General features: G+C 45.7%; 49 protein-coding genes and 2 pseudogenes (2 of these 51 running past the window's edge). 16 read left to right on the top strand and 35 right to left on the bottom strand.

The features are described 5' to 3' along the window. The 5 genes from ACRRSY_RS20765 to ACRRSY_RS20785 form a co-directional block, all read right to left on the bottom strand. Window positions 1-255: the 5' end (the start) of a polysaccharide biosynthesis/export family protein gene (locus ACRRSY_RS20765; protein WP_432455668.1), read on the bottom strand. Its footprint begins 279 nt before the window's first position; 255 of the gene's 534 nt are visible here — the first part of the coding sequence; its start codon is at window positions 253-255; its stop codon lies beyond the left edge, outside the window. After that, window positions 256-1,452, bottom strand: coding sequence for an outer membrane beta-barrel protein (locus ACRRSY_RS20770; protein ID WP_432463939.1), 1,197 nt, complete (start codon window positions 1,450-1,452; stop codon window positions 256-258). Window positions 1,453-1,493: 41 nt separating this feature from the next. Further along, on the bottom strand, window positions 1,494-2,906 hold the full coding sequence (locus ACRRSY_RS20775) for an undecaprenyl-phosphate glucose phosphotransferase (RefSeq protein ID WP_432455666.1): 1,413 nt from the start codon (window positions 2,904-2,906) through the stop codon (window positions 1,494-1,496). 90 nt (window positions 2,907-2,996) lie between these two features. Then, the gene (locus ACRRSY_RS20780; protein WP_432455665.1) at window positions 2,997-3,584 is read right to left on the bottom strand and encodes a PEP-CTERM sorting domain-containing protein; all 588 of its coding nucleotides are present in this window, start codon (window positions 3,582-3,584) and stop codon (window positions 2,997-2,999) included. Between the two features lie 730 nt (window positions 3,585-4,314). Further along, window positions 4,315-5,412, bottom strand: coding sequence for an extracellular solute-binding protein (locus tag ACRRSY_RS20785; protein WP_432455664.1), 1,098 nt, complete (start codon window positions 5,410-5,412; stop codon window positions 4,315-4,317). Between the two features lie 308 nt (window positions 5,413-5,720). On the opposite strand from ACRRSY_RS20785, the gene ACRRSY_RS20790 reads away from it, so the two are divergent. The 4 genes from ACRRSY_RS20790 to ACRRSY_RS20805 all read left to right on the top strand — a co-directional run bounded on the left by ACRRSY_RS20790 (window position 5,721) and on the right by ACRRSY_RS20805 (window position 8,825). After that, window positions 5,721-6,080 carry a TraR/DksA family transcriptional regulator gene (locus tag ACRRSY_RS20790; RefSeq protein ID WP_432455663.1) on the top strand — a complete coding sequence of 120 codons (360 nt, stop codon included), beginning with the start codon at window positions 5,721-5,723 and terminating at the stop codon, window positions 6,078-6,080. A gap of 105 nt (window positions 6,081-6,185) precedes the next feature. Continuing rightward, the gene (pyrB, locus tag ACRRSY_RS20795; protein WP_432455662.1) at window positions 6,186-7,118 is read left to right on the top strand and encodes an aspartate carbamoyltransferase; all 933 of its coding nucleotides are present in this window, start codon (window positions 6,186-6,188) and stop codon (window positions 7,116-7,118) included. Continuing rightward, complete coding sequence (gene pyrI, locus ACRRSY_RS20800) at window positions 7,118-7,576, top strand: aspartate carbamoyltransferase regulatory subunit (protein ID WP_432455661.1); 459 nt, start codon at window positions 7,118-7,120, stop codon at window positions 7,574-7,576. Before pyrB ends, pyrI begins: the two co-directional genes overlap by 1 nt. 247 nt (window positions 7,577-7,823) lie before the next feature. Next, entirely contained in the window at window positions 7,824-8,825 is a 1,002-nt protein-coding gene (locus ACRRSY_RS20805; RefSeq protein ID WP_432460334.1) for a DUF2860 family protein, read from the top strand. Window positions 8,826-8,994: 169 nt separating this feature from the next. On the opposite strand, the gene ACRRSY_RS20810 is transcribed toward ACRRSY_RS20805, so the two are convergent. Beyond that, entirely contained in the window at window positions 8,995-9,921 is a 927-nt protein-coding gene (locus ACRRSY_RS20810) for an exo-alpha-sialidase (protein ID WP_432463940.1), read from the bottom strand. Between the two features lie 178 nt (window positions 9,922-10,099). Here ACRRSY_RS20810 and ACRRSY_RS20815 point away from each other — a divergent pair, with 178 nt between their 5' ends. Both ACRRSY_RS20815 and ACRRSY_RS20820 read left to right on the top strand, forming a co-directional pair. Beyond that, complete coding sequence (locus ACRRSY_RS20815) at window positions 10,100-10,486, top strand: DUF3302 domain-containing protein (RefSeq protein ID WP_432455658.1); 387 nt, start codon at window positions 10,100-10,102, stop codon at window positions 10,484-10,486. Further along, entirely contained in the window at window positions 10,486-11,628 is a 1,143-nt protein-coding gene (locus tag ACRRSY_RS20820; RefSeq protein ID WP_432463941.1) for an HlyD family secretion protein, read from the top strand. The genes ACRRSY_RS20815 and ACRRSY_RS20820 overlap by 1 nt, the downstream gene beginning before the upstream one ends. 346 nt (window positions 11,629-11,974) lie before the next feature. Here ACRRSY_RS20820 and ACRRSY_RS20825 read toward each other — a convergent pair whose 3' ends face one another. Beyond that, window positions 11,975-12,607, bottom strand: coding sequence for a YceH family protein (locus ACRRSY_RS20825; protein WP_432463942.1), 633 nt, complete (start codon window positions 12,605-12,607; stop codon window positions 11,975-11,977). A 297-nt stretch (window positions 12,608-12,904) separates the two neighbouring features. Between ACRRSY_RS20825 and ACRRSY_RS20830 the strand changes: the two genes are divergently transcribed. Then, window positions 12,905-14,050, top strand: a complete 1,146-nt coding sequence (locus ACRRSY_RS20830) for a GGDEF domain-containing protein (RefSeq protein WP_432463943.1) — start codon at window positions 12,905-12,907, stop codon at window positions 14,048-14,050. Between the two features lie 130 nt (window positions 14,051-14,180). Further along, a complete protein-coding gene (locus ACRRSY_RS20835; protein ID WP_432463944.1) occupies window positions 14,181-14,966 on the top strand; it encodes an ABC transporter permease in 786 nt (261 codons plus the stop codon). Window positions 14,967-14,981: 15 nt separating this feature from the next. On the opposite strand, the gene ACRRSY_RS20840 is transcribed toward ACRRSY_RS20835, so the two are convergent. From ACRRSY_RS20840 to ACRRSY_RS20880, 9 genes and pseudogenes are all read right to left on the bottom strand, one after another. Next, a complete protein-coding gene (locus ACRRSY_RS20840) occupies window positions 14,982-15,416 on the bottom strand; it encodes a GNAT family N-acetyltransferase (protein WP_432463945.1) in 435 nt (144 codons plus the stop codon). Window positions 15,417-15,502: 86 nt separating this feature from the next. Continuing rightward, entirely contained in the window at window positions 15,503-15,709 is a 207-nt protein-coding gene (locus ACRRSY_RS20845) for a hypothetical protein (protein WP_432455652.1), read from the bottom strand. 210 nt (window positions 15,710-15,919) lie between these two features. Then, complete coding sequence (locus tag ACRRSY_RS20850; protein WP_432455651.1) at window positions 15,920-17,119, bottom strand: ABC transporter permease; 1,200 nt, start codon at window positions 17,117-17,119, stop codon at window positions 15,920-15,922. Continuing rightward, entirely contained in the window at window positions 17,116-18,327 is a 1,212-nt protein-coding gene (locus tag ACRRSY_RS20855; protein WP_432463946.1) for an ABC transporter permease, read from the bottom strand. Before ACRRSY_RS20855 ends, ACRRSY_RS20850 begins: the two co-directional genes overlap by 4 nt. Further along, a complete protein-coding gene (locus ACRRSY_RS20860) occupies window positions 18,314-19,009 on the bottom strand; it encodes an ABC transporter ATP-binding protein (protein WP_432463947.1) in 696 nt (231 codons plus the stop codon). Before ACRRSY_RS20860 ends, ACRRSY_RS20855 begins: the two co-directional genes overlap by 14 nt. Next, the gene (locus ACRRSY_RS20865) at window positions 19,002-20,126 is read right to left on the bottom strand and encodes an efflux RND transporter periplasmic adaptor subunit (RefSeq protein ID WP_432455648.1); all 1,125 of its coding nucleotides are present in this window, start codon (window positions 20,124-20,126) and stop codon (window positions 19,002-19,004) included. The genes ACRRSY_RS20860 and ACRRSY_RS20865 overlap by 8 nt, the downstream gene beginning before the upstream one ends. Before the next feature lie 417 nt (window positions 20,127-20,543). After that, window positions 20,544-21,341 (bottom strand): annotated as a pseudogene (locus tag ACRRSY_RS20870) (IS982 family transposase); the annotation flags it as partial. A 398-nt stretch (window positions 21,342-21,739) separates the two neighbouring features. Then, window positions 21,740-22,816, bottom strand: coding sequence for a hypothetical protein (locus ACRRSY_RS20875; RefSeq protein WP_432463948.1), 1,077 nt, complete (start codon window positions 22,814-22,816; stop codon window positions 21,740-21,742). After that, complete coding sequence (locus ACRRSY_RS20880; protein ID WP_432463949.1) at window positions 22,800-24,692, bottom strand: motility associated factor glycosyltransferase family protein; 1,893 nt, start codon at window positions 24,690-24,692, stop codon at window positions 22,800-22,802. The genes ACRRSY_RS20875 and ACRRSY_RS20880 overlap by 17 nt, the downstream gene beginning before the upstream one ends. A gap of 242 nt (window positions 24,693-24,934) precedes the next feature. Between ACRRSY_RS20880 and ACRRSY_RS20885 the strand changes: the two genes are divergently transcribed. Then, entirely contained in the window at window positions 24,935-25,294 is a 360-nt protein-coding gene (locus ACRRSY_RS20885) for an ISAs1 family transposase (RefSeq protein WP_439033336.1), read from the top strand. Here ACRRSY_RS20885 and ACRRSY_RS20890 read toward each other — a convergent pair. After that, window positions 25,220-25,530, bottom strand: a pseudogene (locus ACRRSY_RS20890) (transposase); the annotation flags it as partial. The gene ACRRSY_RS20885 and the pseudogene ACRRSY_RS20890 overlap by 75 nt on opposite strands. Before the next feature lie 697 nt (window positions 25,531-26,227). On the opposite strand from ACRRSY_RS20890, the gene ACRRSY_RS20895 reads away from it, so the two are divergent. After that, window positions 26,228-26,653, top strand: coding sequence for a DoxX family protein (locus ACRRSY_RS20895; RefSeq protein ID WP_432455646.1), 426 nt, complete (start codon window positions 26,228-26,230; stop codon window positions 26,651-26,653). Window positions 26,654-27,053: 400 nt separating this feature from the next. Here ACRRSY_RS20895 and ACRRSY_RS20900 read toward each other — a convergent pair whose 3' ends face one another. After that, a complete protein-coding gene (locus tag ACRRSY_RS20900) occupies window positions 27,054-27,845 on the bottom strand; it encodes a helix-turn-helix transcriptional regulator (protein ID WP_432463950.1) in 792 nt (263 codons plus the stop codon). A gap of 3 nt (window positions 27,846-27,848) precedes the next feature. Then, complete coding sequence (locus tag ACRRSY_RS20905; RefSeq protein WP_432463951.1) at window positions 27,849-28,385, bottom strand: YbhB/YbcL family Raf kinase inhibitor-like protein; 537 nt, start codon at window positions 28,383-28,385, stop codon at window positions 27,849-27,851. A 447-nt stretch (window positions 28,386-28,832) separates the two neighbouring features. Between ACRRSY_RS20905 and ACRRSY_RS20910 the strand changes: the two genes are divergently transcribed. After that, a complete protein-coding gene (locus tag ACRRSY_RS20910) occupies window positions 28,833-30,239 on the top strand; it encodes a PocR ligand-binding domain-containing protein (protein WP_432463952.1) in 1,407 nt (468 codons plus the stop codon). A gap of 64 nt (window positions 30,240-30,303) precedes the next feature. On the opposite strand, the gene ACRRSY_RS20915 is transcribed toward ACRRSY_RS20910, so the two are convergent. After that, window positions 30,304-31,209, bottom strand: coding sequence for a LysR family transcriptional regulator (locus tag ACRRSY_RS20915; RefSeq protein ID WP_432463953.1), 906 nt, complete (start codon window positions 31,207-31,209; stop codon window positions 30,304-30,306). Between the two features lie 100 nt (window positions 31,210-31,309). Between ACRRSY_RS20915 and ACRRSY_RS20920 the strand changes: the two genes are divergently transcribed. Then, window positions 31,310-32,104 carry a TSUP family transporter gene (locus ACRRSY_RS20920; RefSeq protein ID WP_432463954.1) on the top strand — a complete coding sequence of 265 codons (795 nt, stop codon included), beginning with the start codon at window positions 31,310-31,312 and terminating at the stop codon, window positions 32,102-32,104. 54 nt (window positions 32,105-32,158) lie between these two features. Here the strand turns inward: ACRRSY_RS20920 and ACRRSY_RS20925 are convergent, their stop codons facing one another. The 3 genes from ACRRSY_RS20925 to ACRRSY_RS20935 all read right to left on the bottom strand — a co-directional run bounded on the left by ACRRSY_RS20925 (window position 32,159) and on the right by ACRRSY_RS20935 (window position 34,299). Beyond that, complete coding sequence (locus ACRRSY_RS20925; RefSeq protein ID WP_432455640.1) at window positions 32,159-32,704, bottom strand: DUF2301 domain-containing membrane protein; 546 nt, start codon at window positions 32,702-32,704, stop codon at window positions 32,159-32,161. Between the two features lie 21 nt (window positions 32,705-32,725). Beyond that, window positions 32,726-33,256 carry a hypothetical protein gene (locus ACRRSY_RS20930; RefSeq protein ID WP_432463955.1) on the bottom strand — a complete coding sequence of 177 codons (531 nt, stop codon included), beginning with the start codon at window positions 33,254-33,256 and terminating at the stop codon, window positions 32,726-32,728. Window positions 33,257-33,408: 152 nt separating this feature from the next. Next, window positions 33,409-34,299 (bottom strand): LysR family transcriptional regulator, encoded by an 891-nt coding sequence (locus ACRRSY_RS20935; protein WP_432463956.1) that lies wholly within the window; start codon window positions 34,297-34,299, stop codon window positions 33,409-33,411. A 96-nt stretch (window positions 34,300-34,395) separates the two neighbouring features. On the opposite strand from ACRRSY_RS20935, the gene ACRRSY_RS20940 reads away from it, so the two are divergent. Further along, on the top strand, window positions 34,396-35,355 hold the full coding sequence (locus ACRRSY_RS20940; RefSeq protein WP_432463957.1) for a nitrilase family protein: 960 nt from the start codon (window positions 34,396-34,398) through the stop codon (window positions 35,353-35,355). A gap of 454 nt (window positions 35,356-35,809) precedes the next feature. Continuing rightward, on the top strand, window positions 35,810-36,337 hold the full coding sequence (locus ACRRSY_RS20945) for a GNAT family N-acetyltransferase (RefSeq protein ID WP_432463958.1): 528 nt from the start codon (window positions 35,810-35,812) through the stop codon (window positions 36,335-36,337). A gap of 73 nt (window positions 36,338-36,410) precedes the next feature. Here ACRRSY_RS20945 and ACRRSY_RS20950 read toward each other — a convergent pair whose 3' ends face one another. From ACRRSY_RS20950 to ACRRSY_RS21005, 12 genes are all read right to left on the bottom strand, one after another. Continuing rightward, on the bottom strand, window positions 36,411-37,757 hold the full coding sequence (locus ACRRSY_RS20950) for a class II 3-deoxy-7-phosphoheptulonate synthase (protein ID WP_432455635.1): 1,347 nt from the start codon (window positions 37,755-37,757) through the stop codon (window positions 36,411-36,413). A gap of 276 nt (window positions 37,758-38,033) precedes the next feature. After that, window positions 38,034-38,639, bottom strand: a complete 606-nt coding sequence (locus ACRRSY_RS20955; RefSeq protein WP_432463959.1) for a GNAT family N-acetyltransferase — start codon at window positions 38,637-38,639, stop codon at window positions 38,034-38,036. Between the two features lie 176 nt (window positions 38,640-38,815). Further along, the gene (locus tag ACRRSY_RS20960) at window positions 38,816-39,952 is read right to left on the bottom strand and encodes an ABC transporter ATP-binding protein (RefSeq protein ID WP_432455633.1); all 1,137 of its coding nucleotides are present in this window, start codon (window positions 39,950-39,952) and stop codon (window positions 38,816-38,818) included. Window position 39,953: 1 nt separating this feature from the next. Beyond that, on the bottom strand, window positions 39,954-41,294 hold the full coding sequence (locus ACRRSY_RS20965) for a GH1 family beta-glucosidase (protein WP_432455632.1): 1,341 nt from the start codon (window positions 41,292-41,294) through the stop codon (window positions 39,954-39,956). Between the two features lie 4 nt (window positions 41,295-41,298). After that, window positions 41,299-42,150 (bottom strand): carbohydrate ABC transporter permease, encoded by an 852-nt coding sequence (locus ACRRSY_RS20970; protein ID WP_432463960.1) that lies wholly within the window; start codon window positions 42,148-42,150, stop codon window positions 41,299-41,301. Window position 42,151: 1 nt separating this feature from the next. Continuing rightward, window positions 42,152-43,153: a carbohydrate ABC transporter permease gene (locus tag ACRRSY_RS20975; protein WP_432460341.1), complete on the bottom strand. Its 1,002-nt coding sequence runs from the start codon at window positions 43,151-43,153 to the stop codon at window positions 42,152-42,154. Window positions 43,154-43,202: 49 nt separating this feature from the next. Beyond that, entirely contained in the window at window positions 43,203-44,450 is a 1,248-nt protein-coding gene (locus tag ACRRSY_RS20980) for an extracellular solute-binding protein (RefSeq protein ID WP_432463961.1), read from the bottom strand. Window positions 44,451-44,474: 24 nt separating this feature from the next. Then, on the bottom strand, window positions 44,475-45,482 hold the full coding sequence (locus tag ACRRSY_RS20985) for a LacI family DNA-binding transcriptional regulator (RefSeq protein ID WP_432455628.1): 1,008 nt from the start codon (window positions 45,480-45,482) through the stop codon (window positions 44,475-44,477). A gap of 372 nt (window positions 45,483-45,854) precedes the next feature. Next, window positions 45,855-48,257, bottom strand: a complete 2,403-nt coding sequence (locus ACRRSY_RS20990; RefSeq protein WP_432463962.1) for a GH36-type glycosyl hydrolase domain-containing protein — start codon at window positions 48,255-48,257, stop codon at window positions 45,855-45,857. A 47-nt stretch (window positions 48,258-48,304) separates the two neighbouring features. After that, window positions 48,305-51,469 carry a GH116 family glycosyl hydrolase gene (locus ACRRSY_RS20995; RefSeq protein WP_432463963.1) on the bottom strand — a complete coding sequence of 1,055 codons (3,165 nt, stop codon included), beginning with the start codon at window positions 51,467-51,469 and terminating at the stop codon, window positions 48,305-48,307. A gap of 239 nt (window positions 51,470-51,708) precedes the next feature. Further along, complete coding sequence (locus ACRRSY_RS21000) at window positions 51,709-52,620, bottom strand: MalM family protein (protein WP_432463964.1); 912 nt, start codon at window positions 52,618-52,620, stop codon at window positions 51,709-51,711. Window positions 52,621-52,679: 59 nt separating this feature from the next. Further along, on the bottom strand, window positions 52,680-53,861 hold the full coding sequence (locus ACRRSY_RS21005; RefSeq protein WP_432455624.1) for a carbohydrate porin: 1,182 nt from the start codon (window positions 53,859-53,861) through the stop codon (window positions 52,680-52,682). A gap of 337 nt (window positions 53,862-54,198) precedes the next feature. Here ACRRSY_RS21005 and ACRRSY_RS21010 point away from each other — a divergent pair, with 337 nt between their 5' ends. Together ACRRSY_RS21010 and ACRRSY_RS21015 are read left to right on the top strand one after the other, a co-directional pair. Further along, window positions 54,199-56,208: a methyl-accepting chemotaxis protein gene (locus ACRRSY_RS21010; protein ID WP_432455623.1), complete on the top strand. Its 2,010-nt coding sequence runs from the start codon at window positions 54,199-54,201 to the stop codon at window positions 56,206-56,208. 26 nt (window positions 56,209-56,234) lie between these two features. Beyond that, window positions 56,235-57,671 carry the 5' portion of a glycoside hydrolase family 9 protein gene (locus ACRRSY_RS21015; RefSeq protein WP_432463965.1) on the top strand. Its footprint extends 828 nt past the window's final position, so only the first 1,437 of its 2,265 coding nucleotides appear in the window; it begins with the start codon at window positions 56,235-56,237; the stop codon falls past the right edge of the window.

Genomic DNA, 57,671 nt, shown 5'->3' on the forward strand with positions numbered 1-57,671 from the left:
TAAGCCCGACTCAATGGTTTGTTTCAAGGTTTGAGTGGTTGCATCACTCACCGTCAAACGACCTAGGTAGGGATAATCAATTTTGCCACTATTGTTAATCAGCACTTGCATACTGAGATCGTCTTCGCCATAAACATGAATATTAATTACATCACCTGGCCCAAGTCTGTAGGAATCATCGCTGGCCGCCTGACTCACTAGGCTAGGTAGCAGCAACATTAAAAACAATAGGTAAGCAGCGAACCGATTCATCATCTAAAGAGTCCCCGAGAAGTGAATAAACATGACATTTTGCTGGTAACTTAAGCCTGCTACCGAGGAAGACTTGTCTTCTCTTTGGTAACTAACATTCAGCTTCAACCAGCGGCGTAACTCATATTCGATAGCCACTTTCGCCAGCGTAATCTGCTCATCACGATCGACACCTGTATAAGCGAGGTCGGTATCGCGATAACTTAGCTCCGTGGAGAGCCGATCCAGCCAGTAATGCTGCCAACTCGTCTGATAAATAGTTTCATCAATATAGTTGCCTAATTGATCGGGATCTTTCGCAATTTTGCTAGTAAAAACATTGAACTGTGAGTATTCCACTGGCAAATAATTAAATGACAATAACCAACTCAAACCCGAGAAGTGCTCGCGTTGGGCTGACTGGTAGCCTTTATCCTCATAACCGATCCGAGCAGAACCGCTAGACTTACCGCTAATGTCCCACTCGGCTCCAGCATAAATAAAACTATCATCGTTATTTCGACTGGCCTGATCGCTTGCGTTCAGCCGATAACGTCTTGCGAGTTGCTTAGCCTCCAACAACAATTCGGTGGCATTGGAGACTCGGTAGAAAAAGGTGGCACCATAACTGAGCTGTCGCCAGTTCCGATATTGAGTTAACGACTCCAGATTTTGATACTGCTTGGTTTCCCAGGACAATTGCAGGTCGACACGCCCGTAGGCCTGCGGCGCACCATAGGAATAAACACTCTGCAATTTATTACTTTGAAAATAAATCAGCTCTTGGATATCACTCCCCAAGCCTTGCGATAATCCTCGCCCTCTTTGCTCATGCTGATGAGCGAACCGATAAGCCAACTTGAGCCGATGCCTAAGCGCTAACTCAAGCTCAGCTTTAGCGGCAAGCTGGTGATCGAGATAGTCATCCACATGACTCTCGAAATACTCAGCCGCAGAAATTTTGTAGCCCAGCTCATAAGAAGCAAGATCTCGTTCTGCGAGGACCTTGAGCGCTGCATCCAAGACCAAAATATTAGATGAGGATGAGTCTTTTTCCGCGAGTGTAATATTGTCATCATATTTATAGCCGAGCCCTAACATTGGAACCAGTGCCAAACCAGACTCGGTCATATAGGGCTGCGGGGCCAACTTTGCATTCACAACATGACTCAGCATAAATAAAGTCCCCATTAAAACCATAAAGGCTCGAAAAATTACCATGAACTTCCTTGTAAAATCATTGCTGGCGAGGCTTGAATTCCCTAGTACGCCTGCTCACTACGAAAACCTTTAAAAATAGTGAGGTAAACAATTTTTATGTCCATCCACAAACTCCATAATTGGATGTACTCCAAGTCGTAAGCGATACGGCGCTCCATTTTGTCGAGGGTATCCGTTTCACCTCTGCAGCCATTAATTTGCGCCCAACCAGTGATCCCAGGTTTTACCTTATGGCGCAGCATGTAACGGTCAACCACTTGGCGATATTCCTCATTATGAGCAACCGCATGGGGACGCGGGCCAACGATCGACATAGAACCCATCAGTACGTTAAAGAACTGGGGCAATTCATCTAAAGAAGTTCGACGAATAAACGAACCAAAACGAGTCACTCGTGGATCATTCTGAGTAGCCTGAGTCACCTTACCGCCATTTTCCATTACCTTCATCGACCGAAACTTCCATACCCGAATTCTCCGACCATCTAAGCCGTAACGATCTTGCTTGAACAGGATTGGACCAGGCGAGCTGAGCTTGACGCCAATCGCCAACGCGATTAACACAGGACTAATCAGCAACAGAATGATGCTGGCTAAGATAATGTCTTGCACTCGTTTAGTGAATACACTAGCCAGCCCACGAAAAGGGCTGTCAAATACACTCACCGTTTGAATGTTTCCCAAACTACTCCAGCGGGAATGAATGAGATTATAAGTAAAGAAATCAGGCACAATGAAAGTGGTACAGGTGGTATCGGACAGCTGCTTCAAATAGCCGCTAATCCGACCCTTAGCATGCATTGGTAGTGCCACGTAGACATGATCTACTTGACCACTTTTTGCCAAATCGAGGGCTTGGGAAACCCGCCCAACCGGACCAAAATATTTGGAATCATCTGCCAAGCGAGCGCAATCTCGGTCATCAAAGAATCCCATGAAAACCAAACCTAAATCCGGGTTAGCAATTAACTCTTGTTGAAGCCTGAGTCCCGTTTCCGAGACGCCAATAATCAACGCCTTACGCGTGTTATAGCCAGTTTGGCGTAACAGCGCCAAAATTTCCCGAAACACGATACGCCAAACGATCAATGCGATAGGCGTGACTAATAGCCAGCCCCCGAGAACCAAACGTGAATAGTTATCGGAAACCTTCAAGAAATAGTTACTTGCGAGGATCACTGCAACCGTCACCAACCAGACACTCAGAGTCACCTTCGCTTGTTCTTTTACCGAGGCTATTCGCCACGAACGATACAGCGTGAATGACTCTGCAACAATTAAGAAGACGATGCCTAAACCAATAGCCAACATCTGGAAGTCATCATCAACCTGACCCGTTCTCCACCACGCTAATCCAGCCAGAGTGGCAAAGATGATCGCAAGATCTGTAATACGATAGACCAACGCCAGTTCGAATTCATGGCTGCGAACCAATCCATTTCTCTCGTTTCCCATAACACATCCTTGTGCCAATCAATTGACCGAAAAGAATTTTATATCAAGAGATTCATGCTGCAGATGACTCTGCAGCGCTCGGTAAACCACTTAATTTTGAAAAGGAAGTCCCCGACGTGTAAATAGCCCAACCATCACCAGCGCAAACAACACTAACGAGCCAGGTTCAGGGACGGAAGTCACGCTAAAGGTCGTTCCGCCAACATAGGTCTGTTCTGCATAGGCATAAACCGTCCATTCGCCGACTTCTAAAATATCGTTGCTAGCAATATAGTCATCACTCCAGTAACTCAATAAACCAGAACCCGAAGCCTGCCAAGTTTCAATATCATCCCAAGCGCTATACATGTAACTGAAAGCTTGCTCAAACCCGCCAAAATACCAATAGAAGGTAATATCGAATAAACCATTAGCAAAACCGCCAGTTCCCTCATCGCTTAAGCGATTTAAGGATTGGAGATCGAAACTCACGGCAGCGCGAATATCATCATCAATGTCGATAACACTTGCCGGACTAGGAACAGCGCCACTACTCGGATCTTGCTGAGGAGTGGGATATCCTCCCAAATACACCACCGGTCCTGCCGGTACACTGGGGTTTTCTGAGGCCGTTATAATCGTGGCCGAAGTATTAAATGTAGTTAAACTGATAAGTAAAAATAAGATGGAAGCCTTCATCGCGGTTTTCCTTTACCAAATAGTGAAAAGCAACAACTCTCATTTGTAATTAGGCAAACATTAAGCCATAAATGATAAGCTCGTCACACTTTCTTTTAACATGCTGTTTTTTAAAACTTTTACTTCAACACTATTATTAATTTGATTACTTATATAAAATTAAGTTTGTAAATTAATTCGACACTATGTTACTAAAACAATATTCCTGTATTTTTTATGACCTATCGCTGTATGTAATTTGCCCTCATTAATGAACTAAAAAAGACCAAACTTTGTCGCAAATTCCTCAGTTTTATCTAGTTAGAATTAAATATTCAGGATATCAATAAAATATCGATACACTGTAAAGTTGGCTGACATCGGCACAGTGAACCCCCAACAACACTCGAGTAAATAACAAGTTGTTGTTATATAAGAGCATTCATAACTAATACCCTGATTTATTTCCACCAACTACTTGCCGTATTCTGCTCAGCAAAAAATATATTGTTCGAGCGACGAGTAACGGTTTAGCTGGCGAGGTCAATTTAGCGTTGAAAAAATAATATAAATTGCGATGAAAGAGGAGCGTCAGAGCAACCAAGCGAATAACGGCAACCACGCGCTCAGAGAGGATAAGCATATTGCAATATGCTCGAGTCAACCTTCTGGCTGTAACCCTTCGCAGGATAAACCACAAAAAATGCCAGCATTTCGCTGGCATAATTTCAATACGGAGTGTTCTGTTTAGTTAACGTCCCGACTTAAACTTGGTCCATAAGCGAGTACGAACCCGTTCAACCTTCGGTGGAACATTGGTAAATCCATAGAGATTTTTAGCCGCGGCTTCGCTTGGGTAAATTCCCTGATGCTGAGCAATTTCAGGATTGATTAAAGCGGTCGCCTTAGTATTTGGATTGGCAAACCACACAAAATCGGTCACCTTGGCGATCACTTCGGGACGTAATATATAGTTGATAAAAGTATGAGCGTTATTCGGGTGACTCGCATCTTTGGGAATAGCAAACATATCAAACCACACACCTGCCCCTTCTTTAGGGATGATATATTCAAGTTCAACGCCATTTTTGGCTTCTTCGGCACGCTCGTCCGCCATTAACACATCGCCCGACCAGCCGATCGCGACACAAATATCGCCACTGGCTAAGTCATTAATATATTGAGAGCTATGAAAATAACGAATACTCGGCCGCAGTTGCGCCATTAGTGTTTCAATCTCCCCTTTATAGTCTGCCATATTGCTGCTACCGGGATCCTTCCCCATATAATTCAGCATCGCCGCAACCACTTCACTGGGCGCATCCAAAAAGGCTATGCCGCACTCGCTCAATTTCGCTGCGATCTGTGGATCAAACACCAGCGACCAACTATTTAAATCAGCATCATCACCTAAAATTTGTTTTACTTTATTCACGTTATAACCAATACCCGTGGTGCCCCACATATAAGGGATGCCATACAGGTTACCCGGATCATAATGTTGTAGCGTGGCTAGAAGTGTCGGGTCCAGATTGCCCCAGTTACTCAGTTTGCTGCGGTCCAGCTTTTGATAAACACCCGCTGTAATTTGCCGACCATAGAAGTCATGAGAGGGGGCGACAATATCAAAGCCAGTGCTTCCCGACAGCAATTTAGCCTCCAACATTTCATTAGAATCAAATACGTCATAAATCACTTTAATACCCGTTTCTTTTTCAAACTCGGAAATTGTGTCCTCGGCAATGTATTCGGTCCAATTGTAAACATTCAGTACTTTCTCTTCTTGAGCCATTACTACATTGGTCACTACAGCAAGTAGTCCAACCAACAGCATGTTTATTTTATTCACTCATGCAATCCTCAATATACGGTGATGCTGACATCACACGTTTGTTTATTCTATAAATGTAGTCTATAAACTGCTTTGATAACTGGCAGAGCCATTTAATCACAGCCTGCCAGATTAAAGCCGCGAGATAGTACTCGTTAATTAATCGAAACCCAAGTGCTAGCTGGCTAACAATTATCCAAAAAAGCGCTTTGAAAAGCCTTTACTAGTCGTTAAAATCGACGATTAACTAAATTTTTGGGTTATATACGTACTAAGTTCGCTTACGTACTCGCGTTTAACACACTAGGAAGAAGACATTCAAAACAATGATTAACGACCAACAAATTGAGACGATTCGTCAACAACTCAGCCAGAAACTAGAGGAAATCCAACTTCGTCTTGAACAAGATAACGAGTTGATTAAAGACAAAAGTGATCTAGGGGATGACGTTGATCGAGCCAATCAAGAAGAGTCTCAACAAATGCAGCTTAATCGTCGCCAACACGACCTTGCTCAAGTAAAAAGCATTAAGGATGCATTACGTCGTATTGAGGAACAAGACTATGGTTTTTGTGAAAGCTGCGGTGAAGACATCAATGCCGCACGACTCAACGCTCGCCCAGAGTCACGCTACTGCATCGACTGCCAAGATTACCGCGAACGTAAAAGTAGCCAATATGCTTAAACAACTACAAATTAATCTTAGAATTAGTCACTAAGATCATATTCACTTGCTCTGCTCGCTGTTATAATTCCGTTCCGATTTCACATCGGATTAGGATCTGCGAGCATGAACAACCCGCTTTATCAAAAGCACATTATCTCCATCCCTGATTTATCCCGTCAGGAACTCGAGTTAATTGTCGACACCGCACAAAACATAAAACAACAACCCCGTCCTGAGTTACTCAAAAATAAAGTTGTTGCTAGCTGTTTTTTTGAAGCCTCAACCCGTACTCGTTTGTCTTTTGAAACCGCAGTGCAACGTTTAGGCGGGAGTGTGATTGGCTTTGCCGATGGTGGTAATACTTCGCTGGGCAAAAAAGGCGAAACCTTAGCGGATTCGGTGAAAGTGATCTCTTCTTATAGCGATGCGTTTTTTATGCGCCACCCCCAAGAGGGAGCCGCTCGCTTAGCCAGTGAATTCTCCAGTGTGCCAGTGGTGAATGGCGGCGATGGTTCTAACCAACACCCCACCCAGACCTTACTCGACTTATTTACCATTTATGAAACGCAAGGGAGTTTAGAAGGCCTTAAAATTGCGTTTGTTGGTGACCTTAAATACGGACGTACGGTACATTCGCTTACCCAAGCCCTGTCCTTATTTGGTTGCGAATTTTACTTTATCGCACCGAAAGCATTGGCCATGCCTGATTACATTACCGAAGAGCTAAATGAGCGCAAAATAAAATATCATTTATATGACAGCATCGAAGAGGTCGTTGGAGAACTGGATATTTTGTATATGACTCGCGTGCAAAAAGAGCGCTTCGATGAGACAGAATACCAGCATATCAAATCCAGCTTTATTCTTCGGGCCAACATGCTTGAACAAGTGCAAGACAACCTCAAGATCTTACACCCGCTGCCCCGAGTCGACGAAATCACCACCGATGTAGATAGTACGCCCTACGCCTACTACTTCCAGCAGGCTGAAAATGGTGTTTATGCTCGCCAAGCTTTACTCGCGCTAATCATGACCAATGAATTTGGAGTTCAATAATGAAGAAAAAACTGCAAGTTGAAGCGATTGCTCACGGCACGGTGATTGACCATGTACCTGCGGGGCAAGGAATTAAAATCCTTAAATTTTTTCAGTTATCGGCGGCCCAAGAACGGATCACGGTGGGCTTAAACTTACCCAGCGGAGAACAACAAAAGAAAGACCTAATTAAAGTTGAAAACACCGTTTTTGATGAAAACCAAGCCAATCAACTAGCCTTATTTGCCCCTCATGCCACCATCAACTTGATTGAAGACTTTGAAGTAGTGCGTAAGTTCCATGTCTCCACTCCGGAACAAATCAAAGCTGTATTTGCCTGCCCGAACAGCAATTGTATCAGCCACAACGAGCCTATCGATAGTCACTTTTATGTTCGTCATAAACAAACAGACATCAAGCTAAAATGTCATTACTGCGAAAAATCCTTCGATCTAAGCCTATTCCCTGAACTGGACTAGATTCAAACCAACCCAGCCACAACATGCGCTAAACCCGGTGTTGTGGCTCGGAATCAGAACACTTTACAAACAACAGCTTATTCGACTAAATATTAAGAAATCCTCAACATACTGCTGTTAATTTACCCAATACCTAAGTTATGCTGTGCTTTGTTTAATCACTGTCAATCGCTCACTTATCAAAAGTTGGCGTCATGAACATAACAAAATGAATTTCTTAAAATTATTTAGCACAAGGACGTAAGCGATGTTGAATCGAGTTAGCAGTATTTTATGCTGTAGTCTGTTACTGAGTTTCGCCGCTGGCGCTCGTCCACTCGCAGAACAAGCTGGATGGTCGGCCACCCTTAATCTCAACTTGGGTTATGTTGGCGGGCAAAGTCAATTTTCCACTGATGATGACAACCAAGTCACTCATGATCTAAATAATAGTGGCCAGAGCACCAATACGCTGATTGCCTATCCTTTGTTACGAGCCTCTTACACCACTGCCGACCTAAAAAATCAGTTTTTTGTGGGTAACAGTAAAGAGAACTTAGGCCGAGCCCAGTTTCAATACGAGTTGGGTTATCGCCGCGCGATCAGCAATAAAAGTCAGTTAACCGTTGCTTATTTCCCAGAGTTGCCATTGATGAATGATACCTGGAGTGATCCTTATATCACTAATGTGGCTCGACAAGAAACTGATGAAAATGTCCAAGGGGGACGACTGCGTTATCAATCCATTGCCGATAGTCCATTTACCCTTGAATATGTTTATGCCAAACGTAGCATTGACAACGAACAAAGTGGGGTCGCCATATTTGGCCAAGGTTCCAGCCAAGCCCAAGCGCTAAATCGCAATGCCAATTTACACCGAGTCATTGGCGAAATGTTTGTGCCACTTTCCAAACAATGGTTTCTGTCTCCAGCCCTGGTCTACACGACGAGCAAAGCGGATGGTAGCGCCAACGATTTTAATAGCTATACCCTGCGTCTAAACAGTGTTTATAAAATTGAGCGTCATTTATTAACGGTCAACCTAGAGTTAGGTCAAACTAAGTATTCTGATGGCAACCCGGTATTTAATATGCAAACTCAAGAGGATGACCGACTCTCCTTATTTGCAATTTACCTCTACCAACGTCCATTTGCTTGGAAGAATGCAATGTTTAATGTCACCGCTGGCTATCAAAATAGCGACTCAAACATTAACTTCTACGACAGTAAAGGCTTCATCACCACCTTTGGTTTTGGTTATACTTTTTAGTGGTACAGCATTGAATGAAGGGCAGCTTTAGCTGCCCTTTGCGATAAGGTTTGCTCATCACTTAGATTCGCAATAAGAACTTTTTATCATGCCGATTGGTACGCCGCCTGGCGTACCAGCAAATACAGCTCAAGCCACTGCTGCAAACATTTACCAAGGGTCTTGGATGTTAGTCTTCGCTTAAATCCAATTCCGCTAAGTAAATTGCGGTCTTATCCTCATGACTGGAGTAATAACTGCAATACAAGGTGTTACCTCGCTGTACTAAACCTGGATAACTGGTATCGCCACCGGAAGGTAAAACTTGCACTTCTTTTAAGCGCCCCTGATCTGCATCAAGCCAACACAAACTGGTACGCACCGGTTGGTATAAACGTAGTGCACAGAGCAACCGCCCATCGTCCAGCTTAAGCATTACCGGACCACCAATTTGTAATGCTAAGTCCTGCCATGTCCATTCCAAATAAGGCGGCTTCGCATAACCCAGTTGAGCGCTTGCGCTATCTTTATCGCGCCTTAATAAACATAGCGCCGAGCCATCATCAAGCAAACTCAAGTCATGCTCATTGGGATAAGCGAGGCCATTTTGTTTAAGGCTAAACAAGGGATCTAAATGAAGCTGATAGTTCCCTTTCGCGTCCATCCGATATAGAACCACCTTATCCAAGCGATAACTATAAGCCACTGCATAGGCGCTATCGGCTAAATAACGGCTACGCCACAACCACATCCCGGCTTCCCCTTGTGGGCTCAACTCCGACCAAATTAACCCGTCATCAGACCAAGCAATATAGCTTTGTAACTGCGATGATAGCTCGTGACGCGCTACACCTGCGCAAGTCAATAACATACGTCCATCCGGGCTCACAACCAATTTAGGGTCTCGTAAATCCAAACCATCCACATGCAGGAAAGCCGCCGGTTCAAAATCGGTTTGCTCAAAACCACGACGTAAGATCCGAATGTCTCCTTGTTCACTAACATGTGCGTTGGCTTCGCGAAAACACAGCCACAGCGAAGTGGCAAATTCACACATATCAGTAAACGCATTATGCTCAGCCTTAGCCCAGACTTGTTCCACCGAAGATAATCTCATGTTGACCTCACCGCGATTAATTCAATATTGAGTAAAATAAGCCTATGATTTTTAGTGTTAATGCAGCTTTTACTTGCAAATTAACCATAGTCTACACAGTTAGTTCAGTTATCGGCTATGATCGTTTAAGCTAAATCAATAGTTTAAGTTGCTCGCAAAAATATCCCGAGGGGGGACTATGTTTTTGGATTTTTTCGCTTTAGGTTTACTGCTTTTTGTCGCGCTTACCCTGTTTTACGGAATTATAGCCATTCATGATATTCCCTATGAAATATCAAAACATCGCAATCACCCCCACCAAGATGCGATCCATGTTGCCGGTTGGGTGAGCCTATTCACGTTGCATGTATTGTGGCCATTTTTATGGATTTGGGCCACGCTGTATCGCGAAGACCGAGGTTGGGGCTTTCAACAAATCGAGCAACGCCAACAAGACTTAGAAAATCAAGAACAGCAACTCGCCTCACGAGAACAGGTGATGGAAGCCGAAATCAGTAAACTCAAACGCCAAGTCGCCATCATCAGTAAGCATGTGCAACAACTAGAACAAGGAGAGAGTCAATAATGGATTTATTGCTTATTCTCACCTATGCGGGCCTATGTATCGCTATTTTTAAGATATTTCGTATTCCGCTCACCAAGTGGACGGTGCCAACCGCAGTATTAGGTGGCATCTTCATCGTTGGGGTATTGATAGTATTGATGAACTATAACCATCCCTACACTACCAACGCCCGACAAATATATACCTCGGTCCCTATCATGCCTCTAGTTCGCGGTAAGGTGATTGAGGTTCCAGTGGAAGTTAATCAGCCGATTCAAGCCGGTGAAATCTTATTTAAACTGGACCCAACACCATTTCAAGCCATCGTTGAACAACGTCAGGCCGAATTGGCCAGTGCCCAACAATTAGTGCCCCAACTCATGGCGCAATGGGCCAGCGCCAAGGCAAATACCACCGCGGCTATCGCCGAGCGAGATCGCAACTTAAAGTCTTATCAACGTTATGCCGAAGGGCGAAAGAAAGGCGGAGCAAATAGCCCCTTCACCGAATTAGAAGTCGAAAACCGCCAACAAGCCTACCTTGCTGCTGAAGCTAAACTACAAGCGGCACAAGCCAACGAAACCATAGCAAAACTCGCCTATGATTCGCAAATCAACGGCGTGAATACTAACGTGGCACGCATTCAGGGGCAGCTCGATAGTGCTTTGTTCGATCTAGAGCAGACGGTGGTCCACGCACCGAGTGATGGCTTTGTTACCCAGGTCGCATTGCGCAAAGGCATGGTGGCCGTACCAATGCCGCTGCGGCCAGTCATGACTTTTATACCCAAGGAACAATCGATGTTTGTGGGCGCCTTTTGGGAAAACTCTATCAAGCGCCTGAAAGCGGGTGATCAAGCTGAGTTTATTGTTACCGCGCTGCCTGGCGTAGTATTTAAAGGCACCGTAAGACAAGTGATGCCAAGCATTGCCGAAGGTGAATTTCAAGCCAACGGAAACTTAAGTGGTGCAGCGGTATTTTTTAAACATAGTCGCAGTTTGGTGATCATCGATCCCGAACCTCGATTCGATGAATATCAACTGCCAATGGGCATTAGCGGCCAAGTCGCCATCTATACCGAGCATTTCCATCATCTCTCAGTGATGCGCAAAGTGCTACTCAGAATGCAAGGTTGGATTAACTACATTTTCCCCTTTCATTAATCGCCAAGGCGTCGCGAACCAAAAGGCCAGCAATATGCTTGGCCTTTCTTATGCCGACGCAGGTCAAGTTCTAGTTTATCGCCCTTTACCAATCTAACTCATTACCGGTTCACTCTTGCTGGCCTTAATCACCACTAACGGCGTTATGTATCTTGTTATTAGAGCCACGAGTTACTGCACTTCATGCCTAGTTATCGGCAGATTTATGCTGCGCAATACGTTGATCGTATAATGAATCAGATTGGTATTACATGCCGTCGCCGTTGAGCATTCAATCCTTCCGTTGTTTTCCAAACTAAAGCTGTTTGAATTCCCAAAAACGAGCCAATGGCAATATAAATAAGCATTACTCTAAGTCTTCAACTCTTCGCTTTAGGGCTGCTAACTCTTGTTTAAGCGCATTTATTTGTTGTTGTAGCTCGCCCTCTGATGAAGTTTCTCGCGTAGGGTCTGGGCTCACCGCCAAGCTAGATTCTCCAGAAAACAAATGCATATAACGCGATTCACGTTTCCCTGGCTCGCGCTCCAATTTAGAAATAAACTTGCCACTCTCATGTTCACTCAACGCCTGTAAATTTTGCTCCACTTCTTGAACACTACTAAAGTTTGCTAAACGCTGGCTGCGAGTACGTAATTCTCCAGGGGTTTGCGGCCCGCGCAAAAACAATAAACAAATAATCGCTCGTTGTTGCTCGCTGAGTTGTAAACCACCAAACTGAGAATTGCAAAAACGATGTTGGTAACGAACCACCCGTCCAGCCATCGGAGCCTCGGTCACTAAACGCAATTGTTGTAATTGAACCACCGCATCTTGCACCTCAGCTTCAGACAAACTCATCACTGGCTCTCGATTACTCTTTTGATTACAAGCTAAGGTTAAAGCATTTAGCGACAGCGGATATTGGTCTGGCGTCGTTGTTTCTTTTTCTAGTAAAGCGCCAATCACACGAGTTTGTTCTAAAGATAAATTTTGTTCCACAGCTCACCTCAATAACATGTTACAGCAGTAGCTTAATGCACTACCGACCCCAGAATACGCCAAACTGAATTGCCAAGCAGCTTAACATGATGCGTTTCGTGGATAACTTCAACTAAACTGAAAAAACTGAAATAGAAAAAGTGCTTTAAAAGTGCTCATTTTTCACGTTTTATTGATATAGATTAGCGTTATCGCCTAGATTCATCGGTATGGTAGCTCTCCGCTTCATATCGAATAATCATGGCTACACTGCTATATCATCGAGCAGTCAATTACAGATAGGCTGGAAAGCAACAAATGGAACCGTTTCGTTGGACCTCTGATTTTGAAACTGGCTTGGAGGAAATAGACAAGCAACATCACCAATTAATCGATCTGATTAATAAAATTGGCAATTTTCTCACTCAAAAACAGATATCAACCGAAGAACTAAGACCATTTACCGTAGAGCTGAATCACTATGTGGTAGAGCACTTCCAAGAAGAAGAACAATTAATGACATTATGCCGAGTCGACCCTCGACATAAAAAAATCCACATTACAGCTCACCGCGAATTTCTTGACGAAATAAATAAATTTGAACATCTAGACAACAGCAACCAGCATGCCCAAGTTAAGCAGCTATTAGACTACCTGATTCAATGGCTGGCTTATCATATTCTCGGCATTGACCAAGAGCTCGCAAAACAAGTGCAATATATCGAAAGCGGTGAACCGCCTGCAGCCGCCTACAGCAAAGCCGCGCAGCCTAAAGATTTGGCAACCGAACCCTTAATTACCGCATTACGTGGTTTATTTCATCAAGTTAGCGTACGCAATCATGAGTTACTCGAACTCAATCAAAACTTAGAAAAAAAAGTACAAGAACGCACCCTCGCCTTGCAAAAAACCAATCAACATTTGCAATCTTTGGCCCATACCGATGTCCTCACGGGTCTGCCCAATCGACGCCATGCAATGATTCAACTCAAAGAATTATGGCAACAATCCTTAACACAACAAAGTCCCTTAGTCTGCATGATGATAGACGCCGACCATTTCAAACAGATTAATGACCAAAAAGGCCATGATGCTGGCGATACAGTATTGATGTTACTCGCGCGCAATTTACGTGAATCGGTCAGAAGTGATGATGTGGTGGCTCGCCTAGGGGGCGATGAGTTCTTACTCATTTGTCCAGACACCGATCAAGACGGCGCCTTAAGGCTCGGGTCTGCGATTCGTCAGCGAGTCGCCAATTTGTCCATCAACCAACAATATAAAATAAGTGTGAGTGTAGGCATCGCCAATCGCAGCTCAGAAATGACCAATCACGAAGCGATGATCAAGGCTGCCGACAAAGCAGTTTATCAAGCCAAAGCCGACGGTAAAAATTGTGTGCGCATGTTCCAACCCAAGCAAGATGAACCTGCAAACAAGGCGCTAAAACAGCAAGCCCAGTAAACCATTCAGCAACCTGAGCCGTCACTATTTCGAGGTAACTCGGCAACGCTACAATATGGATTAAAGGTTGCAGCGAACACCAAGCCGTGTTGAACTTCAATTTTCTCTTGAAGTCTATTTGGGAGCGCCCATGACCATTGATATAAGCTGGCCTGCACTCGCTTTTTTTTCACTGATATTGCTGGTCCCATTGCTCATTAACTGGCATTTTCACTTAGCTTTGGGCAAAGATATGCTCTTGAGCATCTTCAGAATGGTGGCACAGCTCGCTTTACTCGGCGTTTATCTGCAGTTTCTATTTGATTTAGATAAACTTTGGATCAACCTACTCTGGTTAGCGCTGATGCTCATGGTTGGAGCCAGCGCCATCATTGATAAAGCCAAGCTGCCTAAACGAGGTTTATTTTTAGCGGTCACTTGCGGCCTGCTACTCGGTTTAAGCCCAGTGTTATTCATTTTGCTGTTTGGCCTGCTCAAGCCGGATCCCAGCTATAGCGCCCAATACCTGATCCCCCTCGCCGGTATGTTATTAGGCAATAGCCTCAGCGGTAATATTATCGCTCTACAGCGCCTATATAACCGCCTCAGCGAAGCCAAACAAGAATATTATGGCTACCTTGCGCTAGGAGCCAATCGCAGCCAAGCCACTCAAAGCTTTGTGCAATCGGCAATGCAGCAATCCTTCGCCCCCTTGCTAGCCTCCATGAGCACAGTTGGTATCGTGACCCTACCAGGTATGATGACTGGACAAATTTTGGCTGGCAGTGACCCATTGGTCGCGGTGAAATATCAGCTGGTGATTTTAATCGCGATCTTAGTCATGCTCAGTATTTCCGTCTCGACCACCTTAAGTCTGAGCATTCGAACCACCATCAGCCCCTGTGGCCGAGTCAACATCCCCAGTCCCCACGCTTAATCAGCGAGCCAGACTTCACACCTCTGGATTGCTCGAGGCATTAAAGGAAAACATCCGCACCTCGTCACGGGGGAACCAATTCAGGCTTTGATAAAACTGCTGAGCATGTAAGTTATCCAGATGCACAAACAGGTGGGTTTTCGCAATGCCCTGGCACTTGAAGGCCGCAACCACTTGCGCCACTAACTGACGCCCCAAGCCCTGCGAGCGATACGCTTTCGCCACGACTAAGTGTTGTAAATAACCTCTTCTGCCGTCGGTGCCTGCCAATACTGCCCCAACCAACTGCTGCTGCGCCACAGCCACAAAACTTAACCCCGGATTCCGCTGTAAATAAGCCGCAATACTTTGCTCCGAATCAGCATCACGCAAGGTCATCCCTTCGGCCTGCCTCCAAAGCGCCATCACTGCTTGATAATCCGCGGCTCGCATTTCTCGTAATACTGCCATTCAAGCCTCCGTCAACTAAATGAGCATCAATTTAAGCCAAAGTCGCCACTGCAGCCAAAGTGATAAAATAAAAAAATCGGCCAACACTACCAGCGGATAAAATAAGGGAGCACTGCCAGTAATAAGCCAACCAGCAATAACATGCTCAGGCTGGACACAAAATAAGGCACAATACACAAGGCAATACCAACACATAGCGGCACGATTGCCTGCTGCTTTCTGCCATAACTAAAATAGCCGATACCGATAGCGCCAAACAGCACCCCCCATATCATCATCGCGCTACTATCCATCAAATCTCCTAATGGCTAATCATAAAGCGAGCAACCAAAACGAATAGCTGAAAGCTAAAATACTGCTTTTAGCAATGCACAGCAATCACGAATGCCATACAAATTAACTGAACGGGTGACCGATGAATCAATCATATGCAAAGCACAAACTCACCAGCGCTGGCGGTGCGTCCAATTTTTTATTGAATGCGCCAAAGCAGCAACCAATACTTATTCGTTACGCAGCGCTTCCACCGGATCTTGCTGCATGGCCCGCCAAGCGGGCAGTACTCCAGCTATCAGACCAACCCATACACATAGCAACAATGCGAGCAGCAAATAAAGAGGATGAACCACCAAAGGAAGCTCTGGAGCCAAGGCATGAACACTTAGTTGCACGGTAAGCAACAGCGCCAGGCCAACCAGCCCTCCGCTTAATGCCAAAGCGATCGCCTCGGCCAAGAACAACAGTAAGATCGTAGCACGCCGAGCCCCAAGCGCACGCAGTAAACCCACCTCTGGGATCCGTTCTTGTTGAGCAATACTCATGATGGTGAAGATCCCCACCGCACCAATGAATAAAGAAATAGCCCCCAGACCTCCGATGGCAGCCTTAATGATGCTGAGGATCTTATCCAGGCTCGCCAGCATGTCTTGCTGAGTATACAGAGTAAAATCTTCGCGACCATGGCGCCGAAACAACCGCTCAAAAATCCGCTGTTGCATGACTGTGGCAGGGATATCGGGGCGGTAAACCACATCCACCTCCATTAAGCTCTCGCGATTGAAGATAGCCAGCGCATGCGCGGCCGGAATATACACCACATCATCCAAATCAAAGCCAAGAAATTGTCCCTTTGGCTGCATCACACCAACAATGCGAAAACGGCGCTCACCCACCCGCAGAAACTGCCCCAACGGCGCAGCGTTAGGAAACAACTCCACAGCTAGCTTACTGCCCAATACGGCCAAGTTTCGCGGGCGCTGACTCTCATCCGGCGGCAAGAAACGCCCCTGTTCGATACTAAAATGCCAAGCTTCGGCGGCTTGATAACCCACCCCCAGGATGTCGCTGTTACGGCTCAGCTTGCCCGCTTTTAGCTCCCCAGTACCCGAGGTGACAGGCACCACGGCTACCACGCCTGCCAGCCGTCGCAAACTTTGCGCATCGGCCAAGGTTAAGGGACGCACGGTACTGATCACCCCACCAGACAGCCCCTGAGTGGTCACTTTTCCGGGCGTAACGGCGATCAGGTGCGAACCAAACTGAGAGAAGCTGTCTAAAAGGTAGAGACGCAAGCCTTCGCCAATCCCGGTTAAAGTGGTAACGGCAGCTATCCCAATAGCAATACCAAGCGCACTAAGCAGATTACGTAGACGCCCTGACAAGAGGCTGCGCAATAACCAAAAAAACCAATCCCCCACTCTCATTGATGACTCCCCTTCAAACTTTCCACTGGCTTCTGGCGGGCGGCTTGATTTGCCGGCAACAACGCAAACAGTAGGCCGATCACCACGGCGCTGAGCAAGGCGCTGGCGGAAGCCCACAGCGGAACCTGTACCGGAAAGTCCGGGTAATACCAAGCCAACAAGACCACCGCCGAATATCCCACTAGCAGACCGACGATGCCCCCACCCAATGAGAGAAGCATTGCTTCGCAGAGGAACAGGCGACGCACCGTGCCATTACTGGCTCCTAAAGCTTTTAGCAGACCAATTTCGGCACAACGTTGATGGGTACTAATCAGCATAATATTCATCATCATGATACCGGCAACAATTAAGCTAATAGCGCCAATCCCAGTCACGGCTAGCGTGAGCGTAAACAAAATTTCGTTGAAAGTGGCGAGTAACGAATCGGGACGCAGCAGAGTCACATCGGCCACCCCTTGATGCCGTTCGGCGATCACTTGCAGTAGTAAAGATCCCTGCGCGGCTAAGTCCTGCGGTGTGAGCGTTTGAACAAACAGACGATACAGACCGGGAGCATTAAATAAGGATTGAGCAGAAGTCACTGGGATCAGTACCGTCTCGTCAAATTTAAGCCCCATATTGCTACTCTCGCTAGTAAAGGTGCCAATGACTCGAAAGCGACGATTATCCAAGCGGATCCATTGTCCCAAAGGATTCGCTTGAGCAAACAATTCTTGCGCCAGAGTCGCGCCGAGTACACACACCGGACGAGCACTTTCAAGCGGAATATCGGGCAGCGTTTTACCACGCAACAAGCGCAAACGGTGAGTGGCGAAGATCTCGGCTGTGCTCCCCAGAATCATCGATTGACGATTGCGACTAGCAAATTTTACCTCACTAGCTCCCAGCACCAGAGGCGCAACTCGCAGATGAGGGATGCGACGCTGGATATGCGCCATATCAGCCAGCGTCAGATCTCGCAGGCTAGTGCCCGTCACAGGCGGCATACCACCCGTTGTCTCCTTACGCCCAGGTAAGATGATCAGCACATCTTTGCCTAAAAATGAGAATTCCTGCTCTACGAAATTACGCGCCCCTTGCCCCAGGGCGGTCATCATCACCACAGAGCCAACACTGATGGCTATCGCTGCCAATAACATTACCGCCCGTAGCCGTTGCCGTAACAAAGCAGCGAGCGCATAGCCGATGGCGTCAAGCAAGCGCATGCGGAGTCACACCCGAGTCTTGAATAATCGCACCATCGGCCATTTGCAGCATTCGCCTCGCTCGCTCACCAAGGCTAAGATCGTGAGTCACAACGACCAAGGTGATCCCGGTCTCTCGATTTAAGCGTTCCAGCAGCTCAATCACCTCACCACTGGCGTGGCTGTCGAGGTTACCAGTCGGTTCGTCAGCCAATAATAGGGCCGGGTTCATCACCATGGCGCGCGCAATTGCCACGCGTTGCCGCTGACCACCAGAGAGTTGCTCGGGTCGATGCTCAGCACGGGCAGTTAAATCTAACTGACTGAGCAGCTGGCTCACCTTTTGTTGGCGAATATGGGGAGTAATCCCCGCCAATATCAACGGTAGTTCGATGTTTTCCATCGCCGTGAGACGAGGAACTAAATGAAAGGATTGGAAAATGAACCCGATCGCGGTACTTCTAAGATAAGCCAGTTGACGCTCGTTCATCGCGGCGGTGTCTTGCCCTTGCAGTTGATATTGCCCACTATCAGGACGATCCAATAAACCAAGCACATTCAGCAAAGTGGATTTTCCAGAACCCGATGGCCCCATCACTGCCACATACTCCTGCGCTTGAATGGTCAAGTTGATTTGCTTAAGACCATTGATCGACTGCTCTCCCAATTTGAATCTGCGATCTACCTGAGTCAATTTAATCATCGCCGCTGACCTGCATTCCCGGCTGATATTCAACCCGAGCCGCTTGACGAACAATCTGCTGACCCTCGTGCAACCCCGAAAAGATTTCCTGCCAACTCCAGTTGCTCAGTCCAAGCTCAGGTTTAAGCGGCTTCAGGCTATTATTTTCAAACAGATAGACCACGCCTTCAGCAGTGATGGCTTCCGTCGGAATGCGCAGTACCTGTTCGCGGCGCTGGATCTCGATCTCCAAGTCAGCGCTATAACCAATCAGTAACTGAATATCGCTCGGCAATGCCCCTAGCTCCACTTCCACCTCCACGGTGCGAGCCTGTTTCTCCAAATCGAGAACATAGGGAGCAATACGACTTAGGCGAGCAGGAAAAACTTGCTTTGGTAAGGCATCGAGCAGCACATTCACCGCTTGTCCGACCCGTAATTTGGCTGCGTCGACCTCGTCAATGGGAGCTGAGACATACAGGCAACTAACATCAATCAGATCGATAGCAGGCAAGGTCGCGACCCCCGGCGGAGAAGGCGTAAGATACTCGCCTAGCTCGCCATTCACTTCCGCCACAATGCCACTGAAGGGTGCAAATAAATGGGTTTGTTGCAACTGAGCCTCGGCCAGCTTAAGCTGAGCGCGCGCTATCAGCAGCTCCGTTTCACTCGCCTCACAGTTTAAGGCACTGGTAGCAGCCAAGGTATCGGCCCGATCAATACTCGTTTCCGAGGTCAGCGCATGCTTTTGTAGCGGTTGTAAACGCCGTGACTCTCGTTGCTCGAAGCGAGCCTGCAAGCAAGCTAACTGGGCGTGTTGCTGGGCCAAGGTAACACGAGCCTGAGCTTGCTCTTGCTGCGCCTGCAGATCTTGATCCCAGAGTGCCAGCAAAGGCTCGCCTCGCTTGACCCGATCCCCCTCTCGAACATGCAACTCAGCGATCACGCCACCCACCGACAAAGCTAAACGCGCTCGCTGGCAAGAGTTAATGGTACCGGCGCGCGTATTAACCACCGTTTCGATCACATCGCCAACTTCCACCCGAACCAAAACCACTGACAGTGGTTTACTGCGCAACCACCAAGCAGTGAAGATGAGCAGTGCGACAATCAGCAAGAGCGTGATAATTTTCTTCATCAGCGGTGCGAAACCCTCTGCATAAAACCATGTAATAAGTGTGGTCAATAAACGCCAGAAGTTCGAGTGTCCTGTGAACATAAGTGACACGAGAGGGTGTGATATTTGGTAAATAAAGACAGGCAACAATAGAGAAACCCAAAAGGCCTCAAAACTTATCGGTTTGCACAGCACTGGCATGTGCTATCACCAAATTAGATAAATTCAAAACGACCCGGCTGCAACCAGCATGATCAAATACGGATTTAAAGTTCCAAATTCTATTTTCGCTTGGATATGGATGATTCGACTTCACGATTATAAGTAAAACGCTCTGCGAGGAATCGCGTGCCAGATATTGTGGTACCGGAAGCCAGAGAAGAGCCGGCTAGCCGACGATACGAGCCACCTTTATATACTAAGTAACCTGAGATAAGTTTAAGCCATCACCGTTAGAATCGTTTTTTCAACAGTAGTAATATTAAGTGATGGCTTTTCTGGCTTTAAACAATAGGTAATCAAGCCACCCAGCATAAATCCACGTAAGCTTCGATGACAAGAATGCTCTATTTAATAAATATTTTTCAATTGATCATTAATCGTTTCAATAATGAAGCTCTTAGAAAGCATCGATCTATCGCAAGCGGCCAGCATTTTCGGCTTCATATTTTACACTGAGTGGTGATAAGTGTGACCCCTCTACTTTCAAGTCCTCAGCAAGTGCTTTACTGATATATCTTTTGTCACCATACAGCTTATCCAGTAACTCTTTAGATAACTCCCTAACGGGCGCGCGATCATCGGTATTGGCTGGAGTAAGCTTGGCTGCCTCGATATCACCAAGATGATTCGTGATGACATGAAGTTTAAAACCATAGAATCAACCCATCGTGCCTTTCCCTCAGGCAGCTGTTCCTTTAAACACTTTATGCCTTGGAATGCGGAAGTTGTGACAGACTTTGATGCTGGTTGAGTCAATAAATTCAATCCCTGTTGGCTCTCCTTTCACATGTGAGAAGAAAGAGCTTAGGGGGATGAGTGGTAAGGCATTACTTCAAGCAAACGTGTGTAACTAAGTAAGGTTGGAAAGTCACTTTTGTAGTAGCGGCGAACAATGCCGAGATAAAAATTTTTGAAATCACGCTGATGTGACATATAAAAAGCAATAATGATAGTCATGATCTCACTTTCAGACATACGACTTTTGCGATTTCGCTTACGTTCACCACTTTCAAGGAGGGCGTTCAGAATTCTGTGTCAACTAATTTGGGCTAAATATCTAAGATATCCCTCGAAGTGGGGCGCCTGTTGCGACATGGCAGAATAGCTCTACTAATTTACGCATAGCTGGTTCCTTTGTGGTTAGTCCTTCTTCGTCGAAAGCTCTGATCACAGAACCAGCTTTTAGTTCCCTTGTATTCTTATCCCGAGTTCAGGTTAGGTATACCTGTTCGTCAGGTAACTGGCTAAATGGCACATCAAGCCTAGGATGGCTCCCTCCTAAGCAGGGAATTGATCAACAACGCCATCCCGTCCATTCCGAGAACTACTCTACATTAACTATATATTGCGCGACGCTGGTGGATTAATTCGCGGTGCTCGTCTCCAGCGTCATTACTTTAAGGATTTATTGCTTACTGTAAACCCAAATAGTAATCACAATTATAATTTTGGTACACACCTACATCAAAGTCATCATATAAAACTTGAACTGATACATCACCTCGCCCCAAATCATTTTTCCAGCGACCTTTCCAATTACCATATGGATCATTTTTAGTTGATTTAAAGTTAATCACTGAAGAATAATCACCCAAGACATTTGGATCACTAGTTAAATTTAACCTTATTTTCCCATTAGTCGAAATCTTACCTAGCGCGATATAGTTCGGATAATCAAGAATAGATTGGGCAATGACTTTATTATTATAAGTTTTTACACAAAGGGTATCCGTTATACTAGACCATTCATCAATCTGGCCATCCAATTCAAAATCACGTTGAATAATATAAACACCATACTTAATCTCAGGTGACGAGCCACAATTTGGGGAGAATTGTTCACACGCGCCATTGCTGTCTGAAGCGCCAAAACTATCTGACATGCCATAACTATCTGACATGCCATAACTATCTGACATGCCATAACTATCTGACATGCCATAACTATCTGACATACCATAACTATCTGACATACCATAACTATCTGACATGCCATAACTATCTGACATGCCATAACTATCTGACATGCCATAACTATCTGACATACCATAACTATCTGACATGCCATAACTATCTGACATGCCATAACTATCTGACATGCCATAACTATCTGACATGCCATAACTATCTGACATGCCATAACTATCTGACATGCCATAACTATCTGACATGCCATAACTATCTGACATGCCATAACTATCTGACATGCCATAACTATCTGACATGCCATAACTATCTGACATGCCATAACTATCTGACATACCATAACTATCTGACATGCCATAACTATCTGACGCACCGTAGTCATTCGATACATCATAGCTAGTCGTATAACCTCTCCCCCCAGCTTGAGACGCGACAACCTTGACAAATATAGAAACATCATTAGCTTTAGAGCTGACCCCTTTCGCGAATGAATGGTTTATATTGCCGACAGCACCGATGGATAACATCGCAACAGGCAGTGCAGATTTAACCGTAAACTTCATGAAAATTCTCCTTGAGTTGATAAAGTTGCTTTTTAATTCGAGCCCACATTTCATTTACTTCAATAAGTGCAGCTTTTAAGTAGTCATCTCGATTCTCCTTTGGAATTCTAGAGAGATGACCTACCACACATACTGAAAAATATTTTATAATGCCACTAAACAAAACATGTGAGCCAAAAGAGCGCTGGTGATAACGCACTATTTTTTGAGCTTTTGAAAAAGCAAGAATAAGATTTGAAGGAGTAACTGAAAATGTACGAGTCATTTCATCCGTCAGCTCAATAAAGGAATCAAACACACTTCCAATTTTCATCGAATCTATATCCAAAGTCGACATCGAAACACTTTCATACAATAAATTTATACTGAAATTCTTATTTATTAATCTAGATTCCACATCACTAAATTTCTTCCATACAGAGCCTTCGATTCGAGCGCCATCTGAGCAGTTAACAAAAGTTATATTAGGATGACTCTTAATGACTTTCTCAACTTTCTTTCTTGACTCGTTAAAAATTCGGATGGATGAAATATATCTTCCATTATTATCTAGAACTTCAATTTCAGGGAGGAACTTACATTTATCTAAAACGCTAGATTCATTAAAGTAGTCTGATTTTGTTGCGTGGTGCTTCTCATGATTTCGAAATCCATAATCACAGCCCAATAACACTATTTTCTTTACGCCTAAACTAGCTATGGAAGACACCGCAAAGTTGGTCACTGTCGGATTACAGTCTGGCAAAAAACCTAACTTTTTTGACGAGCTATACTGTAAAAGGTTTGCCCCGACATCATGTAATTTTGGAAAAATAATAGATTTAGTAAAACGTTTTGTTATTTGGGGTGATACTGTATTTAAAGCAAGCAATATTGTTCGTTTAGTGAAAGCATCATCAAACCATGGAACTTGAACTTTAGCCGTTTCAATACTCCTTTCCATTTCAACGTGGAAGTCTGAGTTAATCCCTTCTCGTCTGAGAGCACCAATAGCAGTTCCACAACTAACAATAATAAATTCACTTTGTCTTTTCTTAAGTATTTTTATATCCCTATCTAAAGAAGGACCATTGCCCACTATCACAAAAGTCGCATCTGATTTATAAGGGGTTAATCTAGGTTCAAGTAGAAAATAGTGAGACTTTGAATTTTTTAATGAATGGTGAATACCAATAATTTCGTCATCATAAAAGCCCCATGCAGATAACCACCCATGGCGGATTGATTTGAAATTACTGAAAATTTGATCAAATAAATCTGTTTCATAATGGCGATAAAGTGTAATTTCAGAAAATAATCCATAACCAACCTGATCCGCAAACCATCTTATCTGCTGAGAAAACTCATCAAGAGATGCTGGTTGTATAATACATAACCTACCGCCATTTTTTTCACAATGAGCACTCAATTCATTTAAATCAGAAAAATTCAGAAAATGATAAAGCATCCCTACATCTGGCTCAACAATAATAATTGAACTATAATCCATATGCTCAATTAATATATTCAAATAAAAACCTAACCCGCTCCCCAAAGCGATTAAATTTGAGCTAAATGGTTTACCATGTACCTTGCATCCAAGATCTTTAGCGCAACCATTCAATAAATTAATAGATTTTTGATGCTGATAATCTAAATTGAAATTACTCTTGTAGCCTAAAGAATAATGGGTTGGATAAGAAATAAAATGTTCTACCTGAGCCTTACAGGCCAACTCACCATCTTGGCCATAAAACCTATGATCACCTATCTGTATATCATTTTTAAATTCAATCTCTTGTTTAACATATGTGGATTCATAACTAGATATTTTATCTGCCAAGTTCGGCAAATAACGTCGTAAAAATTTAAGGTTAACTTCGAATAATTCAGTCACAAAATCCCTTACCGACATATTTATAACAATTAACTTAATAATCAATGATATATTATAATATTTTACCAAGCAATAAGGTATTGTTGAACTAGGGTGAGATCGCGAACATTTATTGAACAAGTATTAGCGATTTGACCTGATGCTCGCGCTGTGTTCAGGAGCTCTTTCATGGCCATCGACGTATTTTCCTAGCATTCGGCAGTATTAAGGCCCCTCGTCAAAGCGCCAAAGTAAGCGACCCGTTGTTCGATGCACTGTTCCTTACTGTATGCGCAACGATTGGCGGCGCTAATGGATGGGAGGATATCAAAGACTTCGGTGAAGCCCATTATGACTGGTTGCGAGATAAGGATTATTTATGTCAGGGCTACCGGTACTACACCATTGCCCGATTGATTTTTCGCCTCAACCCCGCGCAATTCCAACAATGCTTTAGCAGATGGATATCGACAGTGAGTGAACGCACCGATGGGCAACTCATCGCAGTAGATGACAAGGTATTATTGCGCAGCTCCTATACACGGGATGACAGCAAGATGAACCTTACGCCATACTCGGTGTTTTTCCTTCCCGTGCTTGCGAACCTCACCAAACACTTTTAGGCCCGTTAAATCAATCACGAGGTGCCTAATCGGATCTCTACTGCGTAAGTAATAGTTCACACTCACCGTTTTCGCTCTCTTACTAATACAGCTGTAGTCAGGAGATTGAAGACCAACATTCATTAGTTAGAATATGGAGTTGATAAGCCTTACAAGGCACGAAGCGGAGTTTTAACGCAACCTGTATAATCCAGTGCTGTGCTGATGGCAGTATCACTATAGGTTTTGCTGCGACCTCAGCGACCAATCGATGCGTGGACGCATGAAAGTATGGTTATACTATTACTTATTGCTGACTAATCCAGCCAAAAGGTAATTGCCCCTCACTGAGTTAAGGCATTGTTGTATTGTTTGCAGTCACGATATTGCCTTTTGCTTTACCCATTATGCGATCTGACTATAGAAGTCAGACGATCAGATCGCGGAAAGGCTAAAATATTCAATCCTATTTGTGCAACAACGCTACGTAATAATAAAAAATATTATTCACATCAAATTAAATATATAGCTGTTGCAGCTAACTACTAATGTAGTAAGAAAAGATTACAAAATAACTTGCACCGTAAGAGCTTTAGTGAGGTCACTTGAGTTTCTTACCATCTTTTTTCTACTTCCGCTTTTGCCCGACTTACTTATTTCTACATTAAGTAAATTCAAGGCAGCGAGTCAGATCCTGTGAGAATTTTCGCAGCTTCCCCCATAGCCTCTAATTAGGTGGTCAAATTCACTACACCACTACAATTCGATTTGAGTTTAGCCCTTCAGCAGTGCGAAACTAACGCTCACGGCCCCTTGATCGCTATCTAATTTGAGAAAGATCTAGATCAAGATTCAAACAAATATCATTGGCATTAGTATTTTTATATTAAATAAACATAAAAAACCGTGGTATAACAATACGATATGTTTTTGTTAGAGACACATTAGGAGTAAATGATGTACCTTTTAGATAAACTTGAGTCTTGGTTCGATTTTCCAAACTTAGGAAAATTGGTGTTGCGTGTCAGTTTCAGTGGCATGCTTTTGCTTCACGGCATCCATAAAATAATTGCAGGCACCGGATTTATTCAAGGACTGTTCGTTAACTTAGGCTTACCAGGCTATTTTGCTTACGCCGTATTTTTAGGTGAAGTTGTCGCGCCAATCCTTATTATTTTAGGGATTTATACACGCGTCTGCGCAGGCATAACGATAGGAACCTGTCTAGTGATCATCGGCCTGATGCATATAGATGACTTTTTCACTCTCACTCGTACAGGCGCTTGGTCAGTCGAAAGTATTGCCACATATTTATTTGCTGCAATAACCCTACTGCTAATCGGCCCCGGCAAATATGCGCTGCGTCCTGACGCTAGATAATATGCCCAGTCAATTCGCTCGTCTTAGGCGAGCGAATCAAAACCCCGCTTATCGCATGAGTAAACGAAACATTTCGACAGCACTGCATACTCAACAACTAAATTTAAGAAAAAAGCTAACAAGCTTGTAGTTTCCAAACCAAATGCGTGGCCTCGCTAGGTAAGTCTCTGGTGGTATGACTTACGGCTCACGATATTGCATTTTGCTTTATCCACGATGCGAGCTATCGGTTTCGCGGTAAGCATCCAATAACTGAAAGCGCAAAAGATTGATTCTGATTTAGGCAACGATACCAACCACATATAGTCATCAATAGTCGCGGCAAATAAGATTCTTTTGAAGCCAATGTTCCCTAAACGTTGACACACTTCCACCATCATCTAAAGCGCGCAGTGCCGGTTTATTCAATAAGCGCTAAGGTGTCTCGATATTGCTTTGGGCTTAAACCAAAATGTTCGGTAAAGCGCTGGCTAAAACGACTCTGCGAGAGATAACCACACGCAATAGCTAGCTCTAATTGATTGGCAAGGCCAGCTTGCATTAAGCCAAGCGCATGATTCATTCGTAGCTCGCGCAATAATACTCCAAACTGAGTATTTTCCGCTTTTAAGCGGCGGATTAAAGTCGCCCGACTAATAGCAAAATGCAGACAAGCATCGTCGATCAGGCTTGGCGCAGCCAGATTTTGTTGCAAGAACCGACATAACTGCTGGCTAAAACTGAGCACAGCAGTGGGAAATAGCAAATGCAGCGCCCCCTCCTCGGCTAACTGCTGGTATACGCCAGCAACCCAATGACTCTGCACTGCATCACTGATTAAACTGAGATCGATCGTACTCAGTGACAATAATGTTTGCTGCATCGCAGGACTAAGGGTGACCACAGGGATGAAACGCTTGGATACCGCCAAGCTACGCTTTAACATCGACGCTTCGGGGGCAATATGAAAACAAAACTGCGTCGAGTGAAAGCACTGCTCAAGGGGCAGATTGACAAAGGTAAAGCGCTCATGGGCCGCCACAATGAACAGATGACTAGCATCCAAATCCAACGAGCCTTGGCGATAACTCAGCTGCTTAGTGCCCTTACGTACCCAGATAATACTGGGTACTAATAAGGAGACATTACGTAAACGCTGCTGATAAACGCCCTGATAATACACCACCTCCAAGGCCTTACTCGCTTTCACCATCTGTTATTCACGCACATAAGTCGCAGTTAACTTGGCCTTTGCTAAGGCCGAAGCATTAAGCTTGTAGCCAGCAACAGCCTGACTAGCATTCACATCAAGTTTAAGCGATTCGGTCGGCAAGGCCCATAGGGTAAACACATAGCGGTGCATACCGTGCCCCTTGGGCGGACAGGCACCTCCAAAACTGGCACTACCATAGTCATTGTTCAATTCAAGACCACCCAATTTTTTAATATCAACCCCCGCAGCGAGTTGTCGAGTGCTAGCTGGAATATCGATAGCAATCCAATGCCACCAACCACTGCCCGTTGGCGCGTCAGGATCATAAACGGTCAGAGCAAAACTTTTGGTGCCTTCGGGAACGTCTCGCCAATTCAGCTGAGGTGACTGATTTCCCCCATTACAACCAAAACCCTGATACTCAAATTTGGCATCCATTTTTTGCCCTTCCGCAATATCTGGGCTACTCAGCTGTAAGGCTTGACTACTCATCGAAAGCAAACTCGCCCATCCCAATAAAGCTAAACTGATATATTTCATCGCTTACTCCTGTATTAATGATTAACAACCTGAATAAGCATAGCCCAGCGGAAGGGATATTAATGGCCAATAAGTTTCAAATTTAACCAAAAATCAGACGAAGTTGATACTTTTAGTTAATAGGACTATTTCGCTTGATAGCGTGCTAGAAATACCAAGCTTTTAAAGCTTTAGAAACCATTTCACACCGCTTTTAGTTCGATAAAACACCTTTATCTTGCGCCAATATCAAATAGCTTTCGCTTTAATTGTAAAAATTAGTCTTTTTTGACAAAAATAATTGTAAAAAATAATCCTATGTTTTTTATTGTGCGGCAAGCACTTGATTTTCATTAACATGATCAACAATCTACGACATCAGTATCTAAATTTACTATCGCCGATCCGTGCTCTGCTGCGCATTATATGAGTCCGGATAATACTTTAAAGAAGAGTTAGGGTAAGCTAATGTCGAATGCACAAATGATATTTTTTGGTCTTTTTTTTATTGTTGCAAGCTCTGTTGTCCGCTACTTTTACAAGAATAAAATTGCCTCCGCTAAAGAATCGACGCATGCCAATAAAATCCCTCCACATGCCTCTTTATCGATCGAAATAAAAACCATCGATGAACAATTAAAACACGTGAGTATTCAACCGAAGACCGCATCGACTCAAAATAACGCAAAGTATTCAGTGAAAGACCTAATTGATGTTGAATTATTGCAGCAAGTTCAAGATGCCTTTTCCAATGCCTTTGGTGTCGCCAGTATCACCGTTGATGATCAAGGTGCTCCAATCACAAAGCCAAGTAACTTTATGTCATTTTGCATGGAATTAAACCGCGGTAATCCTGAAGGTTTAAAATTATGTTGCCAGTGTGATGCGGGGGGGGGAACCTTAGCGGCAAACCTGTCGAAACCTGCGATATACCGTTGCCATAGTGGGCTGGTCGATTTTGCGGTGCCAATTATCATTGAAGATAAACAAGTTGGCAGTATCGTCGGAGGGCAAGTTCTCACCGAAGCCCCCGATTTCGATAAATTTCGAGCGCATGCTAGAAAACTGAATATTGACGAAGATAAATATCTTGAAGCCTTAAGTAAAGTGTCTATTATTTCACCCGATAAACTGATCTCTGCAGCCCAGCTACTTGAACTCATTGCCAAGGCTTTTTCTCAAACGGGATTAAAAACAAGAAAATTGCTCGATGCCTCCTTATCAGGCTTAAGTGAAATGACCAGCAGCATTACGCTGGTATCTAATTCTTCAAACCAAATAAAGGGGAGTTTGCAACAAGTCGCCACAAAATCCACTGCGATGTCGAACACCGTAAAAGAAATTTCCGACAATGCCAGTAAAAGCCGAACCATTGTTTTGCAAGCAGTGGAAAAGGTGAAACACTCGACCAAACAAATGGATAATCTAGAATCCGCGGCACAAGAAATCGGCATGGTATTAGAGACAATTAGTAAGATCTCCAGCCAGGTCGATCTCCTCTCTTTAAATGCCGCGATTGAAGCCGCTCGGGCTGGAGACGCTGGCCGAGGATTTGCGGTCGTAGCCAATGAAGTGAAGCACCTCGCTGGCCAAACTCAGGATGCTTCTATTGATATTGGTACTAAAATACACGACATCCAACAAGCATCAAGCGATGCTCAAGCCAATATTTCACTGATTAATCAAGTCATCAAACAAGTTGATGATACGGTACTCGCCATTGAAAGTGCAGTTAAAACCCAAGCCAATATGGCAGAAGAAATGTCAGAGAATATTTTACAGACCTCCACCGAAATGGAAACCGTAGATAATGACATGCAACATGCAGCCAGCGTGGCACAGAAGTTAACCACGAGTCTGGAACAGAGCTTATGATGACAATAGCATGGCTATATATAAACACCGCCTGATGCCACCAGTCAGAAAACAGAGGCCAGCGCTAAGCAAGCCTTTGCCTAAGCTTTTCTTTTAAAAAATCGAGAAAAACGGTCACTTTTTTAGCTCGATGATCGCTATCGGCGGAAAGCAGGGCAACAATATCCGCCGCAGCTAAGCTGTAATCGGGCAATAGCGGCAACAGTTGCCCTTGGGCCAACTCTTTATTCACATCCCAGCCAGAGCGCAACATCAGTCCTCGTCCTGCAAGACACCAGTCTTTCGTCACCTGACCCACATTACTCGTCAGATGAGGTTCAACTCTGACCGCATGGGGCGTCCTGGTGGCGGTTTCAGTAAAACGCCACATGCTGGCATCCTCATCGTTTTCTCTGAGCACAATACAGCGATGCTGGGCTAAATCGGCTGGTTTGACGAGGGCCGGAGCCGTGGCGAGGTAGCTTGGGGATGCCAGCAATAATCTTTGATTTTGCGCCAAGACCACACGCTTTAATGATGAATCCTGCAGCGCGCCAATATACAACAGCAAGTCAGGACTCTGATGCACCGACCATTTTGGGGCATCAGACAGAATTAATTCAATCTCGGTTAAGGGATAAAGTTGTTGAAATTCGCCAATAATTGGCCCGATATGCTTTGTCCCTAGTCCCAGTGGTGCCACCAGCCGAAGATGGCCAGAAACGGTCAGTTTATTGGTTGAAATATCCTCACTAATCGCTGCCAGATGAGTTAACAGCAAACGGCCTCTTTCCGCCAATAGCTGCCCTTCACTGGTCAGCGATATCGCTCGGGCGGTTCGCTCCACCAAGCTAACCCCCAGCTTTTGTTCAATCGTTTTGAGGCGTTGCGACACACTCGGCGGAGTCACATTCATTGTTCGCGCGGCCGCAGCCAAAGACCGACTGGCCGCAATAACGACAAAAAATTGCAGATCCTGAGAATTAAGCATTAAGTTTCATCTTAATGATGGAATAAAGATCTGTTAATTTAACTACATACTTAGCCATGTTACAACTATTGCCAGTTATTCAATTATCATGGAAAAATCGATGCAAACCAGTCTACTTGCCGAGCTGAACAGCAATATTTATCTGATCTTGTTTGTGGTCGCGATTGTCGCGGGCATGGTGGATGCAATTGCCGGCGGAGGCGGACTGATTGCCGTGCCAGGCTTGATGCTCGCCGGACTTCCTGCGATGACAGTGCTAGGAACCAACCGCTTTCAGGCGGTGATCGGAGAGCTCACCACCGCCCTCAGTTTTTTATTGCACAAGCAATTGAACCTGAAGGGGCTGGGTCTGGGGATCGCCACTACTGCCGCGGGAGCCTTAGCGGGATCCTACTGCGTCAGTCTGTTTAATAAAGAGCTATTGGAAGTGCTGTTACCTGTTTTAATGTTGGCGATCACCGTTTATTCGATCCTGTCCAAACAATTAAAAACCAGTGCGGCCTCACCAGCCAAGCTCTCCATCACCCAATTTATGCTGATATGCGGGCCGATCATTGGCTTCTACAATGGATTCTTTGGACCCGGTACTGGCTCAATCTGGATGATAGCCTTTGTCATGTTATTAGGTCATACCCTCAAACAAGCCACCATGATGACCAAGCCCCTCAATTTAATGGGGAATATCATCTCGCTAGTGTTTTTCATTCATCTGGGAAGTATTGATTATGCTATCGGACTCACCATGGGGGTAGGACAAGTCTTAGGCTCACTACTGGGCAGTCGACTGGTGATGTCGCAAGGAAATCGACTGATAAGACCGGTATTTATCTCGGTTACGCTACTGATGAGCGCCAAGCTACTGTACGAGCAACTACCGCTCAATCTACTCGCCTAAGCGCAGTAAACCGCTTGTACTTGGCAATACCAGCGCTGCGCTTGTTCACAGCGGCTACAATTGGTAATTGCTGCGCTTGCCAATATCAAAGTGCAGCGGCTGCTTGAGTTTCTGATAGGCAATAATCACACAGCCAATGCTGATGAAACATAGCAAAGGCAGCCGCAATTGACTCCAGGGACTTAAATAAATTAACCAATCCGCCAGTAATACCGTGGGCAACCAACGCAGTAGACCTAAATCGAAGCAAAAGCTCTCTTTATAGACCAAGGCCGATACCACCACATAAAAAGCCCCCATCGCGAGGCTTGCCAGTAGCGGCCAATGCCATAGATAGAAAAGTAAACTTAACCAAAGTGCCGCCCATCCACAGGCTTGCACTAAGTAACGGATCGATTTGCTGTAAATATGTAAATTGTGTGCCAACAAACTACAAGCCGCGGCTAATAGCCATAAGGGCTGCCTAATGGCATGCTGATAAATACCGCTGTAAGCGGCCCAGGCAAAGGCAAAAGCCAGCACTAGCCAGCCTAAGCGATAAGACAAGACACTCAATTTATCGATACTATCTAAGTTTTCCTGATGTTCGGTGTTGGCCACAATACTGCCCTTATTTGCTTATCAATGACGACTTAAGTCGCGTGCTAAAATCAGCGCCAAGCCAATAATTTGTAGAAATAATGCTAAATTTCTCAAAGCTGAAATGGTCGCCATTTGCTCAGTATAACGACTGCTTAAATCGATATTCTGCAAATACCAATGATCAATGCGCTGGCGCAAACTATTTTGAATTTTATCAATAAAAAAGTCCAGACTCGCCAGATTATCCAAACTTATGGCCGGAATTTCCCCTTGCTCCAACCAATACTGCAAATCTTTAGCGACCAGCTGCTGTACTTGAACGGGGATCGAGCGCTGAGTCTGAGCTTCACTCGCCAGCAGGCTATAGATCAGTTCTCGTTTGCGCTCTAATCCGTCAACTTGTTGCCAGGTTTGTCCGATTAATTTGTCATGCTGCTGCTGGCGTTGCACCATTCCATGGGCATCTTGACTGACCCGGTCAATATAAAAATTGGTCATTAAGGCGGCCACAATATTAAACAGCAAACCGATTAATACCACCCATTGGGTTCGCGTCAAAGCCCAGGCCATTTTCACTATCCTTAATCATTGAACGATGCTTAAGTTTAGCGACAGATTTACTAAAAGATCGGTCTTGCAGATAAATTGCTCACAAGCACGGACGCGATCAAAATCACCACTGAGCCCAATAAACCCCGACCCAAGCTTTCATCCAGAAACATCTAATGACCGCCCTGCGGGATCATTTCATTGATAGAGACTGCATTGATAAACTGATCACGCACCCCGTCCTGTAGGCTATCGTTCCAAATTAAACCGACATCCCAAACAGCATCAGGACTATGAATCGGGATTAAACGGATATTATCTTGGCAGATGGTACTGGTACTTTGAGGAACAATGGTATAGCCGAGATCCGCAGAAACTAAAGTCAGCAAGGTCAGGATATCATTCGCTTCTTGCGTCGCTCTTACGCTAAGTTGGTTTGCACTAAAATAGCGCTCAATTTGAGTCGCTAAACCCTGTCCACGAGAAGGGCGCAGTTGTAGATAATTTAGCTTAGCCAATGACGCCAAAATATTAGATTCGTCGACCCTTTGACCGCTGTTCACTGCAATAGCCAAACCATCGGAAAACAGCTGCATGCCTTTTAAAGGCGGCTTAATATCCGGCAAACGGTTAAAGCTCAAGTGCAAGTCACCATCGAGCAAAGCCTCCACTTGGTCCGATGAAGGGAGGTCGTTTAGCGTGATATGTACATGGGGAAATTGCTGCTTAAATTTAGCGATCAGTAAAGGAGCCTGAAGATAAGTTGAAATACCAAAACCAACCTTTAAATGGCCATACTCACCTGCAGCAACACAACTGGCCAAACGCTCGAAACTTACAAATCGAGCGGTGAGGCTTACAGCTTCCGGCAAAAGGCTTGCGCCTGCTTGAGTCAACTCGGCACCATTCCTTCCGCGAGTAAACAATGCCACCCCAATGCTCTCTTCTAAGCGTTTAATTTTTTTAGTCAATGCTGATTGACTGATAAAAAGGCGAGCCGCAGCGAGCGTGTAATTTCTATCTTTTGCAAGCTGACAGAAAGCCTGAATAAGATCGATATCCATTCCATTTACTCATCAATAGTTGAGAATTATTCATTATACGGAATGAAATGAAATTTCTACACTTACTCATCCCGTTTGTTTTAGAAAGAGGTCAACATGAAAGATCTACGCGTCGCTTCCGTCCAGTTTAATCATAAAGCCGATGATAAATCCTTCAATCTATCGGTGATACAAAACTATGTCATCTCGGCAGCAGCACAAGCTGTAAAAATCATCGTCTTTCCAGAAATGTGCATTACTGGCTACTGGCATGTTTCTCAGTTGAGTGAAGACGCGATCAGAGGGCTAGCAGAACCCGTTCCGCAAGGACCAAGCTGCCAACATTTATTAGATTTAGCCAAGCGATATCAGATGACTATTGGCGCAGGCTTAATTGAGTTAGCCGACAATAACCAGCTATTTAATACCTATGTGATGGCAATGCCCGATGGTCGCCTAGAGAAACATCGAAAACTACATACCTTTATTAGCCAATACATGTCGAGTGGCGATCGTTATACTGTTTTCGACACTCCGCACGGTTGCCGTGTCGGTATCTTGATCTGCTGGGACAATAACTTGGTTGAGAATGCTCGAATCACGGCCCTGATGGGCGCTGACATTCTCATTGCGCCCCACCAAACTGGCGGCTGTAACTCGCGCAGCCCTCAAGCCATGGGGCTCATCGACCCACAACTTTGGCATCAACGTAAACAAAATCCACATGCGCTACGGGCTGAAATGCAAGGCAAAAAAGGACGTCAATGGCTGATGCGTTGGTTACCTGCTCGGGCGCACGACAATGGAATGTTCCTGATATTTAGTAATGGCGTTGGTTTAGATTTAGATGAAGTACGGACCGGCAATGCCATGGTGCTGAACCCATATGGAGAAGTGATTGTTGAATCTGACAAGATCGACAATGACATGGTTGTAGCCGATCTAAAAGGCGATGAATTAGAAATGTGCACTGGTCGACGATGGATCCGCGGACGTCGCCCAAACTTATATCATCCCATCTGCGAAACCACTGATGACCAACTAAATCCATATGCAGCGAGGTTTCAGGAAAACTAACGAAACAGAACCGTGGATCGGCGCTTGCGTCAGCCGCTCCACTGGTATTCAGTGCCCATAGAAAACCACTCGCGCAACCCCATATGGCTGGTTTCCACCAGATATGTCAAGTTGACAAACATCGTCCATTTAGGAAACATGTGCAACTTAAAACATGACGCGCAAGATCAGTATTTTTCTACTTTTAACCTCTGTTTGAATCAGCGATTCATCTCAAATAATTCGCCTTTACAGAAAGCCATGACAATTAAAACGGGACACACAAAAACAGGTCATCGTTTGGTGCAAAGTCAAACGGCATCGATGAAATTTTTGAAGCTTAACTGCAATTTGTAGAGCCGACTGATTCGCCCAACCAGTCCATCTTCAGCGGTTAAATAACCTTGCGACTATCGTCGTGCCCCACGACCAACCCAGCGCTCTTTTGCGAGCCTTAAAAATTAGGAGTTAGACGGTGTTATTTTTAAGAAAACCAAAGCCAGAGGATGCTGAATCGATCAAAGCGCTCTATCAAGCAAGCACTTCGCTTCATCAGCCATGGAGCTATCCACCAAGCAACTATGCAGGTTATCTGGCAGATGAATATCGCTATTTTCTCTGTCTCACAGAGAGCGGTGATATTGTAGGAACCTTCAATATTTCTGGCGTGGTAAGAGGCTATTTTCAATCTGCATACTTAGGCTACGAAGTATTCATGCCCTATCAAGGAAAAGGGTATATGACGATTGGTATAAGACTATTACTAGAAGAAGCTTTTTTCCAACTGAAACTACATCGCTTGGAAGCCAATATTCAGCCCGAAAATACAAGCTCAATTAAACTCGTATCAAAAGCGGGATTTGAGAACGAAGGGTATTCGAAGCATTATTTAAACATTAGCGGATTCGGCTGGAAAGATCACCAGCGCTGGGCCATCGTTAATCATCAATGGTCAGGCAGCGAATCTAAAAGCGACAGAGCAATCAATCACCATCGAGGCTAAAACGGCGCCTCTAAAATCATTCAAAAGCAGACAAAAAAGCCACCCGTAGGTGGCTTAGTCTAGCATCGCTGGTTTAGCGAGCCGCTTTAATATGATCCGCAATCAGGAACGCCAGCTCCAAAGCCTGATCGGCATTTAAGCGGGGATCACAATAGGTATGGTAGCGCTGCGCCAAGTCGTGTTCGGTGATTTGGAAAGCACCACCAACACATTCGGTGACATTACGACCAGTCATTTCAAAATGCACGCCGCCCGCGTAAGACCCTTCGGATTTGTGGATCTGGAAGAACTGTTGCACTTCGCGTAATACATCATCGACTCGACGCGTTTTGTAACCATTCGGAGCTTTAATGGTATTGCCATGCATTGGGTCACAACTCCAGACCACATTTTTACCTTCGCGTTCTACCGCTTGAATTAGTCCTGGAAGATGATCCGCTACCTTGTCGGCCCCCATCCGAACAATCAGGTTTAAACGGCCTGCTTCGTTCTCTGGGTTAATAATGTCGATAATTCGTAATAACTCTTCAGGATCGGTGGTTGGCCCTGCTTTTAAGCCAATTGCATTTTCAACACCGCGCAAGAATTCGATATGAGCATGATCGATTTGACGAGTACGGTCACCGATCCACAACATATGCGCCGAACAATCGTACCACTTACCAGTTAAGCTATCACAACGGGTTAAAGCTTGCTCATAAGGCAGTAGCAAAGCTTCGTGCGAAGTATACAAAGTAGTTTCACGCAGCTGCGGAGCGGTCGCCGGATTAATGCCACAGGCATTCATAAAGGCTAAAGACTCTTCGATGCTACTCGCAATACTTTCGTAACGCTCTCCTAAGGGACTTTTTTTGATGAAATCCAAGTTCCACTTGTGAACTTTATTCAAGTCAGCCAAACCGCCTTGAGCGAAGGCTCGTAGCAAGTTGAGCGTTGACGTTGATTGATTGTAGGCGCGTAACATCCGCTCTGGATCCGGCACCCGGCTCTGTTCACTAAAACCGATTTCATTAATGATATCGCCTCGGTAAGAAGGCCAGCTCACCCCATCTATGGTTTCCATATCGTCACTACGCGGCTTGGCAAATTGCCCGGCAATACGACCAATTTTCACCACCGGTTTTTGACCACCAAAGGTCAAAACTACCGCCATTTGCATTAAGGCTTTAAAAGTATCGCGAATATGACTGGTTCTAAATTCGTCAAAACTTTCGGCGCAATCGCCCCCTTGCAACAAAAACGCTTCACCCTGAGCTACTTTTGCTAAATCTTTACGTAGCGCTCGCGCTTCACCTGCAAATACCAACGGTGGCTGGTCGGCCAAATATTGCTCGGTCTGTTGTAGCTTTTGTTGATCAGGGTAGGTGGGTAATTGTTTTACTGGTTTATCTCTCCAGCTTGAGGGTGTCCATTGCGTCATTACTGTTCCCGAGGATGTACTAAAAATACCCATAATAGGCATTATCCCGCACATGAAAAGCGCTAATTTCATTTTTTTTAATCATAGAAGTGAGTATCTATGCCGATGATTGAATAAAAAACCTCACAACACAGCAGTTATCAACAAAAACTGAATGATTGTTAGTTTAATTCTCTAATCTTTTTAGATAATGCCACAGCTAGCGCTGATTAGCCGCGCATATCAAGCCGTTTTACTGTGACTATAGAAAAACCGTTGCCTCACCCAATACGGCCGCTACCCCTGATAAACACCCAGTTTATACTGCAAAGATTGCTTTACCGTTGGCCATTCTTGTTGAGTAATCGAAAATACCACGGTATCGCGATAACGACCTTGGGCATCGATACTATGCTGTCGCAACACGCCATCTTGTTTTGCTCCAAGCCGAGCAATCGCATTACGTGAAGCATGATTATGCCAGTGAGTTCGAAACTCGACCGCAATCGAGTCTAATTGCTCAAAAGCATAAGTTAGCAATAACAACTTACATTGGGTATTGACTGCCGAACGTTGATAGCTTTTGGCATACCAGGTGTAACCAATTTCTAAGCGGCGGTTGCTGGCATCCGCATTACAAAATCGAGTCGTCCCAATCACCTGCTTGCGGTGTTTATCAATCACCACAAAAGGCAAGGCTCGCCCTGCCTGTTGTTCGCCAAAGGCAGTTTCAAGATAATCATCGATCGATGCAGCGTTGGGTACCGAGGTATACCATAATTGGCTCAACTGGCCATCCGCTTCAGCGGCCAATAAGCCTGCTTTATGTTCAGCCTGCAACGGTAACAATAAGACATCTTCGGCGGTTAATTCCGTTTCAGTCAAATACTCGGTATTGCTCATGATTGGGTCCCTTCATCATGTTATCCACAAGACAAGCATATTAAAGTAAATAGCCGATGATACAACCCACCAAGGTAGGGCAAAGTAGATACATCAAGGGAAGCACGAATGCTTCCCTTGGTAAATTCATTACTCCTCACGGCCTGCTAAACTCAACTCAGCAGACAGGTACAACATTAACCAACTGAAGCAAGGCCCGCTCCGGCAGTGTTTGGAAATACAGCCAAGCTGTGTCCCTGTTTTAAATCAAACAGGTGTAGCGAGGTCATATCCACCACAAGATCCAGTTTATCGCCCTCGAGAACAAAGCTTTCGCTGGCAATTTCCGCCTGCATTGGACAGCCCGCAAACTCGCAGTTGAGTAGCATACTGGCACCTAATAGCTCTTTGTCTAGCAGCGTCACTGGCAACTTACTGATGTCAGTATGCCCGACTCGCTCAGCCCGAACATGCAAATCGGTTGGTCGTAAGCCCAGCTCCACCGCCTGACCAACGCTTGCTTTCTCTTTGAAACGTTCCGGTAACGGTAGGTAGTGACCACTGCATTGGATCTGCAGCTGCCCTTCATGCTGCTCTATGGTCGCCGCAAAAAAGTTCATCGTTGGATTACCAATAAAACCGGCTACAAATCGGTTATTCGGTTTACAGAATACCTCTTCTGGGCTACCAATTTGCGAGATCACCCCCTTATCCATAATCACGATACGATCGGCCAAGGTCATTGCCTCAATTTGATCGTGTGTGACATATAAGGTGGTAACACCTAACTCGCGGTGCAAAGCTTTAATTTCGGAGCGCATTTTGCCGCGTAACTTAGCGTCGAGGTTCGACAAGGGTTCATCAAACAAGAATAGCTTAGGAGTCCTCACCATGGCACGTCCCATTGCGACCCTTTGTCGCTGCCCACCCGAGAGCGCCTTAGGTTTGCGCTGGAGTAAGGTTTCAAGATTGAGCATCTTCGACGCCCATTGCACCCGTTCGTCAATGTCTTGCTGACTCATGCCTGATAATTTCAAGGCAAAAGCAATATTTTGATAGACCGTCATATGTGGATATAAGGCATAACTTTGAAAAACCATGGCAAGGTCACGGTCTTTAGGATTCACCTTATTAATCACTCGCCCACCCAAGACCACCTCACCGGAGCTAATATCTTCTAAACCTGCAACCATGCGTAAGGTTGTCGACTTACCACAACCCGAAGCACCGAGCAAAACCACAAACTCGCCATCGGCAATATGCAGGTCAAAGCCTTTTACCACCTCAACGTCACCATAATTCTTTTTCACATTCTTAAAATTTAAAGTACTCATCTCATAATCCTTTACGCTGCGCGAGGAATTGCGCAAATTGCAATCCACTCTGCTTAATCGTGCGTTGCTGAGTCTGATAGTCGACATGGATCAATCCAAAACGTTTGTCGTAACCAAAAGACCACTCAAAGTTATCCATCAGACTCCAGGCATAATAGGCACATACTGGAACGCCTTGGCGAACCGCATGATCAACCGCTTGTAGATGACTTTGGAAATAGTCGCAACGCTGCTGATCGTTGACCTTGCCATCAATCACCTGGTCGTCAGATGCCATGCCGTTCTCGGTAATGATCACTGGTGGCAGCGAATAGCGTTGATGCAATGCAAGCAATAGATCGCTTAAACCTTCGGGGTAAACTTCCCAACCCATAGCGGTGCGTTCCACATCATCTAATTTGACCCAGCGATAAAGCGTTTCAGGGTCGCTCGTAACAACTCTGCGGGTATAGTAATTAATGCCAATGAAATCCAAGGGTTGATGGATCAGCGCCAAATCGCCAGGCAGAATTAACGGCCACCACTGTGGCCGTAGCTGACGCATTAATTCTGGGTAAGTCCCTTCCAGAAGCGGTTGAATAAACCAATGGGTATCCTCTGCATCAGCGATGACCACCGCCGCTTCATCACTCGGCTTAAGTGGGTAAGCCGGTGAAAAATTAAGCACAATGCCATGTTTGGCGTGAGGCGCATTAGCGCGCATTTTGGGCAAAGCTAAACCATGAGCTAACAGCAGATGATGCACCGCCTGAAAACCACAACGATCATCTTTTACACCCGGCGCATGGATACCAATGCGATAGCCTAAAAATGCACTACATAGAGGTTCGTTAAAGGTGGTAAAACTGTCGACCAACTCCCCCAGCTCTTGGGTTACCACTGCCGCATATTCGGCAAATTTGTAAGCGGTTTCCCGATTTAACCAACCACCTCTGTCTTCTAAATACTGCGGAAGATCCCAGTGATAAAGGGTAACGTTGGCTTTAATCCCAAGTCGTTTCAGCGCCTCTAATTGCTCTCGATAGAAAGCTAAGCCAGCGGGATTCACCTTGCCATCGGGCTGGGGGATAATCCGCGGCCAAGAAATCGACAAACGGTAACAATCTAAATTGAGTTGCGAAATTAACTCGAAATCTTCAGGCCAACGCTCATAGTGTTGGCAAGCGATATCGCCTGTATCACCATTAGCGACCTTACCGGGGGTTGCGCAAAAGGTATCCCATATCGAGTCACTCTTACCATCACGATGTCTCGCCCCTTCAATTTGAAAGGCAGCAGTCGCGGCACCAAATTCAAATTCAGGGCGATACAGCACACTATCTGGAGCAAACTTAAAACTCATCTAATTATCCTTTTACTGCGCCACTTGTCATACCACTAATCATCTGCTTAGACGCAAATAGATAGACCAATACAATCGGTAATATCGACAAGGTGGTCCCTAACATCACCGCGCCCCAAGGGGTATTCGGCAGGCCCTGTACACTGCGCAAGGCGGTGGTCAACACGAAATTTTCACTGCTGTTGAGCGCAATCAACGGCTGCAAGAACATATTCCAGAACATCACAAATTGAACAATACCCACCGTTGCCAATGCCGGACGCATCAGCGGTAACACCACCGACCAATAGGTCCGAAATTCACCAGCACCATCTAACTTCGCCGCTTCCAATAGCTCTTTGGGGATCGAGGCCACCACATATTGGCGGACCATGAAAATACAAAAAGGTGTCGCTGTGAAGGGCAGCCAAATTGCCACGTGGGTGTCCAGCAGTCCAAGGAACTTGATGGTCAGGAAGTAAGGAATAATCCCCACCACGGGTGGCACCATCATTGAGCCTATCAGCATTGCAAACAGAACATTTTTACCCTTGAAGCGATATACCCCAAAGGCATAACCGCCCATGCTACAAAATAGCAAAGAGATCGTCGTTCCAAGTACCGAGACATAGATGCTGTTAAACATCGCCGACCAGAAAGGCATCACCTCTATCATTCGCTGGTAGTTATAACCTAAGTTATTGCCGATGCTAATGATCAACTCAGAACTAAAAATAGTACTGCGGTCATGGGTCGATAACAGCGCCGACCAAATAAACGGAAATACCGTAAAAAAGGCCGAAATACTCAGCACAGTGACTAATAGATACAGACTGAATTTCTTCAACCAATAATAAAAAATATCACGCTTATCCATGTTAGTTGTCTCCCATACCCTGTTTACCAAAGAAGAAAAAGTGGACTAGGGTAAAACCACCAATGAGCAGGAACAATAACCATGAAATCGCCGATGCAGTGCCCATTTCCAGCCATTCCCAACCGACTCGATACAGATACATAGCAATCGTTTGACCCGATTGCCCCACGCCGCCGGTACCACGGGTAAGGATGAAGGGTTCTTCAAACAACTGCAGATTCCCGATGATAGTCAAGGTAGTGGCAAAGAAGATGAAAGGACGCAACATGGGCAAAGAGATATACCAAAATTGTTGGGTCGCATTCGCACCATCGATCCGAGCTGCCTCATACAGGTCTTTGGGAATGGTCATCAAACCCGTGGTGTAGAGCACAATATTGAAGCCGGTGTACTTCCAAAACACCACAAAAGCAATTGCCGGTTTCAAGGTGGCTTTTTCTTCCAACCAACGGATCGGCATATACTGCTCTATCCAGCCAAAGGCCCAAGAAAACATATCTGACTGAGCTAAGGCTAATAAGGCCTTGTTGATGATCCCCGAGTTAGGCGAATACATGTTGAAAAAGATCAACGAGACCGCCACCGTGGAGGTGATAAAAGGTAAAAAGAACGCCGATGTGAGCAAATGACGCGCCCGACTGCCCAAGGAGACCAAAATACAAGCCACCGGGATCGCCACCAAATGCTGAGCAAAACCGGAGGTTAATGCCAACCAAAAGGTGTTCTTTAAGGAACGCCATAACCATGGGTCGTCCAAGGCTAAAACGTAGTTCTCTAAGCCATTAAATTTCATGGAATCCAAGCCTGCCACCGGATTCCATTGGTGAAAGGAGAGAAACATAGAGAACAGTAAAGGGAATAAGCCAAATACCAAAAATAAAACCAGATAAGGGGCTAAAAATAGATAGGGAGCCAGCCGCTCTCGACCCCCCTGTTCAAACCAATGTCGCAAAGTGCCAGTCCTAGGCTCAAAGCGAGTTGCATCTTTCGTTGTTGACGACATAACAATATCCCTAACAGCTTGGCCTGGAGTAGCTCCAGGCCAGATAGACTTACATTGCTTTTAAGCGACGTTGCAGAATACGATCAGCTTCGGCAAGTGCCGTCTTCACGTCTTTACCTTCATCCAAAACTTCGCCTAGAGCGGCATCTAAGATGATTGAGCGAGCCACTTGATCGCCCTTCGCAGGCTTAACGGGTTTCACGTTTTTAGCCACTTCAGCGAACAACAAACGAGCTTTTTGTCCATTGAGGAAGTCGATTTTTTCGTCAAACATGGAGTCGTCGTAAGTCGCAACTAATGAAGGGAAGGCAGCAATTGTTTTAAAGGCCTCTAGCTCCACATCAGGACGAGTCGCCATATACTTAATCAATGTCCAAGCTTGGTCCTGCTTGTTACTTTGTTTGGGGATCACTAAGAATGAACCACCCCAGCTACCGTAGATGCCATCAGGCAGATTCGACACGCCCCATTTACCAGCGGTATCTGGTGCCATCCAATTTTTTAAGTGGCCAAGCAACCAAGCCCCAGAAAGTTGGGTCGCCAAGGTGCCTTGTTTAAAGCCTTCATACCACTCGTTACTCCAAGCAGTAATTTTGGCATCCAGACCTAGATCACGAATTTTTTTCGCAGTTTCAAAGGCTTTTACAAAGCGAGGTGATTGCAGTAAGGATTTACCCTGGGCATCAAAGTAAAGCCCATTGCCATCTTCAACCGTGGTGTAAATAATCGCTTCAGCAACATCGGCAGCCGACGCAATCAAGTAAACACCTTTCGGTTTTAACTTCTTACCGTATTCAATGTAACTATCCCAATCGTGGATCACCTTATTGATATCGGCACCCACAGAATCAGCTACATCACGACGGTAATACAATACCCCTGGGCCCAAATCCACCGGTATACCATATTGTGCTCCGTCCACGCCCTGACCCTGAGTCCACGCATAAGGTGCGTATTGGTCAGCTAAACTGTCGACATCATATTTTTCAGAGAGGTTTACAAACCCGCCCTTGTTTACGAAGGCGCCAATCCGACCCACATCGACCACCACCACATCACCAGCACCCGAGCCAGTTGCGAGATTGGTGGTTAACTTATTGTGATGGTCTCCCCAGTTGTTCATCACATAATCAACTTTCAGATCCGGATTTTCTTGATAGAACTTTGGCAATATTTGTTTTAAGCTACTATCGAAATCTGGAAAACCGTCGAAGCGGATTTCAGTTTGAGCCGCATTAGCCGTGCATGCCAAACCGAGTCCAAACAAAGCAGAGACTAGCAGTTTTTTCTTTGTCATCTTTCAATTTCCTTTTGTGATTTATCACTCCGTTGAAAGAGGCTGGGCGGTCGATTCTCGAACCACTAATTCGGGAGTCAACTCAATTGCTTCCATGTCGCCTTTTCCGGAGATCTTTTTCAAAACTAAACGTGCTGCCGCTTTCCCCATTTCCACTACGGGAAAGTGGACAGTCGTTAGTTTTGGCCTTAAATAACGAGATAACAGAACATCATCGTAGCCGACCACCGAGACATCTTTGCCTACCTGCTTACGCTGTTCTGCTAATACGTCATAAACGCCCAAGGCAATGTTGTCATTTCCACAAAAAACCGCGGTAAAATTCACATCACGTTGGATTAATTTTCTAGCGGGAGCAAGGCCCCCGTCTTCGTCATAACTGCCCTCAGCCACCAGATTGGGATCAAAAGCCACCTTCTGCTCAGCCAGTGCAATCCGATAGCCTTGCACCCGATCACGACTATCTTGCTTATTCATTGGTCCGCAAATACAAGCGACAGAGCGGTGTCCAAGGTCTAATAAATGTTTGGTGGCTAAGTAACCACCCAATTCGTTATCGAGAAAAATGCAGCTGTTCGCCAACTCAGGCACAAACCGGTTGATCAATACCAGCGGCCGACCCTGTTTGGAAATTTCGATCAATTCATCGTCGCCGATCATCGTCACATGCAGAATGAGGGCATCAACCTGTCGCGATAGCAAAAAACCAATCGCCTCGCGCTCGCGCTCCTCAATATCATCACCGCTGGTCGCCACTAAATGGTGGCCGTTGGCACGCAGTTCTTGTTCGACTTCATGCATGATTGGCCCAAAGAATGGGCCTGATAAACTACTTACAACCATACCAATGCTGGTTGAACGACTTGAGGCAAGGGCTTGGGCAAAACTATTGGGACGATAGCCCAAATCACGCATCGCAGCTTCCACCCGAACACGAGTCGTTTCTGACACTTTCTTATTGCCATTAATGACTCGCGACACGGTGGCTTGAGATACATTTGCCAATTCTGATACTTCTCTGATGGTGGCCATCAATCACTCCCTATGTAAGCGCTTACATTCAATTTGATTAAAAAACCCTATTCAGGGTTAATGTAAGCGCTTTCCTAAATAGTGCTTCGCCAGCCAACAATTGTCAATTCTTTGCAAAATATGACTGGTAGAACTGTGAACAGACGCATAACTTACACTCAATGAAACAACAATGAAATTATGAAACAAAAAAACTAGTTTATATTCAATAAATTAAAAAACATAATGTCAAATCACATATTTAACATTAATATCCTAAGTGTGCGCGACTTCAATCGCTCGCAAGCCCAGTATTCCTCGCCTTAAATCCGTGGCGGTGCAGCAATACGCGGGTTAAGCGCATTACTGTTTACCACGCGTATTACCGCTGATTTATCGAGCAAGTTCCAAGCGAACTTGATAAACCCCTGGTGCCTGCTCTGGGATCAAATCTCCAACAATCGCTTCCCCTTCCAAATAGAGTTGACTAGTGGCCAAAGCGGAGCGAAGCACTTCGATGTGATAACTCGCACCGCGATACTTACGCACAACTTTAAAGCCCGGCCACGCGTCCGGAATACAAGGCTGGATCCGCAAACCAGTCATTTCCGGACGGATCCCTAAAATATACTGGGTTGCAGCAACATACATCCAGCTAGCGGTGCCCGATAACCAAGCATTACGCGCCAGACCAAACTGTGGATGTTCATCACCTAACACATTTTGTGGATAGCAATAGGGCTCCGATTGAAAACAATCCAAATCATCATTTCGTGAAGCCGGATTAATCTGACGATAATACTGGTAAGCCTGATCGGCGCGGCCAAGCTTGGTTTCAGCAATCACCACCCAAGGGTTAGAGTGCAAGAAAATACCACCATTTTCTTTCGCGCCAGGGGGATAAGTAGAGACCCCTCCCAGCTTTTCGTCGTAGCCAGTATAACCCGGCCAAGATAATTTAATGCCGCGTTCGGTATTCAGTAAACGCTTAACAGCATCAAGCCCCATGGTTGCTCGCGACACATCGGCAAACTCAGAGATCACCGGCCAGGATTGAGCATTGGCATAAATCTTCCCCTGCTGGTTTTGGGTCGATCCTAAGGCTTGAGTCTGCTCATCAAAATAGCGCAACCACCACTCACCGTCCCAAGCATGTTGATTCACCTGAGACTGCATCTGTTGATAATAATTATCTAAACGAGTCACTAAGTCTTGCTCACCACAGAAGCTAAGCACTTCTTTTAGTTCAATAATCGCTTTGCCATAAAGGTTTGCCACAAACAAGGACTCAGCGCCTAGCGGTAGATTCACCGTATCATTCCAGTCCGCAAAACCCAGCAAAGGCAAACCATGGGCACCGATGTTACTGCGAGTAAACTCAATCCCTCTCAGTAAGTGCTCTAATACCGTCGCCTGCTCTCGCTCTGCTTCCGCAATCCCCGTTTGATAGAAGCTCACCGGCTGCTGCAAAAACTCCAAATTACCGGTTTCTTTCAGGTATTGCGCCACCGTTAAGATGATCCATAGATGATCATCACCATAATAGCTGGCGCGATCCAACTCTTCTCGAGAATCGCCTTCGGTGGCTTCCATGGTCATCGGAAAATATTGATGCATCGCCGAGCCATCAGGCTTTTGCACCGATAACAAACGCTCCATAAATGGTTTCGCTTGCTCCGGCATATGGCTCATCACCCCCAGTAGATCCTGTGAAGAGTCTCGAAAACCAATGCCTCGAGCACCGTACCCTAATTGATATAGCGACAGATAACGCGACCAGTTCTTGGTGGTATGGCATTGCCGAGGGTTATGAATATTAAGCATACTGTTGAGTGAAGTATCGGGTGTATCTACCTGCATCACTGACAAATAGTCTTGCCAAAATTCAGCTAAGCCAGAAAAAGCCTCAGCCACGCTTTCGGTATCTCGATAACGTTCGATGCTCGTACACGCGTCTTCTAGCGAAGCCGCTTGACCAATTTGAACAATGCTTTGCTCACTCTGCCCCGACGCCAAACTGCCTAATTTGATCATCAAGGCAGCCATGGTATCGCCACGCACACATTCTGAGTTGCTCAATTGCGGTGCAAGTAGAGCTCCGGGATTGGCCCAACTGCCGTATTCATTGTCACCAAGAAAGGTCCGCCGATCGCCTTCCCAAGAATCCACCGGGCGGTTCGCCGTTACATAATTCACACAACTATCACGTTTCATGTAAGCATACTGCTCCAATACCACCTGTCCGCCCGCCTGTTGATGGGCTTTTAGCTGCATGGTTTGCGGTACCCAATCTGCATTGGTGAGCTGTTTTAAGGCATCGAAATGACTAAATTCGAAGGCGGGGATCAAATCAATTTCCAGCGCTTCACCACCAATGTTAGTCAGCCGAATATCCTGCAGCATCACCTTACTGCCGGGTGGCACAAAATAGCACACTTCCACTCTCACACCGTGTGCTTCTGCTAGCCAACGGGTGTAAGACAAACCCACTCGGCATTCGTAACGATCTAACTCGTTCAGGGTTGGTGTATAGAAAGGTGAAAACAGCAAGTATTCGCCATCTTTACGGATCCGAACATACAGCGTACTACCTTTAAATTCAGAAGCTGGCTGCTGAGCGATATACTTGGTGATCCGATTTAAGGCCGGATCTTCACTACATAACAAGGCGCCGCCCGAACAATCGACGATGCCACCAAAATCAAGTGTCCCCACATAGTTAATCCACTTGATCGGCGTTTTTGGCGTGGTGACCACATATTCCTTATGCTGGTCATCAAAATATCCATACTTCATAATCACTAACCTTTCATTCAAAAAAAATTCGATAAATACTGCATCGCTCAGCCTTGGTGCTGGTCGGCAAGGGCAAAAATCATCCCCGGTCGCAGGTAACGACCGGCGGTATATTTCAAGGCGGTCGCATGCAATAGGCGAAAAATTTCGCCGCAATCTAACAACCACTCCGCGAATAAACTGGCGTAATCTTGGCTAAATTGGCCAAAGTCTTCGCTTAAGTCTCCGGCAACTCGACCATCGGCTTGCAGCAAACCATGCTGCTTTAAGGCTGCGAGTAAGTCATCTCGCTCAGATGCACTCAACCATGTGGGCAAGTCTTGGGCTTGCAAACGCACCGTGGCGTTAAAGCCCTCTGGTGCCGCGAAGGGGATCTGTGCGCTTTGATATAGCAGCCGATATACCGACGCAAGCAGTTCTTCGGATTGCGGCTGGTGATGCTGCTGCATCGCCAAAGCAAGCGAATACTGCACGCCAATCCACACATCGTGAGCTTGAAAATTATCCCAGGCCTTTGGCGCACCATTATGCTTGACCAAATTTGCCGCTCCCACTCGCGGGCTGTTGAGCCGATAGTTGTATTGATAAACGTGCTGCAATACCCGCTGGCAACGCGCCTGCTCAAATAAAGCCTCTTGTCCCAACCAACGCAGGTAGCTATCGGCTAAAAGTTGATCGGCAAAAATATCATCGCTATCCAACACCAGCCATTGCTCGCCCTGCAGGCACCAATCACCACCGCCATTTAACAGCAATAGTTTTTTCAGCCGCCGTTGCGCCAATTTTCCTGCCTGCTCTGGCCATGGACAATTCCAGTGCCGCTGCCACAAGGCTTGCTGGTCCTCGGTCAATGATGGGAATAATAACGGTTGGTTCAACCAGTGATTAATCGCGACGACTAATTCACTCAAGCTAGTCTGTTGATAAGCTTGCTGGCTGAGTAAGGAAAAATGCTCAGCCAATTGTGGTAGTTGTTGTCGATCCACCTGACTAGCACGCAAAGGAGTCACATAGAACAGGTAATAACCCTGTTGTTCGTCCCATAGACTATCGTCAAACTGCTGCTTAGCCACCGCTAAACGCTGCCGATACTGTTCCGCCAACAGTTCCGCACCGCGCAACTTCGCTAAGCTGGCACAAGCCTGTAAAGCGGCCAGCCACAACGAACCGCTATAACAAGAAATGCCATGTGAGCGCAAATTATCGAAGGTATCATCGGTCCCATTGGTCAACGGAAATTGCTGACCCGGTTCGATCATTTTCTCTAGATAATTCATCGCCTGCTGCACCGCTGGCCAACAATCTTCAAGCAATGTTGGATCGTCAAATAAGCTCACATGACGCAATACCATCAACACAAATTTTGGAGCCAGATCCTTCCATTCCTTCACGTTATGCCAATCATAGGCATCGGGACGACAATCGAAGGGACTCCCTAAATCGTGACAAACCGCCCCTCTAATCGCGCGTTCTGCCTGATATTTCGGATGACTGAGTTCGGCATAGGGTTCTTCGGTATAGATATGATGGCGTCGTTGCCGAAAATCGTCAGCCAATACTGCGTCGGCAAAACGCCGCATCACCTCACCATCGAGCCGAGGTAACAAGCTCAATAGACTAAACGAACCGTAAAAGTACACATCTAAGGAATTGAAGAACGGGTAATCAACACATTCACGGATCAAAAAGCGGTCCTGCTTATCCCAAACCGTCGCCTCGGCTAGAAAAGATAAGCTATTCAAAGCCATTGTTGTCAACTGTTGGCGTAATTGAGGATCTTCCTGCTGACTAAACTGGGCGCGTTTCCAAAGCCCTGCAAAGGCCTGTTGCAAATAGTCTTGCTGCTTCGACCAGGCAAAGCGCGCAATCGCCAGAGCACGCTGTTTCGCTTGGGGAAACTGACGCACATAAGCCTTCTCACTACTTAAGCCATTCATTTCAACTTGCGGTAAATCTAATACGGTCATAAAACAGAATTGCAGCGTTTCGCCGGGGGCGAGCGTAGCCGTCAACTGCAAGGCCGAAGAGCAGAGTTCACGACCGCTATAGATCCCGCGTTTGCTTTGACCACTCAAGCCGCCGCCAGCTAAAGCCTGAGCCACCACTTTATCGGCATGGGCGGTGTAAAAACAATGATTGGCACTCAACTGACACTGCGCTGGCGCTTGTAGCGAGAGCGCCATCTCGCCCAAACAATCTTGGTAAGACTCTCCACTCATTAATAGCGATATTCGCTGCCCTTGCTCACAACGCTCACTAAAGAGTTCTCCCTGTTGCTGCCTGGCTTGACGAACCAACATAAACGACGCGTCCTGACTCCCAACTCGCTCCTTAGTGACCTGAAAACCAATTAGATTTTCCTGAACCTGAACCAGATTAAAGCGCTGAGTTCGCTGGCTCGGATTATGAACGCAAAATTGAGTAAGCGAGACCGGCAGACGGCACAAGGCTTCATTATCTGCTTCAATAAAGCTGTAATGGGTCTTGCTCAGCTGCAACACCGCCCCCGAATAATCGCTCTGCGCCACCGGGTATAAACCTTGATATTGAATCTGCTCTGCAGGCCAAGCCGGTTGCTTAAGGTAACTATCGGCCTCACAATCGGCGATCAGCGAGCGCTGAAAACACTGTTCTTGAACACTGCCACCAAAATACTTAAGGAGTAACTGGCAATTGGCACGACGATCCACTTGCCCAGTACTCAGCGCCAGCTTTAAGTTTCGATCTAAATGAATTTTCCAATCCGCCAATCGTTGCTTATTCCAAGCATATAGTTGAGGTTCATCTAGCAAACGCTGTAAACCAGCTAACCACTGCGCTTGACTTTGATCGGGACTAAATAACACTTGCCCTTGATCATCGAGCAAGGGATACAAAGAAATTTGTTGGATAAAGTCGGCAGGCTCAATAATACGAAGCTCGCCAACCCGTAACTCATCCTGCTCACTAAAATAAAAATCTGCCATCCGCAAACTGTCGTTACGCTCAGCGCGCACTTGGATCCCTGGCAAAAAATTGAACACAGGACTACAACCACTGATCGACAAACTATAAGTATTGCCAATTCCGCCCATCGCCATCCCTGTCGTTAAGGGGGTAGTTGGCAAGGGTTGATACCAAGGCTGAACAAACTCCGAAGCCAAACCCGGGGCCATCAGCTCGGCAACACTGCCACGGAGCGAAGAAGCCGCTAAATACTGTTCAATCTTCATAAGCAGCCCTCATTTTAATCACATCAACAACTGTTGGGCACATTAGTAACTCCTTGTAAAAGAAATAAAATCTATTCACTGACCATTAAATTTAACAACCTTCAAAAACCTTAATTCCCCCACTCTCGGTGCTTCCATGACCGAGCTACGCACACATTTTGGTCGCAAAAAAAAACGGCTCCTTAGGAGCCGTATGCCAATACGACAAGGAATAAAGAATTTAAGGATTACACGATGAACTAGGGTATTTTCTCCTTGATTGCTTCGGTGAAGGTATGTTGGGCAGTATTTGAACCTGCAGCTTCTGCCTCTTTAAGAAACAGTAACGCTTGCTCAATATTACCCTCGGCTATCGCTAGCCGAATTTGTTGCTGGTAAAACTGCTCCGTGGCTGGTTGTAAAACAGTAACGGCTTGGACCTTGCTTGGCTCGATCGACGATGTAACGGCTGCAGTCGCAAGTACCGTAGCACCCGCACTATTCGAAGTCGTCGCCTTAAATTGTGACCCAAATTGCACTTTATTCAGCCGTATATTGATCTGACCAATTGGTGAGTGTTTCGCATACACCTTACGCGCAGCGGGGCGATCGATGCCCACTTTCAGTTCATAGGCCACTTTGGGATCAATGAGTTCGGTCTTACCAAATAACTGCTCGTGGGCGGTATAAACCAATATATAGCGAGCCTTTCTTGCTAAAGTAGGACTAAATTGTTGTTTAATGGTTAAGAAACCCTCGGCGCTGAGTGTCGTTTGATTAAACTTAGCTAAGGGTTGTAGCTGTTTGTCATATACTGCAATCGTTGGAACAAACACCATGTTGGTAATCAGACTATCAACTTCAACTTCAACTTGCTCAAGATGCTCAGGGAGTGCTAATGCCGCCACATAGGAGCGTCCTTCGGCAAACTCAACGACCGATGAGTTTAGTCCAATATCCACACGGTTGGTGCGATCGGCCGATAGTAAACGATAAGATAATTGTTCAATTTGCACACTCGGTTGCTGCGCATCTAAACGATTACGCAACTCGGTTTGGTCACTAAATTGTGAGCCCCAGCCACGAAAAGGGTCTTCGACATCCACCGCCTGAGTGCTCGAACAAGCAACCAGACATGCACTTATCAGTAACAAACTATAGTGTTTATTCACTTTATTTCTCCCTGTATTGGGTGCTAGCAAACTAGCACCCAAAACACTGCCCTCTGGGTTTACCACCAAGCCTCAACCATGGCTCCCACCTTGGTTAAATCGGTGGTACCCGCATTTTTACCCGTATTTTTCTTCTCACCGGTAACGACATAAAAACGTACGACTGGACGAGACCACATAAAGTGACCAATCTGGAAGTTTTGTGACAAGGTTAACTTCCAAGCATCCGATTGATTCGAATCTTCCTTGGTATTATGAAAACCAGCTTCTACAGCAGTCGCCATATAATCGTTCCAATGGTGTTGCGGACGAACCGCCACCCCGTACTCTTCTTTCTCATCGAAAGAACAACCGGTTTCAGTACAATCGACCTTCAAATAGTTGGCGTTGTATTCCATGGCTGTCATTTCACCAAGCGTAATCGCACCATCAACAAAGGCGCCGTAACTACGTGCGGTTTTATCCTCATAACCCGCCCAGCTAGTCCCCGAAGAGTTAGCGGTGGTAAATGCTGCACCATCGGTTTCATAACGACCCGCCAACTGTACCCAGTTGTCACCAAAAGTGTGTCGATAGGCCGCAAACAACTGCATTGCCGTATCATTTTCTAAGTTGTCTTTAATATCGGCTAAGGCAAATGCATAGTTGGCTCTAAATTTTAAAGTACCTTGCTTGCCAATTTTCATGTCATGCAAGTGCAACATCAGCATGTTGACCGTGCCTTGGGTGGTATTTGCAGCCCCTGCACCGTCTCCAGCCTGAGTCCAACCTAAGTCGAGCTTACCAAACCCTACATCCAAGTTATCCACACCTGCGCCACTGCCATCGGCACTCAGCATGTAGTAATCACTCAAACCACCTTGCTCACGCCCATAAAATCGCTTACCAGCCCATACATAGGCATCGGGTTGCGAAGGAAAAATGCCTGAACCGCCACCATAGAATTGTTGTAAGTAAAACAACTTACCCCAATCATCATGGCCCGGAGTACCGATCATCACATTCAAGTTAAATTTGGATTGATCCATTTCGAAGTCTTGGGTCAACATCCACTCCATCCAGTTACCTTCGTTACCTAAACGGCCAGCGGCATTAATTTCGCCGTAATCCCCTTTTAGATAAATCATTTCGTCACCCGATGCTTCTTGCGCATAACGGCCATAGCCAGAAAAATTCGGTGTTCCAGCAACTGAACCGAGTGAAACTAACATCAAAGATAATGTAAGCGCTTTCATTTTCATGGTAAAAAAATCCTTTTCTGTTTTAGGTATTATGGGTGAATTCGCTACTACTCCAAACAACGTAAACACCACCTATTTCGAATATACACAGATAAAAACGCTATTTTTGTGATCAAAAGCGCAAATGCAAGCGCTTACATTACCAAAAATAGCAAATGTGATCCCTGTTCAATATTTAGCCTAGACGATCCAATATATTGTGTCCAGCTAACGAAACAATGAAAGCACTTACATTTATTGTAATGATCCAACAAAAAATACCAATAGACAAGGGGGTTAAAACAAAAATACAACAAACCGCAGGTAAGCGCTTACACCTAAAACACGGATTGCAAAGATGAGAATTTTTAGAACGTTATCGATCATTCAACTGACGAGCCTAAGCTTTACCATTCTGGGCTTATGTTTACTGGCTATGGCTGGACTTTCTTGGCAGTTAAGCATGCCGCTGGAAAACAGCCTCAAACAATTAAATCAGCGAGATCTGCCAAGGCTGGCGAGCAGCCAAGCATTGATCCAAGCCCTAACCCAAAGCGCTCAAACCATAAGCCAGGCAGAAAATAGCCACCAAGCTGGTGAACTCGAAGCCTTGAACAAGCAAATTCAGCGACAGGCTCAGGTTTATTTTGAGCAACTTAAGGCGCTTAGCGCCCTCAGTACTGACACTAATAGCGCACAACTGCAGCAACAAAGTGAGCTTTGGTTTACCCGTGCCAGCCAAGTTCTAAGCGCTCAAGCCCCTTTACTCAAGCAACAACAACAGCTCGCCGAACACCGCGCGCAATATCAACTATTAAGTATTCAGCTTAACCAAGCCCTAGGGCAACTTCGCGCTTCGGTAAAAAAAGACTACCCCAAGATGCTGCTCACTAATGTTGATACCGCGCTTTCCTTGATGCAGGCTCAAGCTGCCCGAGCGCTCAACGGCCAAGATCTGGCGCAAGTAAAAACAGCCCTTCGCTCAGCCAAAGCAAAACTCGACCTAGTCGAAGCCGATTTTTCGGAGCTCATCACTCGCTTAGGCTTAAGCCATCAAGACATTTCTCGCCAGCTGCCGCTATTACTCAGCGAATTAACTGGCGAACAAGGGATCGTCAGCCAATACTCAGCCTACTTACAGTCTCACTTTCACCAACAACAACAACGCTTAGCCTTACAACAGCAAAGCCGTATTTTGAGCCAACAATTGAGTGACTGGCAACAAGCCAGGCAAACTCAAACCGCCCAACAACTGGTGAATAGTCTCAGTAAACTGAGCCAACTCAGACAGGGGCAAGTCAGCGCCTCCGCGATTGCGATAGGCTTTTGTTTGAGCCTAGGACTACTGCTATTTATCACCATCCGTCAACCCTTAAAACAATTGCTTGCCACCTTGAGCGCTCTCGCCAAAGGCGAGTTGCAACAGCAATGCCACTATCGAGCCAACAACGAATTTGGTCTACTCAGCAAAAAAATCAATCAAGTGATCCAGCAACAACGCGAAGTAGTTCTCGAGCTACAACAGAAAAGCCAGCAGCTAGAGAGCGCCGCCAGTAGTAACCAACACCATGGCCTCGACATCCAACAGCAACTAAACCAACAGCGTCACGAGTGCCTCAACGTGGCCTCTGCAATGAGCGAGATGGAACAAGCAATCCAAGATGTCGCTGGCCGCGCCGAGCATGTCAGTCAAAACATGCAACAGATCCAGCAGCTCAGCGAACAAGGTGCCAATTTGACCACTCAGGCGAACCATAGTAATCACCAGTTAATCAGCCACCTAAGTCGCTCTGGTAAAAACATTGAACAGCTCGCCGAACAAAGCCAAGTTATTGGCAGCATCCTTGAAGTGATTGATGGTATCACTCAGCAAACCAACTTATTGGCACTGAATGCCGCCATCGAAGCGGCTCGAGCCGGTGAACAAGGGCGTGGCTTTGCGGTCGTGGCAGACGAAGTACGACAGCTTGCACAACGCAGCGCCAGCTCAACCAAACAGATTCAGGGAATGATCGAACAACTACAACAAGTCGCCCATTCTGCGGTATCAGACATGCAAACTTGCACCCAAGCAATGGATGATAATCAAATTTACTATCAGGGACTTAGCCAGCATATACAACAAGTCAGTGAATCGGTGAGTTGCCTCGCGGGGCTCAATCACGAAATAAGTATTGCCACCGGGCAACAGCGTAATAGCAGCCTCGAGGTCTCACGAAGCATGGAACAGATCTCACAGTCGGCACAGCACAACTATGCCGTGGTATCACGGCTTCATCAAGCCAGCGAACAACTGGAAGACTTTGCTCAGCAACAACTGAGGCTATGCTTGCGCTTTCATATTGATGCCCAAGTCTCAAACATTTAACTTGCCATCTGGCAATAGGAGAGAACATGAAAATACCCGCAATGCTGTGTATCGTGCTCGCTATATTCAGCCCTCAGCTTATGGCGATGATATCTCCCTCATTAGCAGGTGCGACCACACTCTCCTTGCGCTTTAAACAAGCCCCTCAAGCCCAATGGAATAAGCAACGAATCAGCGCTCAACTGACTGCAGATCAGCGCGCTTTTATACTGCAAGATCAACAACAACATGCTTTTAATGATGCAGAGCTATTTAAGCTTAGCATCTCTCAAACCCTGCCCTACGGTCGAAAGTTATTGTATTTTAAGTTGCATTTAGTTGATGACTTTAAGCCTTTATGGGGCCAAAAAATCCTACAGCTGAAAGTCGATGGTAAAGAACTAGAAGCCGCCAAGGCTGCCAATGGCAAGGCGCTATGGCATAAAGTGGTTGAAGAAGACAACAAAGGGTTTATTCCAGCGGGGCTCAGCGAACTGTGGTTTGAGTTGCCCAGTGACAGCACAGAGATTAAATTCATGACGATGATGACGGCCGGTGCCGAGCACTTTCAAGCTGAATTAAGTGATTTCATCATTTATTCTTGGCCCGAATCCGACCAACGGACACAGGTCTACCAGGTGCGTTTCAACCACGATGGTTATCTCAAACACACTGCCAGCCCAGTATTAATAGAGTTGCCAGATTGGATTGAACAAAGCCAGCTGCCAGTAAGCATTAATGCCGTCGACGTCGAACCACAAGAACTCATGCTCACGATCCCTTCACAGAGCGATCCAGGCTCGGGCATGAAAGTCGTAAGCTTGGATCTAGCAAACCTCAATACTCGCTTCACAGGCAAGCCGCTGACGCTACAAATTAACTCGATCCATCCTCAACTGACAAACACCCGTATCAGCCTCAAACAAGGTCTTGATCTTTCCAGCCTACAACGCCATCGAGACCAAGCTTTAGCCGCTTTTTATTACTTTGACAGCAGTGATTTAGGCCCCTATTCGGGGACCCACCCCCAAGATAGTCGAGCCAAACGGCTGGATAGCGAGAGCACGCTGGATGTGCGCGGCGGCTGGTTTGATGCGGGAGACTATGGCAAATATTCGGTCAATGCAGCCTATTCACTGATGACGCTATTGATGGCCGAGCAATTACAACCCACCGCCTTTGCCGTGAACATTTCACCAATTGCCAGCGACCAAGGTTCGGACTTACTGGCACTGCTCAGCAGTGAACTCAACTTGTTACTCAAGCTGCAAGCCGACAATGGTGGGGTTTATCACAAAGCAGCATCAGCTCAATGGCCACCATTGGCGCAAGCGCCACAACAGGATCACCAAATTAAAACCGTACTACCAATCACCACGACCGCAACGGCTCACAGTGCAGCTGCGTTTGCCATGGCCGCCAACAGTTTTGCTCGATCCCGCCAATTAACGCATCAACAACAGGCCCTGCAATATCGCCAAGCT

It is taken from the genome of Agarivorans sp. QJM3NY_33, from assembly GCF_050870865.2.
In the GTDB taxonomy this organism is placed as follows: Bacteria; Pseudomonadota; Gammaproteobacteria; order Enterobacterales; family Celerinatantimonadaceae; genus Agarivorans.

Bases quoted from the DNA above. Each gene is read 5' to 3' on its own strand.
- ACRRSY_RS20770 (WP_432463939.1), bottom strand. From the start codon at position 1,452: ATGGTAATTTTTCGAGCCTTTATGGTTTTAATGGGGACTTTATTTATG.
- ACRRSY_RS20775 (WP_432455666.1), bottom strand. From the start codon at position 2,906: ATGGGAAACGAGAGAAATGGATTGGTTCGCAGCCATGAATTCGAACTG.
- ACRRSY_RS20780 (WP_432455665.1), bottom strand. From the start codon at position 3,584: ATGAAGGCTTCCATCTTATTTTTACTTATCAGTTTAACTACATTTAAT.
- ACRRSY_RS20790 (WP_432455663.1), top strand. From the start codon at position 5,721: ATGATTAACGACCAACAAATTGAGACGATTCGTCAACAACTCAGCCAG.
- pyrB (WP_432455662.1), top strand. From the start codon at position 6,186: ATGAACAACCCGCTTTATCAAAAGCACATTATCTCCATCCCTGATTTA.
- pyrI (WP_432455661.1), top strand. From the start codon at position 7,118: ATGAAGAAAAAACTGCAAGTTGAAGCGATTGCTCACGGCACGGTGATT.
- ACRRSY_RS20805 (WP_432460334.1), top strand. From the start codon at position 7,824: ATGTTGAATCGAGTTAGCAGTATTTTATGCTGTAGTCTGTTACTGAGT.
- ACRRSY_RS20810 (WP_432463940.1), bottom strand. From the start codon at position 9,921: ATGAGATTATCTTCGGTGGAACAAGTCTGGGCTAAGGCTGAGCATAAT.
- ACRRSY_RS20815 (WP_432455658.1), top strand. From the start codon at position 10,100: ATGTTTTTGGATTTTTTCGCTTTAGGTTTACTGCTTTTTGTCGCGCTT.
- ACRRSY_RS20820 (WP_432463941.1), top strand. From the start codon at position 10,486: ATGGATTTATTGCTTATTCTCACCTATGCGGGCCTATGTATCGCTATT.
- ACRRSY_RS20830 (WP_432463943.1), top strand. From the start codon at position 12,905: ATGGAACCGTTTCGTTGGACCTCTGATTTTGAAACTGGCTTGGAGGAA.
- ACRRSY_RS20835 (WP_432463944.1), top strand. From the start codon at position 14,181: ATGACCATTGATATAAGCTGGCCTGCACTCGCTTTTTTTTCACTGATA.
- ACRRSY_RS20840 (WP_432463945.1), bottom strand. From the start codon at position 15,416: ATGGCAGTATTACGAGAAATGCGAGCCGCGGATTATCAAGCAGTGATG.
- ACRRSY_RS20845 (WP_432455652.1), bottom strand. From the start codon at position 15,709: ATGGATAGTAGCGCGATGATGATATGGGGGGTGCTGTTTGGCGCTATC.
- ACRRSY_RS20850 (WP_432455651.1), bottom strand. From the start codon at position 17,119: ATGAGAGTGGGGGATTGGTTTTTTTGGTTATTGCGCAGCCTCTTGTCA.
- ACRRSY_RS20855 (WP_432463946.1), bottom strand. From the start codon at position 18,327: ATGCGCTTGCTTGACGCCATCGGCTATGCGCTCGCTGCTTTGTTACGG.
- ACRRSY_RS20860 (WP_432463947.1), bottom strand. From the start codon at position 19,009: ATGATTAAATTGACTCAGGTAGATCGCAGATTCAAATTGGGAGAGCAG.
- ACRRSY_RS20865 (WP_432455648.1), bottom strand. From the start codon at position 20,126: ATGAAGAAAATTATCACGCTCTTGCTGATTGTCGCACTGCTCATCTTC.
- ACRRSY_RS20875 (WP_432463948.1), bottom strand. From the start codon at position 22,816: ATGAAGTTTACGGTTAAATCTGCACTGCCTGTTGCGATGTTATCCATC.
- ACRRSY_RS20895 (WP_432455646.1), top strand. From the start codon at position 26,228: ATGATGTACCTTTTAGATAAACTTGAGTCTTGGTTCGATTTTCCAAAC.
- ACRRSY_RS20900 (WP_432463950.1), bottom strand. From the start codon at position 27,845: ATGGTGAAAGCGAGTAAGGCCTTGGAGGTGGTGTATTATCAGGGCGTT.
- ACRRSY_RS20905 (WP_432463951.1), bottom strand. From the start codon at position 28,385: ATGAAATATATCAGTTTAGCTTTATTGGGATGGGCGAGTTTGCTTTCG.
- ACRRSY_RS20910 (WP_432463952.1), top strand. From the start codon at position 28,833: ATGTCGAATGCACAAATGATATTTTTTGGTCTTTTTTTTATTGTTGCA.
- ACRRSY_RS20915 (WP_432463953.1), bottom strand. From the start codon at position 31,209: ATGCTTAATTCTCAGGATCTGCAATTTTTTGTCGTTATTGCGGCCAGT.
- ACRRSY_RS20920 (WP_432463954.1), top strand. From the start codon at position 31,310: ATGCAAACCAGTCTACTTGCCGAGCTGAACAGCAATATTTATCTGATC.
- ACRRSY_RS20930 (WP_432463955.1), bottom strand. From the start codon at position 33,256: ATGGCCTGGGCTTTGACGCGAACCCAATGGGTGGTATTAATCGGTTTG.
- ACRRSY_RS20935 (WP_432463956.1), bottom strand. From the start codon at position 34,299: ATGGATATCGATCTTATTCAGGCTTTCTGTCAGCTTGCAAAAGATAGA.
- ACRRSY_RS20940 (WP_432463957.1), top strand. From the start codon at position 34,396: ATGAAAGATCTACGCGTCGCTTCCGTCCAGTTTAATCATAAAGCCGAT.
- ACRRSY_RS20950 (WP_432455635.1), bottom strand. From the start codon at position 37,757: ATGACGCAATGGACACCCTCAAGCTGGAGAGATAAACCAGTAAAACAA.
- ACRRSY_RS20955 (WP_432463959.1), bottom strand. From the start codon at position 38,639: ATGAGCAATACCGAGTATTTGACTGAAACGGAATTAACCGCCGAAGAT.
- ACRRSY_RS20960 (WP_432455633.1), bottom strand. From the start codon at position 39,952: ATGAGTACTTTAAATTTTAAGAATGTGAAAAAGAATTATGGTGACGTT.
- ACRRSY_RS20965 (WP_432455632.1), bottom strand. From the start codon at position 41,294: ATGAGTTTTAAGTTTGCTCCAGATAGTGTGCTGTATCGCCCTGAATTT.
- ACRRSY_RS20970 (WP_432463960.1), bottom strand. From the start codon at position 42,150: ATGGATAAGCGTGATATTTTTTATTATTGGTTGAAGAAATTCAGTCTG.
- ACRRSY_RS20975 (WP_432460341.1), bottom strand. From the start codon at position 43,153: ATGTCGTCAACAACGAAAGATGCAACTCGCTTTGAGCCTAGGACTGGC.
- ACRRSY_RS20980 (WP_432463961.1), bottom strand. From the start codon at position 44,450: ATGACAAAGAAAAAACTGCTAGTCTCTGCTTTGTTTGGACTCGGTTTG.
- ACRRSY_RS20985 (WP_432455628.1), bottom strand. From the start codon at position 45,482: ATGGCCACCATCAGAGAAGTATCAGAATTGGCAAATGTATCTCAAGCC.
- ACRRSY_RS20990 (WP_432463962.1), bottom strand. From the start codon at position 48,257: ATGAAGTATGGATATTTTGATGACCAGCATAAGGAATATGTGGTCACC.
- ACRRSY_RS20995 (WP_432463963.1), bottom strand. From the start codon at position 51,469: ATGAAGATTGAACAGTATTTAGCGGCTTCTTCGCTCCGTGGCAGTGTT.
- ACRRSY_RS21005 (WP_432455624.1), bottom strand. From the start codon at position 53,861: ATGAAAATGAAAGCGCTTACATTATCTTTGATGTTAGTTTCACTCGGT.
- ACRRSY_RS21010 (WP_432455623.1), top strand. From the start codon at position 54,199: ATGAGAATTTTTAGAACGTTATCGATCATTCAACTGACGAGCCTAAGC.